The sequence below is a fragment of the Pseudomonas sp. TS_SC_3 genome, from assembly GCF_056156225.1.
Genome location: NZ_CM149586.1, coordinates 2,583,055 through 2,639,828, shown reverse-complemented (window position 1 = coordinate 2,639,828; position 56,774 = coordinate 2,583,055). Strand labels below are relative to the sequence as shown.

47 protein-coding genes and 2 pseudogenes (2 of these 49 only partly in view) are annotated in these 56,774 nt (G+C 60.1%); 20 read left to right on the top strand and 29 right to left on the bottom strand.

The genetic code is table 11. The annotated features are described in order from the left end of the window. Both AC0J6G_RS12710 and AC0J6G_RS12705 read right to left on the bottom strand, forming a co-directional pair. Window positions 1-29: the 5' portion of an NACHT domain-containing protein gene (locus AC0J6G_RS12710; RefSeq protein ID WP_475248241.1), read on the bottom strand. 3,973 nt of this gene lie to the left of the window's left edge; 29 of the gene's 4,002 nt are visible here — the first part of the coding sequence; the start codon lies at window positions 27-29; the stop codon falls past the left edge of the window. Between the two features lie 14 nt (window positions 30-43). Beyond that, entirely contained in the window at window positions 44-1,039 is a 996-nt protein-coding gene (locus AC0J6G_RS12705) for a tyrosine-type recombinase/integrase (protein ID WP_475248239.1), read from the bottom strand. 167 nt (window positions 1,040-1,206) lie between these two features. Between AC0J6G_RS12705 and AC0J6G_RS12700 the strand changes: the two genes are divergently transcribed. From AC0J6G_RS12700 to AC0J6G_RS12685, 4 genes are all read left to right on the top strand, one after another. Beyond that, window positions 1,207-1,851: an MBL fold metallo-hydrolase gene (locus AC0J6G_RS12700; RefSeq protein ID WP_475248237.1), complete on the top strand. Its 645-nt coding sequence runs from the start codon at window positions 1,207-1,209 to the stop codon at window positions 1,849-1,851. A 110-nt stretch (window positions 1,852-1,961) separates the two neighbouring features. After that, the gene (locus AC0J6G_RS12695; protein WP_475248235.1) at window positions 1,962-2,618 is read left to right on the top strand and encodes a YiaD family glycine zipper/OmpA-like lipoprotein; all 657 of its coding nucleotides are present in this window, start codon (window positions 1,962-1,964) and stop codon (window positions 2,616-2,618) included. Window positions 2,619-2,789: 171 nt separating this feature from the next. After that, window positions 2,790-6,518, top strand: a complete 3,729-nt coding sequence (locus tag AC0J6G_RS12690) for a response regulator (protein WP_475248234.1) — start codon at window positions 2,790-2,792, stop codon at window positions 6,516-6,518. Window positions 6,519-6,590: 72 nt separating this feature from the next. Further along, window positions 6,591-8,741, top strand: a complete 2,151-nt coding sequence (locus tag AC0J6G_RS12685; RefSeq protein WP_475248232.1) for a putative bifunctional diguanylate cyclase/phosphodiesterase — start codon at window positions 6,591-6,593, stop codon at window positions 8,739-8,741. A 28-nt stretch (window positions 8,742-8,769) separates the two neighbouring features. On the opposite strand, the gene AC0J6G_RS12680 is transcribed toward AC0J6G_RS12685, so the two are convergent. The 4 genes from AC0J6G_RS12680 to AC0J6G_RS12665 form a co-directional block, all read right to left on the bottom strand. After that, window positions 8,770-9,675 carry an acyltransferase gene (locus AC0J6G_RS12680; RefSeq protein WP_475248230.1) on the bottom strand — a complete coding sequence of 302 codons (906 nt, stop codon included), beginning with the start codon at window positions 9,673-9,675 and terminating at the stop codon, window positions 8,770-8,772. Window positions 9,676-9,866: 191 nt separating this feature from the next. Beyond that, window positions 9,867-11,960 (bottom strand): phosphate acetyltransferase, encoded by a 2,094-nt coding sequence (pta, locus tag AC0J6G_RS12675; protein WP_475248228.1) that lies wholly within the window; start codon window positions 11,958-11,960, stop codon window positions 9,867-9,869. 11 nt (window positions 11,961-11,971) lie between these two features. Next, window positions 11,972-13,159: an acetate kinase gene (locus AC0J6G_RS12670; protein WP_475248226.1), complete on the bottom strand. Its 1,188-nt coding sequence runs from the start codon at window positions 13,157-13,159 to the stop codon at window positions 11,972-11,974. Further along, window positions 13,160-13,531, bottom strand: a complete 372-nt coding sequence (locus AC0J6G_RS12665; RefSeq protein WP_475248224.1) for a DUF3565 domain-containing protein — start codon at window positions 13,529-13,531, stop codon at window positions 13,160-13,162. It abuts the gene before it with no gap. On the opposite strand from AC0J6G_RS12665, the gene AC0J6G_RS12660 reads away from it, so the two are divergent. The 3 genes from AC0J6G_RS12660 to AC0J6G_RS12650 all read left to right on the top strand — a co-directional run bounded on the left by AC0J6G_RS12660 (window position 13,500) and on the right by AC0J6G_RS12650 (window position 15,545). Then, complete coding sequence (locus AC0J6G_RS12660) at window positions 13,500-13,985, top strand: FKBP-type peptidyl-prolyl cis-trans isomerase (protein WP_475248222.1); 486 nt, start codon at window positions 13,500-13,502, stop codon at window positions 13,983-13,985. The genes AC0J6G_RS12665 and AC0J6G_RS12660 overlap by 32 nt on opposite strands. A gap of 244 nt (window positions 13,986-14,229) precedes the next feature. Further along, complete coding sequence (locus AC0J6G_RS12655) at window positions 14,230-14,712, top strand: glutathione peroxidase (protein ID WP_475248220.1); 483 nt, start codon at window positions 14,230-14,232, stop codon at window positions 14,710-14,712. A 95-nt stretch (window positions 14,713-14,807) separates the two neighbouring features. Beyond that, window positions 14,808-15,545 (top strand): nitroreductase family protein, encoded by a 738-nt coding sequence (locus AC0J6G_RS12650; RefSeq protein WP_475248218.1) that lies wholly within the window; start codon window positions 14,808-14,810, stop codon window positions 15,543-15,545. A gap of 23 nt (window positions 15,546-15,568) precedes the next feature. Here the strand turns inward: AC0J6G_RS12650 and AC0J6G_RS12645 are convergent, their stop codons facing one another. From AC0J6G_RS12645 to AC0J6G_RS12620, 6 genes are read right to left on the bottom strand one after another with little or no spacing between them, the layout of a single operon-like run. Next, window positions 15,569-16,900 carry a DUF58 domain-containing protein gene (locus AC0J6G_RS12645; RefSeq protein WP_475248216.1) on the bottom strand — a complete coding sequence of 444 codons (1,332 nt, stop codon included), beginning with the start codon at window positions 16,898-16,900 and terminating at the stop codon, window positions 15,569-15,571. A gap of 40 nt (window positions 16,901-16,940) precedes the next feature. Then, on the bottom strand, window positions 16,941-18,047 hold the full coding sequence (locus AC0J6G_RS12640) for an AAA family ATPase (RefSeq protein WP_475248214.1): 1,107 nt from the start codon (window positions 18,045-18,047) through the stop codon (window positions 16,941-16,943). Continuing rightward, a complete protein-coding gene (locus AC0J6G_RS12635) occupies window positions 18,044-19,297 on the bottom strand; it encodes a DUF4350 domain-containing protein (protein WP_475248213.1) in 1,254 nt (417 codons plus the stop codon). Before AC0J6G_RS12635 ends, AC0J6G_RS12640 begins: the two co-directional genes overlap by 4 nt. Further along, window positions 19,294-20,865 carry a DUF4129 domain-containing protein gene (locus AC0J6G_RS12630; protein WP_475248211.1) on the bottom strand — a complete coding sequence of 524 codons (1,572 nt, stop codon included), beginning with the start codon at window positions 20,863-20,865 and terminating at the stop codon, window positions 19,294-19,296. Before AC0J6G_RS12630 ends, AC0J6G_RS12635 begins: the two co-directional genes overlap by 4 nt. Further along, on the bottom strand, window positions 20,852-21,832 hold the full coding sequence (locus AC0J6G_RS12625; RefSeq protein ID WP_475248209.1) for a stage II sporulation protein M: 981 nt from the start codon (window positions 21,830-21,832) through the stop codon (window positions 20,852-20,854). The genes AC0J6G_RS12630 and AC0J6G_RS12625 overlap by 14 nt, the downstream gene beginning before the upstream one ends. Then, the gene (locus AC0J6G_RS12620) at window positions 21,829-22,551 is read right to left on the bottom strand and encodes an RDD family protein (protein WP_475248207.1); all 723 of its coding nucleotides are present in this window, start codon (window positions 22,549-22,551) and stop codon (window positions 21,829-21,831) included. Before AC0J6G_RS12620 ends, AC0J6G_RS12625 begins: the two co-directional genes overlap by 4 nt. Window positions 22,552-22,770: 219 nt before the next feature. On the opposite strand from AC0J6G_RS12620, the gene sbcB reads away from it, so the two are divergent. Then, window positions 22,771-24,201: an exodeoxyribonuclease I gene (sbcB, locus tag AC0J6G_RS12615; protein WP_475248205.1), complete on the top strand. Its 1,431-nt coding sequence runs from the start codon at window positions 22,771-22,773 to the stop codon at window positions 24,199-24,201. A gap of 99 nt (window positions 24,202-24,300) precedes the next feature. Here sbcB and mvaT read toward each other — a convergent pair whose 3' ends face one another. After that, on the bottom strand, window positions 24,301-24,675 hold the full coding sequence (mvaT, locus tag AC0J6G_RS12610; RefSeq protein WP_475248203.1) for a histone-like nucleoid-structuring protein MvaT: 375 nt from the start codon (window positions 24,673-24,675) through the stop codon (window positions 24,301-24,303). Between the two features lie 301 nt (window positions 24,676-24,976). Here mvaT and purU point away from each other — a divergent pair, with 301 nt between their 5' ends. From purU to AC0J6G_RS12595, 3 genes are read left to right on the top strand one after another with little or no spacing between them, the layout of a single operon-like run. Further along, window positions 24,977-25,828, top strand: coding sequence for a formyltetrahydrofolate deformylase (gene purU, locus AC0J6G_RS12605; protein WP_475248201.1), 852 nt, complete (start codon window positions 24,977-24,979; stop codon window positions 25,826-25,828). A 40-nt stretch (window positions 25,829-25,868) separates the two neighbouring features. Beyond that, window positions 25,869-26,294, top strand: a complete 426-nt coding sequence (locus AC0J6G_RS12600) for a CBS domain-containing protein (RefSeq protein WP_475248199.1) — start codon at window positions 25,869-25,871, stop codon at window positions 26,292-26,294. Window positions 26,295-26,320: 26 nt separating this feature from the next. Beyond that, window positions 26,321-26,506, top strand: coding sequence for a hypothetical protein (locus tag AC0J6G_RS12595; RefSeq protein WP_475248198.1), 186 nt, complete (start codon window positions 26,321-26,323; stop codon window positions 26,504-26,506). Between the two features lie 40 nt (window positions 26,507-26,546). On the opposite strand, the gene AC0J6G_RS12590 is transcribed toward AC0J6G_RS12595, so the two are convergent. Further along, on the bottom strand, window positions 26,547-28,424 hold the full coding sequence (locus AC0J6G_RS12590; protein ID WP_475248196.1) for a methyl-accepting chemotaxis protein: 1,878 nt from the start codon (window positions 28,422-28,424) through the stop codon (window positions 26,547-26,549). A 128-nt stretch (window positions 28,425-28,552) separates the two neighbouring features. On the opposite strand from AC0J6G_RS12590, the gene AC0J6G_RS12585 reads away from it, so the two are divergent. Beyond that, entirely contained in the window at window positions 28,553-30,052 is a 1,500-nt protein-coding gene (locus AC0J6G_RS12585; protein WP_475248194.1) for a helicase HerA-like domain-containing protein, read from the top strand. Window positions 30,053-30,109: 57 nt separating this feature from the next. Here AC0J6G_RS12585 and AC0J6G_RS12580 read toward each other — a convergent pair whose 3' ends face one another. Both AC0J6G_RS12580 and AC0J6G_RS12575 read right to left on the bottom strand, forming a co-directional pair. Further along, window positions 30,110-30,322, bottom strand: a complete 213-nt coding sequence (locus AC0J6G_RS12580) for a hypothetical protein (RefSeq protein ID WP_475253726.1) — start codon at window positions 30,320-30,322, stop codon at window positions 30,110-30,112. A gap of 243 nt (window positions 30,323-30,565) precedes the next feature. After that, window positions 30,566-31,321: a substrate-binding periplasmic protein gene (locus AC0J6G_RS12575; protein ID WP_475248192.1), complete on the bottom strand. Its 756-nt coding sequence runs from the start codon at window positions 31,319-31,321 to the stop codon at window positions 30,566-30,568. A 362-nt stretch (window positions 31,322-31,683) separates the two neighbouring features. Here AC0J6G_RS12575 and AC0J6G_RS12570 point away from each other — a divergent pair, with 362 nt between their 5' ends. After that, a complete protein-coding gene (locus AC0J6G_RS12570; RefSeq protein ID WP_475248190.1) occupies window positions 31,684-31,977 on the top strand; it encodes a hypothetical protein in 294 nt (97 codons plus the stop codon). Between the two features lie 9 nt (window positions 31,978-31,986). On the opposite strand, the gene AC0J6G_RS12565 is transcribed toward AC0J6G_RS12570, so the two are convergent. Further along, the gene (locus AC0J6G_RS12565) at window positions 31,987-32,532 is read right to left on the bottom strand and encodes a tetratricopeptide repeat protein (RefSeq protein WP_475248188.1); all 546 of its coding nucleotides are present in this window, start codon (window positions 32,530-32,532) and stop codon (window positions 31,987-31,989) included. Between the two features lie 239 nt (window positions 32,533-32,771). Between AC0J6G_RS12565 and AC0J6G_RS12560 the strand changes: the two genes are divergently transcribed. Then, on the top strand, window positions 32,772-33,905 hold the full coding sequence (locus AC0J6G_RS12560) for a M14 family metallopeptidase (RefSeq protein ID WP_475248186.1): 1,134 nt from the start codon (window positions 32,772-32,774) through the stop codon (window positions 33,903-33,905). Between the two features lie 53 nt (window positions 33,906-33,958). On the opposite strand, the gene gcvT is transcribed toward AC0J6G_RS12560, so the two are convergent. The 4 genes from gcvT to gcvH all read right to left on the bottom strand — a co-directional run bounded on the left by gcvT (window position 33,959) and on the right by gcvH (window position 40,132). After that, window positions 33,959-35,083 (bottom strand): glycine cleavage system aminomethyltransferase GcvT, encoded by a 1,125-nt coding sequence (gene gcvT / locus AC0J6G_RS12555; RefSeq protein WP_475248184.1) that lies wholly within the window; start codon window positions 35,081-35,083, stop codon window positions 33,959-33,961. Between the two features lie 126 nt (window positions 35,084-35,209). Continuing rightward, complete coding sequence (locus tag AC0J6G_RS12550; protein WP_475248182.1) at window positions 35,210-36,586, bottom strand: L-serine ammonia-lyase; 1,377 nt, start codon at window positions 36,584-36,586, stop codon at window positions 35,210-35,212. 300 nt (window positions 36,587-36,886) lie between these two features. Next, entirely contained in the window at window positions 36,887-39,739 is a 2,853-nt protein-coding gene (gene gcvP / locus AC0J6G_RS12545) for an aminomethyl-transferring glycine dehydrogenase (protein WP_475248180.1), read from the bottom strand. Window positions 39,740-39,748: 9 nt separating this feature from the next. Beyond that, window positions 39,749-40,132 carry a glycine cleavage system protein GcvH gene (gcvH, locus tag AC0J6G_RS12540; protein ID WP_475248178.1) on the bottom strand — a complete coding sequence of 128 codons (384 nt, stop codon included), beginning with the start codon at window positions 40,130-40,132 and terminating at the stop codon, window positions 39,749-39,751. A 567-nt stretch (window positions 40,133-40,699) separates the two neighbouring features. Here gcvH and AC0J6G_RS12535 point away from each other — a divergent pair. The 4 genes and pseudogenes from AC0J6G_RS12535 to AC0J6G_RS12520 all read left to right on the top strand — a co-directional run. Further along, window positions 40,700-42,466: a DUF1302 domain-containing protein gene (locus AC0J6G_RS12535; protein WP_475248176.1), complete on the top strand. Its 1,767-nt coding sequence runs from the start codon at window positions 40,700-40,702 to the stop codon at window positions 42,464-42,466. A 29-nt stretch (window positions 42,467-42,495) separates the two neighbouring features. Continuing rightward, a complete protein-coding gene (locus tag AC0J6G_RS12530) occupies window positions 42,496-43,866 on the top strand; it encodes a DUF1329 domain-containing protein (protein ID WP_475248174.1) in 1,371 nt (456 codons plus the stop codon). A gap of 155 nt (window positions 43,867-44,021) precedes the next feature. Beyond that, window positions 44,022-44,963: pseudogene (locus AC0J6G_RS12525) on the top strand (winged helix-turn-helix domain-containing protein); the annotation flags it as partial. A gap of 1,410 nt (window positions 44,964-46,373) precedes the next feature. Beyond that, window positions 46,374-46,559 (top strand): annotated as a pseudogene (locus AC0J6G_RS12520) (response regulator transcription factor); the annotation flags it as partial. On the opposite strand, the gene AC0J6G_RS12515 reads toward AC0J6G_RS12520, so the two are convergent. Next, entirely contained in the window at window positions 46,556-47,359 is an 804-nt protein-coding gene (locus tag AC0J6G_RS12515) for a SirB1 family protein (protein ID WP_475248172.1), read from the bottom strand. The pseudogene AC0J6G_RS12520 and the gene AC0J6G_RS12515 overlap by 4 nt on opposite strands. A gap of 163 nt (window positions 47,360-47,522) precedes the next feature. Between AC0J6G_RS12515 and AC0J6G_RS12510 the strand changes: the two genes are divergently transcribed. Then, window positions 47,523-48,542 carry a Leu/Phe/Val dehydrogenase gene (locus AC0J6G_RS12510; protein WP_475248170.1) on the top strand — a complete coding sequence of 340 codons (1,020 nt, stop codon included), beginning with the start codon at window positions 47,523-47,525 and terminating at the stop codon, window positions 48,540-48,542. 66 nt (window positions 48,543-48,608) lie between these two features. On the opposite strand, the gene AC0J6G_RS12505 is transcribed toward AC0J6G_RS12510, so the two are convergent. Next, window positions 48,609-48,869: a YebG family protein gene (locus AC0J6G_RS12505; protein ID WP_475248168.1), complete on the bottom strand. Its 261-nt coding sequence runs from the start codon at window positions 48,867-48,869 to the stop codon at window positions 48,609-48,611. 267 nt (window positions 48,870-49,136) lie between these two features. Here AC0J6G_RS12505 and AC0J6G_RS12500 point away from each other — a divergent pair, with 267 nt between their 5' ends. After that, window positions 49,137-49,643 carry a phosphate-starvation-inducible protein PsiE gene (locus AC0J6G_RS12500; RefSeq protein ID WP_475248166.1) on the top strand — a complete coding sequence of 169 codons (507 nt, stop codon included), beginning with the start codon at window positions 49,137-49,139 and terminating at the stop codon, window positions 49,641-49,643. Between the two features lie 7 nt (window positions 49,644-49,650). Here the strand turns inward: AC0J6G_RS12500 and AC0J6G_RS12495 are convergent, their stop codons facing one another. From AC0J6G_RS12495 to AC0J6G_RS12470, 6 genes are all read right to left on the bottom strand, one after another. Beyond that, complete coding sequence (locus AC0J6G_RS12495) at window positions 49,651-52,287, bottom strand: DEAD/DEAH box helicase (protein WP_475248165.1); 2,637 nt, start codon at window positions 52,285-52,287, stop codon at window positions 49,651-49,653. Between the two features lie 123 nt (window positions 52,288-52,410). Next, entirely contained in the window at window positions 52,411-53,289 is an 879-nt protein-coding gene (locus AC0J6G_RS12490; protein ID WP_475248163.1) for a helix-turn-helix domain-containing protein, read from the bottom strand. Window positions 53,290-53,379: 90 nt separating this feature from the next. Beyond that, the gene (locus AC0J6G_RS12485) at window positions 53,380-53,613 is read right to left on the bottom strand and encodes a thioredoxin family protein (RefSeq protein WP_475248161.1); all 234 of its coding nucleotides are present in this window, start codon (window positions 53,611-53,613) and stop codon (window positions 53,380-53,382) included. Window positions 53,614-53,628: 15 nt separating this feature from the next. After that, entirely contained in the window at window positions 53,629-54,633 is a 1,005-nt protein-coding gene (locus AC0J6G_RS12480) for a permease (protein ID WP_475248159.1), read from the bottom strand. A 9-nt stretch (window positions 54,634-54,642) separates the two neighbouring features. Then, window positions 54,643-55,722 carry an ACR3 family arsenite efflux transporter gene (arsB, locus tag AC0J6G_RS12475; protein ID WP_475248158.1) on the bottom strand — a complete coding sequence of 360 codons (1,080 nt, stop codon included), beginning with the start codon at window positions 55,720-55,722 and terminating at the stop codon, window positions 54,643-54,645. A 51-nt stretch (window positions 55,723-55,773) separates the two neighbouring features. Then, window positions 55,774-56,774, bottom strand: the 3' portion of a protein-coding gene (locus AC0J6G_RS12470) for an ArsO family NAD(P)H-dependent flavin-containing monooxygenase (RefSeq protein WP_475248156.1). The gene runs 73 nt beyond the window's last position; only the last 1,001 of its 1,074 coding nucleotides appear in the window; its start codon lies off the right edge, out of view — the gene reads right to left on this strand; the stop codon is at window positions 55,774-55,776.

Sequence of the window (56,774 nt, the reverse complement as noted above, 5' to 3'; positions counted from 1 at the left end):
TTGAGCTTTGCTAGAGTTATTGATTCCATGGCTTTGCCTATTGTCATTTCAGTTTTTTAGCAAGAACTTCGGTGCTGGGGTGGTAATAGCGCATCAGCATCCGAGTGTCTTGGTGTCCGGTGATCTTGGTCAACTCATGCAGTGGGAAAATTTCGGCCAGGCGCGAGGTGGCTTCGTGGCGCAGGTCATGAAAGCGCAGATCCATCAGAAACGGCTCGTCGTTGATGCGCTTATTGATCTTCTCCTGGGAGAGTTTTTTCTGTTTGAGGTGAAGGCTTAGCCCTTCCGTATAAACGCTGCGAGCATCGGCGATAGCGTCCGCAAATGCCTTGGTGATTGAGTCCGGCCGGCTCTTAAAGCAGCGACCATCGTCGCGCTCGTCGAGACTTTTCAGTATTTCCACCGCTTTGCTGGAAAGGGGTACGCCACGGGCAGAGCCGTTCTTGGTAATGGGCAATAGGGCGACCCGCTTGTTCAGGTCTACGTTGGCGCGGAGCAGGCCGGTTATCTCACTACGGCGCATCGCCGTCTCTACGGCGAAGGCGACGATATTTGGCAGCTCGGCCGAGCGCGAGTGGCGGCTGATCATTTCCAGTTCGTCCAGGTGCTCACATACCAGCTTCCCGTCTTTGCGCGTCCATACATCGGCACTGAGGGTTCGTCGTTCACGGGCGTCGTCAACGCTCGGTTGGCGGATCAGTTCGACGGGGTTGCTCAGTGACTCCATGCGCCACTCTTTGCGGGCAATAGTGAAGACGTGAGAGATCAGTGCCAGCTCGCGGCGCACGGTGGAGGGGGCCATGCCTTCTTCGAGGCGCATGTCCCTGTAAGTCGCCATGTCGGCGCCACGGATGCTAGCAAGCGATCTCAGCGCCAGTGGGTGGCGTTGCATGGCCTGGATGCGCGATAGCTCGGAGGCGCTGCTGCGCTTCTTGCTAGTCACCTCCTTGGCGTACAACTCCAGCGCGCTGGAGAAGGAGGTGGCCTCGGCTTCGTTGCGGCTGACGAACACGCCCGCATCCATTTCGCGTTCGATCATGGTCGCCCAGGTTTTTGCCTCTGCCTGGGTATTGAATGTGCGGGTCTGTTGGGGCCACCCTTTACGTCTGATTTGGGCGTGCCACTGGTATGGACCTTTCTTCCTGAACGTCGCCATCTTCAACCGCACTGTGCCAAAATTGTGCCATCAATCATATAGGAGCACCCATGGAAGCCGCAAAACCCCAGCTAATACGGGAAACCTTCCCCGTCGGGCCTTTGCAGTGCAACTGCACGATTATCGGTGACCCGCTGACGAAAAAAGCCATCGTCGTCGATCCGGGCGGTAATCCTGATCTGATCATGGCGCGCCTGGAGGCTCATGGCCTCAAGGTGGTGAGCATCATCCATACCCACGCCCATCTGGATCACTTCCTCGCCTCCGGGCAGATGAAGGAGAAGACTGGAGCGACCTTGCACCTGCATAAGGAAGATCAGTTCCTCTGGGATAACTTGGAAATGCAATGCCGTATGTTCGGCGTGCCCTATACTCCGGTGCCGGCCCCGGATCAGTGGCTGGCTGATGACGAGGAGCTTGGCTGCGGTTGTGGCGTGGCCTTGCACACGCCAGGCCACACCCCGGGCTCAATGAGCTTCTGGTTCCCGCAGGACAAACTGCTGATTGCCGGTGATACGCTGTTCAAGCACGGTATCGGGCGCACGGATTTATGGGGGGGTGATTACGCCACTCTTGAGCGCTCGATTAAACAGCGCTTGTATTGCTTGGATGAAGACGCCACGGTAGTAACCGGCCATGGCGCTGACACACGCCTAGGTGACGAAATGCGCGACAATCCGTTTGTTCGTGCATAGCCCGTTACCGTTCTGGCGCGTGTATGACGTGAACGGAACTTTGTGCAGTATCGCAGCTCGAAACAGCAGGCTTTAGCCTGTATCTATATGAAATATATAAGGAAGCACGCATGAACCTATGGCGAAATCTTGCAGTAGTAACCCTCGGTCTTGGCGTGCTCGCCGGCTGTACCACCAATCCTTACACCGGCGAGCGTGAGGCCGGCAAAGCGGGCATTTACGGCGGTGTTGGCGCGGTCACTGGAGCAGTGATTGGCGCAGCCACCTCCAGCAAGAAAGACCGCGGCAAAGGCGCCCTGATCGGTGCAGCGGTGGGTGGTGCGGCAGGTGGTGGCTATGGCTATTACGTCGATACCCAAGAAGCCAAGCTGCGCCAGACTCTACAAGGCACCGGTGTTCAGGTGCAGCGCAATGGCGATGATTTGAAGCTGATCATGCCGGGCAACATCACCTTCGCCAGCAATTCGGCGGATATTTCCAGCAGCTTTTATTCCACCCTTAATTCTCTGGTTACGGTCTTCAAGGAATTCAACAAGAACGGCATCGACATCGTCGGCCATACCGACAGCACAGGCTCGTTTGAACTGAACCAGAACCTCTCCAATCGCCGCGCGCAGAGTGTTGCCTCTTACCTGAGTGCCAATGGTGTGCCGGCTTCGCGCATCTCGTCCTTTGGCGCGGGCTCAAGCCAGCCGATTGCCAGCAATGCCAATGAAGCAGGCCGTGCGCAAAACCGTCGGGTGGAAATCAACCTCCGTCCGCTGTAACCGCGACAGCCCAAAAGCCGCGCATTCGCCCGAATGCGCGGCTTTTTTATGCCTGGGATTTAGCGCCGGATGCTTATTCAATTCGTGTCTAGACTGCAGATAACAACGCCATACACCCTGCTGCACTGACGCCTTCGCCAGCGTCGGTCTTGGACGAGAACTGGAGCGCGCATGGACGACAAGCATGGTTCTGGATTACGTAAACCGTGGTTGCCACTAGGGGTCACTCTGGCCCTTTTGCTGGTGCTGACGGGCGTCGTTGTTTGGCAGTGGCAAGCGCTTGAGCAGCGTGAGCGTGAGCAGAGCCAGCAGCGCTTTGAATTGGAAGCCGAGGACATTGGCCAGCGGGTAATAAACCGTATGCAGGCTTATGAAATGGTCCTGCGCGGCGTTTCCGGGTTGATGACTGGCAGCGAGGATGTGTCCCTCGAAGAGTGGGAGCGCGCCATCGATCAACTGCAGCTGCAGGACCGCTACCCCGGCATCATGGCGTTGGCCTGGTCGCGCTACCTTCGTGCCGATCAGCTGGACGACTATTTAGCCAAGCAGAGCTTGGTTCGCAGTGAATACCGGCTGTTTCCGGCGGGTGAGCGTGAGCAATATCTGCTGATTGATTACATCAGCCCGCTGGATTGGCGCAATCGCCGTGCGCTGGGGTTTGACATGCTCAGTGAACCGGTGCGGCGCGCAGCGCTTGAGCAGGCAATTGGCAGTGGCGAGTTAATCCTCAGTGCCCCAGTCACTTTGCGTCAGGAGGCTGATGCGAGTGCGCAGGGCGGAGTGCTGCTGTACTTGCCGGTTTATATGCCGGGTATGCCGCTAAATACCGATGAGGAACGACAAGCGGCATTGCGTGGCGTGCTTCATGGCGCGTTTCGCAGTGCTGATTTGATGGGCGGTATCCTCGGTGGACAAGCGCCGCGTTTCAATGTGGCAATCAATGATCCGCAGGCGTCGCAGGCGCTATTGCCTGAGGCGCTTAATGGGCCGTTTAAGCCGCGCTTCCACCGCGTAGTCGAGCTGCTCTTGTATGGGCGGGTCTGGCAGCTGGAGGTCAGTGGAACGCCCGCCTATGAAGCGTCGTTACCGGTTCGTGGCAGCATCAGTCTATGGATCAGCCTGGTGGCTGCCGCGCTGCTTGCCTTACTTGTGGGGGGCTATCTGTACTTGCGCGAGCGCGAGCTACACATCAATCAGCAGGTGACGGCTCAGTTGCGTGAGCGTGAAGAGCGCTTCCGTCTGTTGCTGGCGTGTTTGCCGGTGGCAACGCTGCTGTGTAACGCCCAGGGGCGGATTGAGATGGCCAATCGCAGTGCAGCGGCGCTACTTGACTGCACCCCAGAAGGCTTGGTGGGGGAGCGGGTTAAACGCTTTTTACCGGCCATTGAGCAGTTAAGTGACCTGGCCGTCGACCATCAAACACCCGAGCAGGCTAACGAGTACCTGGCTCGTCAAGACTTGGGTGAAGAGGTGCCGGTCGCATTGAGCCTGAGCGTACTGGGTGATTCGGGAGGGCTCAGTTACCTGATTAACCTGGTCGACCTGCGTGCCCGCAAAGGCGCAGAAGAGCGTTTTCGCTTGGTGGTTGAAGCCTCGCCGAATGCCATTGTGCTGGTGGACAGCCACGGCTGCATCGCCATGGTGAACCGTCAAACGGAGCAACTGTTTGGATACGGTCGCGAGGCGTTACTGTCGCAGCCAGTCGAGATTTTGTTGCCTGCCGCTTTGCGTGATAGTCATGTCCCCATGCGTAAGGGCTATCAGAGCAGCCCAGAGCCACGGCGCATGGGCAACAACCGCGAATTGTTTGGCCAGCACCGCGACGGCCGCTTGATCCCCCTAGAGGTGGGCTTGTCACCAATACGCAGCGGCGAAGACACGTTGGTGCAAGCGGTGATTATTGATATCAGCGAGCGCAAGGCTGCCGAGCAGCGCTTACGTGACCAGGCAGATCAATTGATTCTGGCCAACCGTTACAAGTCAGAGTTTCTCGCCAACATGTCCCATGAGCTGCGTACGCCGCTCAACAGCATCTTGATACTCAGTGACCAGTTACGCCTCAACAGCGCCGGCAACCTAACCGAGAAACAGGCCAAACACGCCGATATTGTGCACCGTGCAGGCAGCGATTTACTGCAGCTGATCAACGATGTACTGGATCTGGCCAAGGTTGAGTCCGGCCGTATGCACCTCAAACTTGAGCCCTTGGCCATGCAGGACATTTTGGTCGAGCTGGATGCCAGCCTTCGGCCGATGGCCGAGATCAAGGGGTTGCGCCTGCATACCCAGCTGGAAGCTGGCGTGCCGCGCATCATTCACACCGACCGGATTCGCCTGCAGCAGATTCTGCGTAACCTGCTGTCCAATGCCCTGAAATTTACTGAGCATGGCGAAGTCAGCTTGACGGTTTCGTGTGCCCTTGGTGAGCCGGAGGATGAGCACGAATGGCTCAACTTCAGCGTGCGCGACAGTGGTATTGGCATCGCGGCTGAGCAGCATGAGCAGATTTTCCAGGCTTTTCAGCAGATTGATGGTTCAACCAGTCGGCGTTTCGGCGGCACTGGGCTGGGGTTGGCGATTACCCGTCAATTGGTGCTGGCGATGGATGGCGAGATCAGCCTACAAAGCGCACCGGGGGAGGGCTCGTGCTTTACCGTTAGGCTACCAGTGCGCGTGGTGGCACAAGAACAGACCGAGCCAGTCGCGGAATTACCGCAGCGCAGCGGGGAAGGCCCGGCGGTATTGATCATCGAAGATGATGTGAATTTTGCTGCCGTGTTGGCCGAAGAAGCCCATGCCCATGGCTTTGCCACCGTGCATTGTCGCTCGGGTGGGCAGGCACTCAGTCTGCTGAAGAATGAGCATTTCAGTGCCGTGATTCTGGATATTTTGCTGCCGGATATCAGCGGCTGGCAGCTGTTTCGCAGCCTGCGAGCCCAGCCCAGCCACCGCAGAACGCCGGTGCACATCATCTCCTGCGTGCCGCAGCCGGCTGACTGGAGCGATGACGGCACGCGCTACTTGGTCAAGCCAATTCAGCGGGCTGATCTGGAGCAGGTATTTGTTGGCCTGCAGCAGCGAGGTCAGCGTCCGATACCGCGTTTGCTGCTGGTCGAGGATGTTGAGGTTGAGCGCGAGCATTACCGTGAGCATCTGCAGCAGCTGGGCTTTGATGTGCAGGCCTGTGCATGTGCCGATGAGGCACGGCAGGCTTATGCCAATGGTGTGTTCAGTGCATTGGTGATTGACCTCGACCTGCCGGATCAGGACGGCTTCGAGCTGCTGGACTCTCTCAATCGGCGCCGTCCGCTTGCTGACACCTTGGTTGTGGTCAACACCGGGGTCGATGTTACCCGGCAAACGCTGCAGCGCCTGCGTCACTTCAGTGCTGTGGTGGTGCACAAGCATGGTGAGAATATGCAAGCGTTGAGCGAGGCCATGCAGGGCTTCCTTGGCGGCGTGCAGGCACCCACGCGCATGGAGAGCCCCAGGGTCGAGAACCCGCTGAAGGGCCGGCGCGTGCTGCTGGTGGATGACGATGTGCGTAACGTCTATGCCCTGACTGCCTTGCTTGATGAGGTCGGCTTGGTGGTAAGTGCGGCCAAGGATGGTCAGGACGCCATCAACTGTTATGAGCGCGAGCGGTTCGATTTGATCCTGATGGACATGGCCATGCCAACCATGGACGGCTACACCGCCACTCGTCTGCTCAAAACTGAGTACGCCTGCAATATTCCAATCATTGCCCTGACCGCGCATGCGATGAAAGGAGACCGCGAAAAGTGCCTCACGGCTGGCGCCGACGACTACTTGGCCAAGCCGGTTAGCCGCGAAGCCTTACTGGAATTGTTGGTGCGCTGGCTGGCCAGCAGTGAGCCGTACGCTGCGCCGCCGCAGTAACTTTGCAGCGACCTGCTACCCTCAAACTCAGCATAAGCCGCAAGGCGCTCGCCAGGGATAAGGAAGAGATTTATGGCCCATGTGCAGTTAGCTGTTGTACCCAGTACCCAGGTTTTGCTGGTCGTGGATGACCGCGCAGAAAACCTAGCGGCAATGGAAGCCCTGCTTGAAGAAGGTGACTGGCGCCTACGCTGTGTGGACTCGGGCGAGGCGGCCTTGCAGTGCTTGCTGGAAGAGGATGTTGGCCTGGTTCTGCTGGATGTGCAGATGCCATTGATGGATGGCTTTGAAGTCGCCCGGCTGATGCGTGGCAACCCACGTACCCGCTACACCCCGATCATTTTCGTGTCGGCAATCGCTCAAACTCAGGATTCCGTTCTCAAAGGGTATGCCGCCGGTGCGGTAGACTTTATGCTCAAGCCCTTCGATACCAGCGTATTGCGCCACAAAATTCATGTCCTGCTTGAGCATGAGCGCAGGCGCAGCGAGTTGTTGCAACTGACCCAGCAATTGGATAGCGCGCGGGCTTTCAATGCCTCGGTGTTGGATAACGCCGCTGAAGGCATCATGGTGGTGGGTGAAGATGGCCGTATCAATTTTGCCAACCCGGCCATGGCACGCATGCTCGAAGGGACCGTCGGCGATCTGCAGGGCAGTGAAATGCTGTCATACCTGTGCAGCCCGCAAGTGACCAGCGACTGGCGCTTGTCTGAGTTTTATCAGCAATGGCGACGCGGTGATTCCTATCGGTTGCATGATGCCAACCTGCGCACCTTGACCGGTAATGAAGCGCCGGTCGCCTTGTCTTGTTCGCCCTTGCCCCGTTTGCAGCACGGGATGGTAATCATGGCGCTGGATATGTCAGTAGTGCGCCAGTTAAGCCGGCAGTTGGAATCCCAAGCAATTACTGATGCACTCACCGGGCTCCTCAACCGGCGAGGTTTCTACCAGGCGTTGGATTCAGCATTGTCGCGTATCGAGCGCAGCGGCCAGCGTATGGCCGTGCTTTATCTTGACCTTGATGGCTTCAAGCGGATCAATGACTCGCTGGGCCATGATGTGGGTGACCGCTTGCTGAAATTGGTTGGTGAGCAGCTCAAGGCCAGTCTGCGCTCTTATGATTGCCTGGCGCGTATCGGCGGGGATGAGTTCACCGCCTTGCTCGATAGCCTGGAACACCCGGAAGATGCCGCGCGCATTGCTGAAAAGCTGATCCAGCAAGTATCAGTTCGGCACACGCTCGACGGCATTGACGTGACCTTGGGCGCAAGTGTGGGGATTGCCTGTTTTCCCGAATGTGGGCAAAGCGTCGAGAGTTTGTTACGTGCAGCGGATATGGCCATGTACGAGGCCAAGCGCGCAGGGCGTCAGCAGTACCGCTTCTTTTCTCCGGAAATGAATGGGCGTGCCCGCTCACGGTTGATGCTTGAGGAAAGCCTGCGCAGTGCCATCGAAAATAACGATTTCGTGTTGGTCTATCAGCCACAGGTTTACCTTGATAGCGGACGCTTACGTGGCTTTGAAGCACTGTTGCGCTGGCAACATCGGGTCGCTGGCACCGTGGCGCCAGGGGTGTTTATCCCGCTGCTGGAAGAAACGCGGCTGATCAACCGACTCGGCAGTTGGATATTCCAGGCCGGGATTGAGCAATGTCGGCAGATGAGTCAGCTCTACGGTTCTGAGCTGGTGATGAGTCTGAATGTCAGCCCTGTGCAGTTTTGTATGCCGCAGTTGGTCGAAGATCTGCGCCGGGTGCTGGACCAGCACCAGCTGGCCCCGCACCAACTGGAGGTGGAGGTTACCGAAAGTGCCTTGATGCAGGACCTTGATACCAGTCGTGAACAGCTCAAGCAGCTGCGTCTGCTGGGGGTGAAAATCGCCATAGATGACTTTGGTACGGGCTATTCATCGCTGGCCTATTTGCGCCATTTTGAGTTGGATACGCTGAAAATTGACCGCCTGTTTATCTCCAATATGCTCGACTCGCCGCGCGATGCGGCAGTGGTCAGTACCATTATCGACTTGGGCCGCCATCTGGGGTTGGACGTGATCGCCGAGGGGGTCGAAACCATGGCCCAGCGCGATTGGTTGGCGCAGCACGATTGCGCGATCATGCAGGGATTTTTAGTCGCGCCAGGGCTGAGCGTCGAGCAAGCCAATACCTTCCCCGCGCAACTAGACTGGAACAACCTGCCCTTGAGCAAACAAAAGCCCGCTGACTAGGCGGGCTTATGCATTCACAAATGGCTATTCAGCCGGCTGGGAAATGCTGTTTCAGCTCACCCAGTTGCGCATCTTTAGCCAGCCACAGCTGGTTGACCCACTGCTGAAACTGCAGGCGGTAGGCTTCGTCCTGATCGTAGTTGCCGCCAATAAACTCCTTAGGGATTGGCACCTGCTCAACGCGTATGACGATCTGATCAACCCGCCCACACAGCAGGTCCCAGAACCCAGGGGTGCCCTGCGGGTAGTGAATGGTCACGTTGATTAGGCTATGCAGTTGCTCACCCATGGCATCAAGAACAAAGGCAATACCGCCGGCTTTGGGTTTGAGCAGGTGCTTGAACGGCGATTGCTGCTGCGCGTGCTTAGCCGGTGACAGGCGCGTGCCCTCAAGGAAGTTAAAAACCGACACCGGATTAGTCTTGTAGCGTTCGCATGCCTTGCGCGTGGTGGCCAGGTCCTCGCCACGTTTTTCCGGGTGTTTAGCCAGGTACTCCTTGCTGAATCGCTTCATAAAAGGAAACTCCAGTGCCCACCAGCACAGGCCAATCACCGGCACCCAGATCAACTCCTGCTTGAGAAAAAACTTGAGAAATGGAATGCGGCGGTTGAACTGGTATTGCAACACCAAGATATCCACCCAGCTCTGGTGGTTGCTGGTGACGAGGTAGGAGTGTTGTTTGTCGAGGCTGCTCAGTCCGGCTACATCCCAGTGCGTGCGGCCTACCTGGTTCATCCAGAATTTGTTGACGGAAATCCAGAACTCAGCCGTCACGTGCATACCAAAGCGCAGCGCGCGATGCACCTTGGTGCTGGGTAGCAAAAACTTGAGCAGTGCCCCGATGAACAGCGGCCAGCAGCAGATCAAGGTATTTAAGGCGAGCAACAGGCCCGCGATCAGGCCGCGCAATGGGGCAGGCAGGAGATGCAGCATGGGGGCCGATGCCTCTTATAGGTTCTGGCTGGTTTGGGTCTGTGGCTTTCTAACGCAGACCGGTCGGCGCACAGGTTACCGCCTGCGTCGGGTACTGCAACTATTTATAAGGACATATTATCCCCGCGGTTCGCGGTTTTTCAGTGCAGTTACAGGATACAGGCCGGCGCTTGGCCAGCCTGTATAAGAGGTTATTGCACCCGATTGGCGGCCTGAATCGCAGTCAGGGCAATGGTGTAGACGATGTCATCGACCAAGGCCCCACGGGACAAGTCGTTCACCGGTTTACGCAAGCCCTGCAGCATCGGCCCGACGCTGACGCAATCAGCGCTACGCTGTACCGCCTTATAGGTGGTATTGCCGGTGTTCAGATCAGGGAAGATAAATACCGTGGCGCGCCCGGCCACTGGGCTGCCGGGGGCTTTCTGCCGGCCGACGCTTTCAATGGCGGCGGCGTCGTATTGCAGCGGACCATCGAGCAGCAATTGCGGGTCGATGGCCCGCGCCAAGCGGGTGGCTTCGCGGACTTTTTCGACCTCTTGGCCACTGCCGGAATCACCGGTGGAGTAACTGAGCATGGCCACGCGCGGGGTGATGCCAAAGGCGCTGGCCGAGGCCGCACTTTGCAGGGCGATTTCTGCCAGCTCCGCCGCAGTGGGGTCGGGGTTTACCGCGCAGTCGCCGTAGACCAGTACCTGGTCGGGCAGCAGCATGAAAAATACGGAGGACACCAGCTTGTAGCCCGGCGCGGTTTTGATCAGCTGCAGCGCCGGGCGGATGGTGTTAGCAGTGGTATTGATCGCGCCGGAAACCAAGCCGTCGACTTCATCCAGGGCGAGCATCATGGTGCCCAGTACCACGGTATCTTCCAGTTGTGCGGCGGCCATCGGTGCGTTCAGCCCTTTGCTTTTGCGCAGCTCGACCATAGGCCCGACATAGCGTTCGCGGATTAAATCCGGGTCAAGAATTTCCAGCCCTTCTGGCAGCTCGATGCCCTGCACGCGTGCCACGGCATAAACATCTTCTGGCTTGGCCAGCAGCACGCAGCGGGCGATACCCCGTGCCTGACAAATGGCTGCCGCCTGCACGGTGCGCGGTTCGCTGCCCTCTGGCAGAACGATGCGTTTGTTCGCCGCCTTGGCGCGTTGCACCAGCTGATAGCGGAAGGCCGGGGGCGACATGCGTAGCTCACGCGGGGTGCCGCAGCGGGCGAACAACCATTCGTGGTCAATATGGCTGGCGACGAAGTCTGCGACCGTTTCAGCACGCTCTTTATCGTCGACCGGGATTTCCTTATTCAGGCGGTTGAGGTTGGTCGCGGTGTCGTAAGAGCCGGTGCTCACCGTCATCACGGGTAAGCCGCTCTGCAGTGCGCCACGGCACAGTTCCATGATCCGCGGGTCGGGGGCAAAGTCGCTGCACAGCAGCAGGCCGGCCAGTGGCATGCCATTCATCGCGGCCAGGCTGGCGGCGAGGATGATGTCGTCACGATCACCAGGCGTCACCACCAGCGTGCCGGGCTTGAGCAGTTGCACGGTATTGGCCACCGCGCGGGCGCAGAGCACAATTTTCAGCATGCGCCGCTGCTCGTAATCACCGGCATTCAATACCCGCGCGCCGAGTAAGTCGGCAATGTCGCGGGTGCGCGGTGCGTTCAGTTCGTCCTGCCAGGGGATGCAGCCGAGCAGGCGGAAGTCATCACCCCTGAGCAGTGGCGAGAGTTCTTTCAGGCGAGCGGCGAAGGCTTCGATGCCATCGTCGCTGCGCACCTTGTTGAGGATCACCCCGAGCACTTTCTCGTCTTTCGGCCCGCCGAACAGCTGGGCTTGAATCTCCACCCTATCGAACAGTTCGCTGAGGCTTTCCTGCTCCGGTGCCGAGACCAGAATGATTTCAGCATCCAGGCTTTTAGCCAGGTGGAAGTTGACCCGCGCGGCGTAGCTGGCCTGGCGGGTCGGCACCATGCCTTCGACGATCACCACGTCTTTGCCTTCAGCCGCCTGCTGATAGAGGCTGATGATTTCTTCCAGCAGTTCATCCAGCTGGCCGTCGCCGAGCATGCGCTCGACATGTGCCAGGGCCAGCGGTTTTGGCGAGTGCAGGCCGTGGGTGCGGGCGATTAGTTCGCTTGAGCGTTCCGGGCCCAAATCACCTTGATGGGGCTGGGCGATGGGTTTGAAGAAGCCCACCTTGAGTCCAGCACGCTCCAGGGCGCCAACCAGGCCGAGGCTAATCGAGGTTAGGCCGACACCGAAACCGGTGGGGGCAATAAAAAAGGTGTGCATAGGGGCTCCGTTCAGGCGTCGAGTAGCGCCAGGGTATCGAGGGCGATCTGTCGTTCTTCGTTGGTCGGTATCACCAACACACGCGGGTGGCCATGGGCCTGGATTGGCCCGGTACTACCGCGCACGGCCTTGGCGTTAGCAGGCTCGTCGAGGCATAGGTTGAGTAATTTAAGGTGGGCAATCGTTTTACTGCGTATCAGCGGTGAATTTTCGCCAATGCCGCCAGTGAAAATCAGCCCGTCGAGTTGCGGCAGCGCGCAGCTGATGGCGGCCAGCGATTTGGCTAAGCGGTAGCAAAACACCTCAATGGCCAGCGTCGCGCCGGCATGGCCTTGCTCGCGGGCCTGCTCAAGGGTGCGCATGTCATTGGACAGGCCGGACAATCCCAATAGGCCACTTTCTTTGTTAAGCAACGTTTCGATTTGCTCCAGGCTCCAGCCCAGGGTGCGCGCCAGGTGGCTATGCAAATTAGGGTCGACGTCACCGCTGCGCGTGCCCATCACCACACCTTCTAGGGGCGTCAGGCCCATGCTGGTGTCGCGGCTTTGGCCATCGACGATGGCGCAGGTCGAGCAGCCGTTGCCTAAATGCGCGACCAGCCAGCTGCTGGCATTTACCGGCAGCCCCGTCATCTCGGCAGCGCGTTGGCTGACAAAGCGGTGGCTGGTACCGTGAAAGCCATAACGGCGTACACGGTGCTCGCGATACAGCGACTCCGGTAGGGCATAACGATAGGCGTGTTCGGGCAGGGTTTGGTGGAATGCGGTATCGAACACCGCCACTTGCGGCAAGCTGGTAAACAGCTTGATCGCTGCTTCGATACCCAGCAGGTTGGCCGGGTTATGCAGCGGTGCTAAAGGTGCGGTGGCGCGGATCGCGGCAATGGTTGAGTCATCGAGCGTGCTGGCCGCGGTGAAGTGCTCGCCGCCGTGCACCACGCGATGGCCGATGCCTTGTAGCTGACCGCCAGCAGCCGTTTGGACCAGGGGCAGCACGTGTGCGAGCGCGGCGCGATGGTCTGCGTGAGGCAGCATCAGGCTCTGTTTGTTGCCATCGTGCTGCCAATGCACCTGGGCATCCGCGTCGCCGAGGCGTTCGGCTATCCCGCTAAAAGACAAGTGCTCGTGGTCTTCATTGATTAGGGCAAACTTGATTGACGAGCTGCCGCAGTTAATCACCAGAATGTTACGCGCGGGCATTTACCGCTCCTTATTCAAGTCGTGTGGCGGGCGCTGTATGGCCGCCGCATTTGCGTCATGTTCGGCCGCACACCAGCCACAGGTAAAGGCTTTACCCAGCTGTGCTTTACGTTGTTTGGCGTCTAGAACCCAGGCGCGATTCTGCCAGGGTGGTTGATGGCGTAAGTGCTGCGTGTGGCCGCAGGACAATACTGCCACCCAATCGCCGTGCTCATCCTGACGAAAATCAAGTAAGCGCACGCCTGCCGCGCGTGGCCGTCCGTCTGCGTCCGGTTCGCTTTCGCGCGTACCCTTGGGTAAACTTGCCCGCTCTTTATTTCCACGCAAAAGGTCTCGCCCCATGCTGATCGCCGCCAATAAGGCCGTCTCCATCGACTATACCCTGACTAACGATGCCGGTGAGGTGATCGACAGTTCCGCAGGCGGCGCGCCGCTGGTTTATCTGCACGGTGCTGGCAACATCATCGGCGGCCTGGAAAAAGCCCTGCTGGGCAAGCAGGTTGGCGACGAACTGGACGTTGCCGTTGAGCCGGAAGACGCTTACGGCGAATACAGCGCCGAGCTGGTCGCCACCCTCAACCGTTCGATGTTTGAAGGCGTTGATGAGCTGGAAGTCGGCATGCAGTTCCACGCTTCCGGTCCGGACGGCGGTATGCAGATCGTCACTATTCGCGATCTTGAAGGCGACGACGTGATTGTTGACGGCAACCATCCCCTGGCTGGCCAGCGTCTGCACTTCAAGGTCAAGATTGTTGAAATCCGTGATGCTAGCGAAGAAGAAGTCGCCCATGGCCACGTCCATGGCGAAGGCGGTCATCACCACTAAGCAGCAGTCCTTGCCTGCTGTGCGTTGGCCAGGCAGCGTTTTCGATGAAACGACTTGCGGTTGTTTCTTCCCAACGCGCTACTGCTAAGCTGCAACAGAAGAAAGGCGCCTTCAGTTAGGCGCCTTTTTTATGAACCGCCATCCTTGGCGGTCACCCTGCGGACCGTCGCGGTGCGACGTTAAAAATGGCTCCCGGCCATTTTTGTCCGCCACGCGTAACCCATGTGTTCTCAAGGAGTTAGCCATGAGTGCCTTTCACGACCTCAACCTGCGTGCCCTGGATGGCCAAGCGCTGCCGCTGGCACCCTTCAAAGGGCAGGTGGTATTGGTGGTCAATGTGGCGTCCAAGTGCGGCCTGACGCCTCAATATGCGGGCCTGGAAAAGCTCTATCAGCAGTATAAAGATCAGGGATTCAGCGTATTGGGCCTGCCGTGCAACCAGTTTGCCGAGCAAGAGCCCGACAGCGAGGACGCCATTCGCGCGTTTTGCAGCCTTAACTACGGTGTGACCTTCCCATTGGGCAGCAAGCTTGAGGTCAATGGGCCGGAGCGCCACCCGCTGTATCGCCTACTGGCGGGCGAGGGCGCCGAGTTTCCCGGTGACATCACCTGGAACTTCGAGAAATTCCTCGTTGGTCACGACGGTCGCGTGCTGGCGCGCTTCTCGCCGCGCACCACGCCGGATGATCCGAGCATCATTCAGGCCATTGAAAAGGCCCTGGGCTAAGGCCATTTGCGCCAAGGCTGCGGACTAAGCCGGTACACGGCTTGTTCGCAGCCAAGCATCGCGGCTTAATCGGGCGACCTGCCGAGGATGCCCCCATGAGCCTGTTTCCCGCCGACACTGCCATTTCCCCCGCCACCCCCGCCGCACTGCGTGAGCTGATCGAAAGCCGCCGCGCGGTACGCCGCTTTACCGCCGAAGCGGTGCCTGATGAGGTGGTGCGTGATTGTCTGGAACTGGCGGTGCTCGCACCCAACTCCTGCAACTTGCAGCCCTGGAGTTTTCAGGTGATTCGCGATCCGGCGTTGCTGGCCCGTTTGCACCCGGTGTGCATGAGTCAGAACGCCGCCAAGGCGCCGCTGATTATTGCCGTGCTCGCACGCCCGGACACCTGGAAGCAGGCTTGCCAGAACATCATCGACTACTGGCCGGAGCCGGAAGTGCCGGCGCGGATTCGCAGCTTCTACACCAAGACCGCACCCTTTCAGTACAACCAGGGGCCGTTCGGTCTGTTTGGGCTGTTCAAACGTCAGCTGCTGCGGGTGGCAGCCTGGCGCAAACCGTTGATGTGCGCGCCCAACAGCCAGGCGCAGATGCGCATCTGGGCGGTGAAGTCCACGGCGCTGGCGGCGCAGAACCTGATGCTGGCCTTCCAGAGCTATGGCTATGCCACCTGCCCGATGGAAGGTTTCGATGAGGTGCGCCTGCGCAAGACCCTGAACATCCCGCGCCAGGCTTTGCCAATCATGCTGCTGGCGGTGGGCAAGCAGGACGAGAAGGGCGTGTACAACCCACGCTTACGCTTTCCGTTGGAGCAGCACGTCACCTGGTTATAGCGATAGATGGGCCGGCGCTGCTCTTACAGCACGCCGGCTTTTTTCCAGGCTAGATAACTGCTCACCAGCTGCGGCCCCAATTCACTAGGACGTGCATCCAGCACTGGCACCTTGTTGGCAATCAGGCGCTCGTGCAGGCCAGCGCGGGCATTCAGGTAGTCAAGTGTACCGCAGTAGTCCAGGGCGCTGGAGAGGTCCTGCACCCGGGTGTGGCGCAGGGTATCCAGCACTTCTTCACGCAGGCTTGCAACCAGCACGCGGTGCTGGCGGCCCAGGCGTTTGACCGCGCCGAGCAGCGCCTGATCATCCTCATCGCGCAAGTTGGTTACCAGTACCACCAGGGCGCGGCGGCGTTGGCGGCTGAGCAGGTTTTCCACTGCGGCGGTGAAGTCCGCCGGTTGCTGGGTGTTGCGCAGGTCATAGAGGGCATTGAGCAGCACATTCAGCTGCGCCTGGCCTTTGACCGGGGCGAGGAAGCGGTTCTGCTCGCCGGCAAAGGTCGACAGACCCACCGCATCGCCCTGGCGCAGCGCCACGTAGCTGAGTAGCAGGCAGGCGTTGAGGGCATGATCGAAGTGCGACAGCTCGCCATCCTGGCTGCGCATGCGCCTGCCGCAATCGAGTAGGAAGATGATCTGTTGATCGCGTTCATCTTGGTATTCGCGGGCAATCGGTGTGCGTTTGCGCGCGGTGGCCTTCCAGTCGATCTGCCGCAGGGTGTCGCCGTCGCGGAATTCGCGCAGCTGGTGGAATTCCTGACCGAGGCCACGGCGCTGTTGCTGGCGCACGCCAAGCTGGCTGAGCCAGTCATCCACCGCCATCAACTGTGCGCCATACAGGCGAGCAAAGTCCGGGTAGACGCGGGTTTCACCAGCCACGGGCAGATAACGCCGGGCGCGCCACAGGCCCATGGGGCTGGGCAGGCTGACTTCGCACTGCGGGAAATGGAAATGTCCGCGCAGCAGTGGGCGCACGCGGTAACTGACCTGAGTTTGCTCACCAGGATGTAGATCAACTTTGAGCGGCAGGTGCTCGAAGGCCATATCGCCGGGCAGATGGTCGAACACCTCCACTTGTAGCGCACGGGTGTAGCTGTGGTGCAGATTCAGCCGCACGTCGCTCCAGCGCCCCAGCGGCAGGTTACCGGGAAGCTGGCGCTCGATGCGTGGCGACGGCACTTGGCGCAGCAGCAGGGCGTCGACCAGCGCCAGGCCGAGCAGCACTAACAGCAGGCCCCAGTAAATTGACGTGAAGCTGCGCGGCACGGCTACGCCCAGGGCGCTGCAGATACCCAGGGCAATGCCGAGCACGAACAAACCAGCGAGCAGCGCCAGCAGCGCGCGTGAGGGCTTCATGCAGATGCGCCTTTCAATGCGGGCTTTTGCCAGGTACGGGTCATAGGCGCGGTGCCGGAACCTGGTCGAGCAGCTGTTGCAGCACCTGATCCACTGACAGGCCTTCGATATCCAGCTCAGGTGACAGCCTTACGCGGTGGCGCAATACGGCCAGGGCACAGCCCTTGATATCATCCGGCAGCACAAAATCACCACCGCGCAGTAGCGCGCGGGCGCGGCCGCAGCGTACCAAGGCAATCGAAGCGCGTGGCCCAGCGCCGATGGCCAGACCCGGCCAGGTACGGGTGGCACGGGCAATGCGCACGGCGTAGTCGAGGACCTGCTCATCAATCGGCAGGTCGCTGGCAATTTTCTGCAACGCCAGTACGTCGCGAGCCTGCAGCAGAGTGCGCAGTGGGGTGACTTCGAGCATGTCGGCTTTGCTTGAGCGCGCCACCTGGCGAACCATATTCAGCTCTTCGCTCTGCTCGGGGTAATCCATGCGCAGCTTGAGCATAAAACGGTCGAGCTCGGCTTCCGGCAGCGGGTAGGTGCCTTCCTGCTCGATCGGGTTCTGCGTGGCCAGCACCATAAACGGCAGCGGCACGTTCAGCGCGCGACCTTCCAGGGTCACTTGACGTTCCTGCATGACTTCCAGCAGCGCGGCCTGGGTCTTGGCCGGGGCGCGGTTGATTTCATCCGCCAGCAGCAGGTTGGTGAATACCGGGCCCTTGCGCAGCTTGAACTGCTCGCTCTGCAGGTCGTACACGGCGTGGCCGGTGACGTCGCTGGGCATCAGGTCCGGGGTGAACTGGATGCGCGCAAACTCGCCGCCAAAGCAGCGTGCCAGGGCACGCACCAGCAGGGTCTTGCCGAGTCCGGGAACGCCTTCGACTAGCACATGGCCACCGGCAATCAGGGCGCTGAGTACGTCGTCGATCACCGCTGTCTGGCCGATCAGGGCTTTCTGCAGTTCACCACGCAGGGCCTGAGCCAGTTGGCTGGCGCGCTGGCGCTGCGCATTTGGATTCGCCGCTGCGGCTGCCGGGGTCGCTGGTGCTGGGGCCGGTAGAGGCGTTTCGCTGGCCGCCGCTTCGACGGTTTCAGCGGCGACAGGGGCTGATTCGATCTCGCTGTCCGGCTGTTCGGGGGTGTGTTCGCTCGTCATAGGGCATTCCTGAGGGTTTGCAGGTTGGCGACCTGGCGGGTGAAGTCGGCGGCGGCCAGTCGCTGCTTGGGCAACGGCCGCATGGCTTGGCTGATAACGCTGGAAGGCTGGCGGGTCAGGCGGCTAAGCACCTGCCATTGTTCGGCCACCGCGAGGCGTTCGAAACCGGGATGACGATGGCGGGCGCGGCGCTGAATGTCTTGTTGCAAGCCTTGCAACAGGCTGTGCTGGCCGTTGTGGCGCAGCAGGAAGTCAGCGCTGCCGCGCAGGTGCTCCTGCAACTGGCGGCGATTGCGACTGGCGGGCAACTGCAGCGGGCCCTGGCGCATGCCCAGGTGCCAAAGGCCGAATGCCAGCAACAGCGCCAGGGCGACCAGCGCCTGGGGGAAGTGTTCTAACAGCAGGCTAAACAAGTCATCGCGGTCGGCGCGGTAGAGCAGTGTCACCTGGCTGTCCTGGGTCATGTACCAGAGCAGCCAGGCGTTGTCGTATTCGTTGATGTGGGCGTTCTGCCAGATCCAGCTGTCACTGACCACGCTGATCAAACCATCGCCATGGTAGAGCTGCAGCAGGTGGGTGGCGGCATCGCTGTTGGCCCAGGCGTGAGCGCGGTCCTCGGCATCATAAAGGTGAAAGCCGGTATCGAAGTTAAAGTAGGCCGGCGCCTCTTCGTTTTCCAGATACAGCTGGGTAAGTTCCGGGTAGGCGTTTTCTGCGTCTGCTGCGGCCGGTGCGTTCTCATCCGGTATCAGCTCGACTGGTTGCTCGGCGTTGGCCCCGTCCTCTGTTGAGGCCTCTTCATCCGTCGCCTCGCTGGCGTCTTCGTCGAGCTCTTCGCTCTCGTATTGCTGGATGCCCAGGCTGTCGAGCAGCAAGTCGCCACTTTTGCCTTCCTCTTCGTCCCACAATCGTTCGGCAACAAACAGCAGATGACCACCCTTGGCGGCCCAGGCCAGCACGCGTTCGGCCTGCTTGGGCGTCATGCGGCTGCGATCGCCGAGCAGCAGCAGGGTATGCCCGGTGCTCGGCAGGTCTTTTATAACGTCCGGGCCATCAGCCCGCTGCACCTGCAAGCCCTGTTTGCGCAGGAAGTGCTCGGCGGCCAGGTAAGGATTGGCCTGCGCTTCGGGGTCGGGGCCATGTTCGAGGGTTTCCTGATAGGGCGTGACCTTGCCCAGTAGGTGGATGCCGAGCAGGCCGAACGCTACTAGCAGGCCGGCGCCGAGCAGGAACTGGATGCGCCGCTTCATGCCCGTGCCTCATGCTCGAACAGGCGCCGCCAGGCCGAACACAGTTCCTGCTTTAGCGCTGCCGGTGGCAGTTGGTGGCCGTAGGCCAGGTTCTGCCAGTGCTGCGTCAGTACCTGGCTGAATTGGCTGAGGTCTTGCTGGCGCAGCGCGTGCACCCGTTGCAGCACCTCACTTTCGGTATGTGAGCGTTGCAGCGGTAGGTGTTGTTCATAGAGCATGCGGCTGAGCAGGGCGCGGTAAAGCAAGCCGAGGGCTGCGCGCGGTTGCTCGTCCCAGAGTCGTTCAACTTCGCTGGGGATATCGGCAGGCAGGCTTTGCGGGGCCATTTCCAGGCCAAACAATTGTGTCGGTGGCGAGTGTTGGCGCGCTTGTGGCAATCGCAGACGCCCGGCAAAGGCGCTCAGCCAGTCGCGGTAGCGCCACAGCAGCCAGGCGATCAGGCTGAACAGCGCGGCCCACAGCAATACTTCAAAGAACAACGCCACGGCATCAACGCTTTGCCATGATTTGCTCAGGGTAAACAACCTCTCCAGTAAGCGCTGCAGAGCCGAAGAGTCTGCTGCCTCGGGGTCTTCGAGCTGTTCGCCAAAACGCCAGCGGGTGACGGTTTCGCGGTGTTCGAAGGGCGGCTGATCGAGCAGCTGGTTGATACTCTCCTGGGCTTCCAGGCTGGTCAGCGGTTGTTTAAGCAGGCGCTCGGCCTGTGGCCCTATGGGGTCTTCAATCGGCAGCGGGCAGCTACGGGCAGCGGCCATGGCGCTGTTTGGCATCTGCAGCAGGAGCAGGCCGCAACCGAGTAGCAGGGCATAGGCCACGCCCGTTAGGCGTTGGCGTAGCTGACGGAACACCAGTTCAATGTCCCAGGCTTCCAGGGCGGTACGGCGGTTCAGGTACAGGGTGAATCCACAGGCCACGTAAATCGGTTCCCACAGAATCAGCAGCAGGGCATAGAGCAGGTTGGATAAGTGCTCCAGCCACAGCCATTCGCCAGCGGCGACATTGATCAAACTGCTCCAGCTCCAGCTCATCTCAATCTGCGCCGGCAGCAGCATGTAAAACAGGCTGATCATGCCAAGCCACAACGCTGTTTCCAGATGAATGCCGACAATTGTCAGCCAGCTGGCACCTTTTACGTTGCGCTGGCCCAGGACCGTCAGGCGCTGGCTGCGGGCTTTACCGGACAAGCCTTCAAGCTGCATCACCGGTAGGTCGAAACTGCGCATAGGGCTGAACCTGCGCCAGGTTAGGCTGGCCAGTAGTTGTGGTTTAAGCAGGCTGGGCAGCGCTTGCAGGGCCTGTTTAAGGCTGGGTGTTGCCCCGAACAAAGCATGCGAAAGGATGTACAGCGGCAGGCGCTCATAAGCCGGCTTGAGCCACCAGAAAATCAGCACGGCGATACTCGGGTAATCCCAGAGCAGTACGCACAGCAGGGCGAAAATCGGCAGGGTGACCATCGCCCAGCTGAGCATCAACAGGCCGGCGTGTTGCCTGGCCAGCAGTACGCCAAGGTCGATAGCCTCCCAGGCACTGCGGGGACGAATCACCACGCTGGCATCAGTCAGGCGCATGTGCACCTCGACCCGCCAGCACGAGGTAGGCCAGCACCAGCAGCCAGAGGCCAGCGCCTACCCAGTATTTAACCAAGGGGCTGGCCAAGTCCATGGAGGACCAGTAAGCCTCAATAAAAGCAGCCAGCAGCAGAAATACGATCACCCCGCCGATCAGCCGTACGCTGCTGCCAGCGGCTACGCGCAGGGCTTCGCCGCGTGGCAGGCGGCCAGGCGCCAGCAGCGCCCAACCAAGTTTCAGGCCCGCCGCGCCGGCCAGGGCAATGGCGGTGAGTTCGAAAGCGCCATGGCCAATGACGAACGACCAGAAAGTTTCGCCATAGCCAATCTGGGTCAAATGGCCGGCCACTGCGCCGATCATCAGGCCGTTGAATAGCAGGAAGAACAGGCTACCCAGGCCAAACAGCAGGCCGCTGGCAAAGGTCTGAAAGGCAATGCCGATGTTGTTCATGATGTAGTAACCAAACATCATCCAGTCATCGCCAGAGTCGCGTTCGCTGAAACGACCGATGCGCCTGGCATCGGGGTCGTACATCTTTTCCATCTCGGCGACTTGATCCGGGCCCATTACGGCATAGACCAGGCCAGGGACGTAATAAACTAATGTGCCCATCAACAGCAGACTGCCGAAGAACAGTAGGCAGGCCGCCGTGACAAATCGCCACTCGGCGCGGACCAGGCGCGGGAAGCCGGCGAGGATAAACCCGAGCAACTGCCCGCCCAATGGGCTGCGGTGGCGATAGAACTGCTGATGCCCGCGCATGGCTAGCTGTTGCAGCTGCTCGATCAGGTGGCTGCTGTAGCCACGGCTCTGCGCCAACGCCAAGTGTTGGCATAAGCGCCGGTAAGTCGCGGCAAAGCGTTTGCACTGCTGGCTATCGGCTTTACCGCGCGCCAGCGCGTCGAGTAGGGCGCTAAAGGTCTGCCAGTCGCTCTGGTGCTGCTGTTCAAACAGGCTCTGTTTCATGTTGGACCTAACAGCCCGCGGGCGATGCCATAGATCCGCTGCTCAGCCTGATCGGCGGGCACCTGCAGCGGCTCGGCAAGAATACTCGCCAGCTCGTGGCGGCGCGCGCTGGAAAGGTTCTGCGCGCGCTCGGTAAAGCCGAGCAGGGCGCGCTGTTCATTCAGGTTCATGTGGAACGGTGCGCGGAGAGCTTCGGCCTGCGGCAGCTCGGGAGTGGTTGGGGGGGCATCGCAATAAACCACCAGGGTGCCCGCAGCGATATCACCCAAGCGTTTAAACGCCGGATGATTGAGACAACTAAGAATGCCCAGGGTGTAGCCGAAGGGCAGGATGTCGACGAAGCGCAACAGGTTGCGGGTCAATGACGCCGCCCAGCCAACGGGGGTGCCGTCGTCATGAATCACCCGCAGGCCCATCACCTGCTTGCCGGGGGAGCGGCCCTGGTTGAGCACTTCAAACAGCACCATGTACCACCAGGTCACAAGAAACAGCAGGATGGTGCCCAGGCCCATGCCGAACTGGCCAAGCATCGCCAAAGCCGCAAACAATACACCGAGCAGTGCACCGCGAATCAGCAGGTCAATGCTGAATGCCAGCGCGCGCGGCACGAGACCCGCCGGGCGCAGGAGCAAGTCGATGCCTTCCGGTGTTTCCACTTTATAGCGGGTATCCAGCAGCGGGCGGGCGGCAACTGAAGCGGGGGGTGGCGTGGATGGCATCGGCAGACTGCATCGAGGAAAGCCCGATGCTAGCCAGCGGCAGGCAGGGACGCAACCGGCGCCGTCACAAGTCTGTGCGCTGCCGGGCTATTTACCGCGCATTGCCGGGCTACGAAGCGGCTGGGGTGGGTGATGTGCATGCAAGCGTTGCTGGCGAGGGCGACGGTGCGCGAGTAGCAGGATGCTAGACTGCCCGCGCCTCAACATCAGGACGCCACTGTGACTTCCAGCCTTTTTTGGTACGACTACGAAACCACCGGTATTGACCCGCGCCGCGACCGGCCGCTGCAGGTGGCCGGAATTCGCACCGATGAAAACCTTAATGAAATCGCCGAGCCGCTGAATATTTACTGTCAGCCCAGCGACGATATTTTGCCGCACCCGGCTGCCTGCCTGGTGACCGGGATTACCCCAAGCACGTTAGCCGAGCACGGCCTGGATGAAGCTGAGTTTATGAGTCGTGTGCATGCCGAGCTGTCGCTACCAGGCACCTGTGGGGTGGGTTACAACAGCCTGCGTTTTGATGACGAAGTCACGCGTTACAGCCTGTATCGCAACTTCTACGACCCCTATGCCCGTGAGTGGCAGAGCGGCAATAGCCGTTGGGATTTAATCGATTTGGTCCGTACGGCTTATGCCTTGCGCCCCGAAGGCATCATTTGGCCTGAAGAAAATGGGCGTGTGACGCTTAAGTTGGAGCGCCTGACTGCGGCCAATGGCATTGAACATGGCCAGGCGCACGATGCCTTATCGGATGTGCGCGCCACTATTGCCTTGGCGCGGTTGCTGCGTAACAAGCAGCCGAAGTTGTATGACTATCTCTATCAATTGCGCAGTAAACAACGGGTGCAAGACCAGGTGCGGTTATTGCAGCCCTTGGTGCATGTTTCCGGGCGTTATGCCGGTGCGCGCCATTATCTGGCGGTGGTGTTGCCACTGGCTTGGCATCCGCGTAATCGTAATGCGCTGATCGTCTGTGATTTACAGGCGGATATTACGCCGTTGCTGAATGACTCCGGCGAGGCCTTGCGTACGCGCCTTTATACGCGGCGTGATCAACTGGCCGAGGGCGAATTGCCGGTGCCGCTGAAGTTGCTGCATATCAACCGTTGCCCCGTTGTTGCGCCGATGAACGTATTGCGCGCGCAGGATATTCAACGCCTGCAACTCGATATTCCGGCTTGCCAGGCACAGGCTGAACACTTACAGGCTAAGTCTGCTCTTTGGCAGGACAAGCTGACGCACATTTATGCCGAAGAGCCGTTCGCTGCCAATCAAGATCCGGAGCAACAACTGTATGACGGCTTTATTGGCGAGCGCGACCGTCGCTTGTGTGAGCAAGTGCGGCGTGCTGACCCGCAACGCCTGGCCGAGACTGACTGGCCTTTTGATGATGCGCGTCTGCCCGAGCTGCTGTTTCGTTACCGGGCGCGTAACTTTGCTACAACTTTAAATGCTGAAGAGCAGCAGCGCTGGCGCACCTTCTGCCAGCAGCGCTTGAGTCATCCCGAATATGGTGCACCGAATACCCTTGAGCAGTTCGAGCAGGCCATGGCTGACGTATTGGCCAGCGTGGATGCGCCACAGCAGGCGGTGTTGCAGGAGTGGCGTACTTATGCCGAACGGCTGCGCCAACAATATGCCCTGTAATATGTGGGGTTATATGCTGCGCCATGAGTAAAGCCAGCGCCCATAAAAAACGCCAGCAGTGCTGGCGTTTTTATTTGTTGCAGTACGGCGTGCGCTTGCTTAGTCCAGCAGAGTGACCCAGCTTTCAACGACGTCGCCGCCCCATTTAGCTTTCCACTCTTTCAGCGTTTTGTGGTTGCCACCTTTGGTTTCAATCACTTCGCCGGTGTTCGGGTTTTTATACTGCTTAACTTTGCGAGCACGCTTGGTGCCAGTAGTTTTGTTGGCGCGGACTACTTTGCTGGTCTTGGCGTCCGGGTCAAGCATGGCAATGATGTCGCGCAGCGACTTCTGATATTCACCCATCAGCGCCCGCAGCTTGCCTTCGAATTCCAGTTCTTTTTGCAGCTTGTCGTCTTGCGACATGCTTTTTAGGCGGTCTTGCAGTTCTTTGATGGCTTCTTCGGTAGCGCGGTATTCGTTGATCAGCGACATGTAGGGTGTGCCTATACTAGGGGTGGCGTTTAATTGTCAGTAATAGTAGACAGGCACTTTTCACAAGTAAACCGCTTTATGGGTATTTTTCAGCAATTGTATTGTTAAGTAACTTGTTGGTCATTTTGCTTGTTATGCAGGTGCACATGTTTGTGCCCGTTATTTGTGCGGTATGAGCTCGTTTCTGCCGGGCTGTCGTGTGGTCGTGCCGCGCATTCACCGCAATAGAAGGGGTTTGAGTACTGCAGTTTTGTCCTGCTGTGACTAGAATGGCGACTTTATTTGAGCGCCGGAGCCGTTGATGCGTACTTTTCGATTGGTCATTGCCTGCCCTGACCGGGTCGGGATCGTGGCTAAGGTCAGCAACTTTCTGGCCACTTATAACGGTTGGATTACCGAAGCGAGTCATCACTCGGATAATCAGAGTGGTTGGTTCTTTATGCGCCACGAAATTCGCGCAGACTCGTTGCCGTTCGATCTGGACGGGTTTCGTCAGGCATTTGCGCCAATTGCCCGCGAGTTTTCCATGGAGTGGCGGGTTACCGACTCGGCGGTGAAAAAGCGTGTGGTGCTGATGGCCAGTCGTGAATCCCACTGCCTGGCTGATTTGCTGCACCGCTGGCACAGCGATGAGTTGGATTGCGACATCCCCTGCGTGATATCTAACCACGATGACCTGCGCAGCATGGTGGAGTGGCACGCAATTCCTTTCTTCCATGTACCCGTTAATCCGCAGGATAAGCAGCCCGCCTTCGATGAGGTGGCGCGCTTAGTAAATGCCCATGAAGCAGACGTGATTGTATTAGCGCGTTATATGCAGATTCTGCCTGCGGCCCTGTGCGTTGAATATTCCCAGCGCGTTATCAATATCCACCACAGCTTTCTGCCCTCGTTTGTTGGGGCCAAGCCCTATCATCAGGCCTCGTTACGCGGGGTCAAGTTGATTGGTGCCACCTCGCACTATGTAACCGAGGAGCTGGATGCCGGGCCGATCATCGAGCAGGACGTCGTACGCGTCAGCCACCGCGACAGCATCGAAGAGATGGTGCGTTTGGGCAAAGATGTCGAAAAGATGGTCCTGTCACGTGGTCTACGCTATCACTTAGAGGATCGTGTATTGGTGCACGATAACAAGACGGTGGTGTTCGACTGAGGTGTAAGGTGCACTTCAGTTCAGGCAGAGGAGTGTGCTGATGCTCAAGTCAATCAAAGTGCGTGATTACATGACCCGTAATCTGGTGACTTTTCGCCCTGAAATGAACCTGTTTACTGCTATCAACCGGCTGCTTGAACACCGTATTTCCGGTGCGCCGGTGGTGGATGGGCAAGGGCATCTGGTGGGCTTGCTGTCGGAAGGTGACTGCTTGCGCGGCATCCTCTCCGGCGCTTATTACGAGTCGGCAGGCGGTAATGTCAGCGCGTATATGACCACCGAAGTTGAAGTGATCTCGCCTGAAGCGGACATCATCGAAATATCCGAGCGCTTTCTGCGTGGTCGACGCCGGCGTTTGCCGGTGGTCGAGGACGGTCGTTTAATCGGCCAGGTCAGCCGCAGCGATGTGCTGCGTGCGGTCAAAGAGTTTGCCCAGCATGATGAAGGCCGTCTGGCGGTTAACTGACTGCGCTTGTAGCTGCTGGAGGTGTTATGAACGATCCGCTCACGCGTGGCACATCCAGCGCACCACCCGTCCTGGGGGAAGGTTGCACGCAACGTTATGACCCTCACGCGCTGACACCCGAGGACGGCACCGAGTTTGCCGATGCTGCCGAGCTGTGGCGGCAGATGCAACAGGGCGAACAGCCGCCCGCGGATAGCGATAAACAGAAATAAAAGGGGCGCTCAGTGAGCGCCCCTTTTATTGGTGCGTTTGTTAAATGCGGAAGCTGTCAACCAATTGCTTCAGGCGGGTGGCCTGTTGCTCCAAATCACCGCAGGCGCGCAGGGTGGCATTGAGGTTTTCCACGCCTTCCTGGTTGAGTGTATTGATTTCGGTAATGTCGACGTTAAGCGACTCGATGACCGAGGTTTGCTCTTCAGTGGCGGTGGCCACCGACTGGTTCATCCCATCAATTTCGCCGATGCGCTCGGTCACGCTGCTCAGGCGTGCACCGGCCTGGTTGGCGATCTCTACGCTCTCTTCGCTGTAACGCTGGCTTTCGGTCATGGTGGTGACCGACTCGCGGGAGCCGACCTGCAGCTCTTCGATCATTTTTTCTATCTCCTGCGCTGACTCCTGGGTGCGATGAGCCAGGTTGCGCACTTCATCGGCGACTACGGCAAAGCCGCGGCCCGCTTCACCAGCGCGCGCGGCTTCGATAGCAGCGTTGAGTGCCAGCAGGTTGGTTTGCTGCGAGATACTTTTGATTACCTCAAGAATCTGGCCGATGTTCACCGTTTTGCTGTTGAGGGTCTCGATATTGCTGCAGGAGGCGCTGATTTTGCCTGACAGCTCATTCATCGCGATGATGGTTTTTTCGACCACGATGCGGCCGTCTTCTGCCAAATGGCGTGCGTCGGAGGCTTGATTCGAGGCGTCGGCAGCGTTGCGTGCGATCTCTTGGGCCGCAGCGCCTAACTCGTTGATTGCCGCTGCCACGCTGTTGGTGCGGCTGGCCTGCTCGTCTGAGTTAATCATCGATGAGTTTGAGGCGCCGACCACTAACTTAGCCACTTCATTAACCTGGCGGGTGGCGGACGACACCTCGCGGATCGAGCTGTGGATGCGCTCGACAAACTGGTTGAATGCCGTAGCCAGGCGGCCGAACTCGTCATTGGCCTGAATGGTCAAGCGCTTGGTCAGGTCGCCTTCGCCCTGAGCGATATCCTCCATGGCTTTACCCATCACATTCAATGGTTGCATCAATACACTGATCAGCATGCTCAGCAGCAACATGATCAGCACCACCGCGATAACGGTGGCGATGATGGCTGATGTACGGAACTCGCTGAGCACTGCATAGGCCTTGGCTTTATCGATGGACAGGCCGACATGCCAGTTCACTGAAGGCAGGCCCTTGACCGGGGCAAAGGTGAAGATTCGGGTTTCGCCATTGAGCTCTGCTTCGCTGACCTCGCCGCTGATCCGTGGGGTGTTTTGCGGATAGACCTCGCTGAGGTTTTTCATCACTTGTGATTTGTCCGGGTGGACCAAGATCTTGCCATCGGCGCTGATCAGAAAGGCATAACCCATCCCAGCAAAGTCCAGCGAGTTGATGATTTCAACAAGGGTGTTGAGGCTCAGGTCGCCGCCTACAACCCCAGCCCCTTTGGCGGGCGTGGCAACGGTAATGATCAGCTCGCCGGAGACAGCGTCAACGAAGGGTTCGGTGAGAGTGGTATCGCCAGCACTCAAGGTATTTATGTACCAGGGGCGAGTGCGCGCATCGAAATCAGCAGACATCTGCGCGTCTGGGCGCATAAAAAAGCTGCCGTCTTGGGTGGCGAGATAGGTGAAAGAGAAGGTCGAATTCAGCGCTTTCTGCTCTAGAAGTTTGGTCACGCGATCTTCGCTGCTGTCGTTGGCGATCGATTGTGCCGTGCTTTCCACCAGAAGGGTGCGTCCTGACAGCCAGTTGGAAATGTTGCTCGCCGTAACGTTGCCCATTTCGTGCAGATAGCTTTCCAGGTCATCACGGATGGCGTTGCGTTGCAGGTAATCGTTGTACAAAGTGAACAGGGAAAAGGCCGCGATCACCACCAGTGAGGCGGCGAGCAGAATTTTATGGCTGAATTTAAGGTTGTTGGTCATGGCTTCTTGCGTCCGGTAAGTTCTAGCATCAGTCTTGGCTGATGTAAGGCAATTGCACCGCCAACGGTGAGGCGATGCTGGCTATGTCGGCCTAGTAGCAGTAAAGCTTTAACCGCGGAGATAACAAGATGGTGCAAGCCGATCAGTTTATTGTGGGGGCCGACCCTGAGGGGGTGTCTGTGGGGCAGGCGCTGCGTCTGGCTAACCGACACGGGTTGATCGCAGGTGCTACAGGCACCGGGAAAACGGTGACCTTGCAGCGCCTCATTGAAGCCTTCAGCGATGCCGGCGTGGCGGTGTTCGCCGCCGATGTGAAAGGTGATCTCTGTGGCCTAGGGGCCGCCGGTACGCCGCAAGGCAAGGTGGCTGAACGGATTGCCAGCATGCCTTGGCTTAACCACCAGCCGATGGCTTACCCGGTCACCCTGTGGGATGTTCACGGTCAAAGCGGCCATCCGCTGCGCACCACATTGAGTGAAATGGGGCCTTTGCTGTTGGGCGCATTGCTAGAGCTCACCGAGAGCCAGCAGGCCGCACTGTATGCCGCGTTTAAAGTGGCGGATCGCGAAGGGTTGCTGCTGCTTGATTTGAAAGACCTTAAGGCGTTGCTGGCGCACCTGAAAAGCCATCCCGAGGTGCTCGGCCACGACAGCGCGTTGTTCACGAACACCTCATCGCAGGCCCTGCTGCGTAAGTTAGCGGGCCTTGAGCAGCAAGGCGCTGATGCGCTGTTTGGTGAGCCAGCCTTGCAGCTGGAAGACATTCTGCACCCGGACCGCGATGGTCGCGGCCGCATTCACCTGCTCGATGCCAGTCGCCTGGTGCATGAGGCACCGAAGGTCTATGCAACCTTCCTGCTCTGGTTGCTGGCCGAGTTGTTCGAGCAGCTGCCGGAGCGCGGTGATGCCGACAAACCTTTGCTGGCGCTGTTCTTCGACGAAGCGCACTTGCTGTTTGCCGATACCCCGAAGGCCTTGCAGGAGCGACTGGAGCAAGTGGTACGACTGATTCGCTCAAAAGGCGTGGGCGTGTATTTTGTCACCCAGTCGCCCGGCGATTTGCCGGATGATGTGTTGGCGCAGCTCGGTCTGCGTATCCAGCACGGCCTACGCGCGTTCACCGCCAAAGAGCAGAAGTCGCTGCGCGCGGTGGCCGATGGTTTCCGGCCGAACCCGGCCATCAATACGCTGACGGTACTCACCGAGCTGGGTATCGGGGAAGCTCTGGTGGGCACGTTGGAAGCCAAAGGTACGCCGGCCATGGTGCAGCGGGTGGCGGTTGCGCCGCCGCAGTCGCGTATTGGCCCGTTGAGTGAGGCCGAGCGCGCCGTCTTGATTCAGCAATCGCCTTTGCGGGGGCGCTACGATAAGCAAATCGATCGTGAGTCGGCGTATGAGTTATTGACTGCCCGCGCTGAGCAGGCTGCGCAACAGGCAGAGCAAAGCAAGCCAAGCGTTACCGGTAAGAAGGCTGAGGCCGGCGGCGGTATTGGCGGCGCGGCCGGTGAGCTGCTCGGCGGTTTGGCCAGTCAGGTCATGAAAACAGCCATGCGCCAGGCCGCCAATCAAATTGGCCGGCAACTGGTGCGTGGTTTGTTGGGGTCGCTGATGGGGGGTAAGGGGCGTTGAGCCAGCGACCATCCCACTTAGGGATGGTCGCATGTACGGCTAACAAGGCAGCGAGCGTCAGCTTGATGCGGCTTCTGCCTTGGTTTGTAGCTCTTTCTCGATTTTTTCCAGCTCTTTGTCAAACGCTTGGTCGAGAAGGTTAGCCTTCTTGCGCCATGGCTTGCGCTCGGGATCCGGTTGAGCGGCGTAGGTAATCACTTCCCCGCCGTAAACATCCTTGTAACGCTGCGCCTGGCGCTCGAGTTCGGCGCGCAGTTCGTCTTTCGTCACGTAGTTACCCATGGTCTTGAACAGGATATTGGCTGGATGCCAGGCATATGACCTAGGCACCTGAGACGGCCAAACAGTTTTAGCTCACGCATTTATTGAGCATGGCGAATAGTTTCAATGACTATTGCCGCGCTGGTTTGCCCTTTAATTGTGTATTACCTGAACGAATTGTCAGGTTTGTTAAAGGGCTAATTAGGTTGCGCCCAGCAATTATGGCGAAGCCAAGTTAAATGTCCAGCCTGCTTAATTGGCAGGTTGTAGACCGTAGCGTTGCAAAATGGTTGCAAGCTGGCCGTTATTGCGTAGCGTACCCAGCCCGCGATTGAATGCCTGAAACTGCGCTGGGCTGACCTTCTTGCGGGAAAAACCAATGCCGTATGAAATTGACGTCAAATGCCCGGCGTTGCGCAGCGCGTAGAGATATTCATGCTCAATCAAATGCCGGGCAACATCGCGGTTAAGCACCACAACACCTTGGTCACCAAAACGCCCAGCATTGAGCATCAACAACAGCCGATGGTTATTGGTCACCAGTTTAACCTCGACATCCGGTGTGTTCTTCAGGCTTTCCTGTAGTACGAATGAGGTGCCTGACGGGCCATACACGCCGACCTGGTGGCCGCCTAAATCCTCTGGTTGGCGGTAATGGAAGTTATTCGAGCGCAGGGTGTAGAAGTCGTAACCGGAGGTCACCAGCATGGGCGTAATCAGAAATGCCTGATGCCGCTCAGGTGATTGAATTACGGTGAAGATACCGTCTACTTCGCCATCTTCGGCCTGCTGCAGCGCGCGGCGCCAAGGCAATACTTCAATACGGCAGCGCCACTGCAAGAGTAGGCATGTGGCGTTAACTATTTCAGGCAGCGCGCCACTGGCAATTGCACCGCGCGAATAACTGAAGGGTGGGAACTCCTCGGTTACAAAGTGCAGGTTCTCGGCCGCTGAGTTACTGGCCGCAATGAAGACCGTCAGTGCGAACAGTGCATGGCGTAACAACACGACTTAATCCTTTAGTTGCGATGAACGCTTGTAGGCGCTGCATGATCGGAGTGTGGCTAATTGGCCTGCGCGGTGCTCGTTATTATTAGCCTTGTGTCAGCGTATTTGCCTAGTAGCTGTTTGCGCAGGTTGGCGTGCATGCAGGTTGTGCTCAAAGCACCTTGCGTCTCCAGTGCGGCGCCCGGCTGTTCGGTAATACCTTGCAAACTCTATGCAATTGAGTAAACCGGCGTGCCTCCCTACATTTGCGCCCGCAGCGGTGAGACCTCTGCACGGTTGATTAGCTGGGTTGCTCAATCATGGCGATGGTCACTGGGCCGCGGCCGCCAATCAGGCCGCTAACGGCTGTTACGGAGAGTGTTATGCGTAAGTCGATGCAAATGGGTGGGCTGGGGCTGTTGCTGATAGGCCTGGTTGGTTGCGAGGCGGCTGAGCAAACAGCGCAAAAGCTGGCTGAAAAAGCCGAGCAAGCGGTTGTGGATGTTGCCCGCGAGGCGGTTGATGAGACCGTGAAAGAGTTCAACAAGCAGGTGGACGAGGTGCAGCAGTCAACCAATGAGTGGCTGGGTAAACCCGCTGAAGAAGCACAAGCGCAGCCCGAGCAGCCGCAGGCGGAACCGGATGGCCAGGCTGCGGCGGAGTCTATCGAGACCTGAGTCGAGGGTTTAGGGCATTTCCTGCAGCGCCTTGCAGCTGGCGCCGTAGTTCTGCTGGCAAGCGCTGGTGAACAGACGCCGGGCCTGATTGGCGTCAAGTGGTACGCCTTGTTCGCCGCGCAGGTAGAGGTTGCCGAGGATGTGCTGGGCCATCGGGTTGCCGCCGGCGGCAGACTGGTTGAGGTATTTGAGCATCTGTTGCGGGTTGTTGAAGTCCGGGTTGTCGCGGCCGGTATACAGGTAGGCCAAGCTGACGGCAGCCATGGCGTGGCCTTTGTCAGCGGCGAGCTTCCACCAGTACTCGGCCTGTTTGAGGTCCTTATTCGGCTTGCCGACGAAGTACAGGCTCCCGAGCTGGAACTGGCTGTCGAGATCACCTCGGTTGGCCTGGCTGCGCATGTTGGCCTCGGCGGCGCTGTTCTCGCGGGGGGGATCGGCTTGCTGGGCGGGCTGTTCGGTCTGGCTTTGCTGCGGTTGGCTGGCACAGCCGCCCAGCAGCAGGCCTGCACAGAGCAGTAACAACAGTGGGCGATGGCGTAGTGGCGCAATAGTCATGCGAATTGCTGCTCCCTTGAGTTGGCGTTGAGCGTGAAGTCGATCCTGTGGCGGGTACACACAAGACTACAGGCAAGCTGGCAAGTTGCGCGGCGGTCGAGCTGCCGGCTGCGTTGATCGTCCTTCGCGGGTTGCAGAATCCATATCAGTTTGTCGCCTGCAGCGTTTCGCCCGCGCGGCAGAGCTGCGATTCTTGGTCATCTCGCGTCTCTCCATGCATCCAGATCTTCGAGGTATTCATGCAGATCAGCTCCAACTTCGACAGCGGCAATATCGAGGTCATCGACGCCAGCAACCCGCAGCAGATGCTGCTGGCGATTCGTGCGGATCTTAACAGTGGGCATTTCCAGTGGTTCCATTTCAAGGTTGAAGGCTTGCAGCCTGGTCAGCCTTACGGCTTTAGCCTGGGTAATGCCGGGCAGTCGTCTTACAAGAATGCCTGGAGCGGTTACCACGCTGTTGCCTCTTACGATCAGCGCGACTGGTTTCGGGTGCCCAGCCGCTTTGAAGAGGGCGCGCTGAAGTTCAACATCGAACCGCAGCACGGGCAGATCTGGTTCGCCTATTTCGAGCCCTACAGCCGCGAGCGTCATAGCCAGTTGATCGAGGATGCGCAGCGTTTGGCGGGCGCCGAGCTGTTTGCCACGGGCAAGAGCATCGAGGGTCGGCCGATCGAGTTGTTGCGCATCAGCCGCAACCCGCAGGCGCAGCGCAAGATCTGGCTGATCGCCCAGCAGCATCCCGGTGAGCATATGGCTGAGTGGTTTATGCAGGGGCTGCTCGAGCGTCTGCAGCGGCGCGATGATGCCGAGCTGAATGCCCTACTGGAGAAGGCCGATCTGTACCTGGTGCCGAACATGAATCCGGACGGTGCCTTCCGTGGCCATCTGCGCACCAACGTTGCCGGCCGCGACCTTAATCGCGCCTGGCAGTCGGCCAGCGAAGCGGACAGCCCCGAGGTGTATTTCGTCCAGCAGCAGATGCGCGCGGTGGGCGTTGACCTGTTTCTGGATATCCACGGCGACGAGGAAATCCCTCACGTGTTTACTGCTGGTTGCGAAGGTAATCCGGGCTACAGCCCGCGCCTTGAGCGATTGGAAAACCAGTTCCGCCAGTTGCTGATCGATAACGGCGCCGAGTTTCAGACTGCCTTTGGCTACCCGCGCGACGAGCCGGGCCAGGCCAACACCACCCTGGCCTGCAATGCAGTGGGCATGGAATTCGATTGTTTGGCGTTCACCATCGAAATGCCGTTCAAGGACCATGATGATCGACCCAATCCGCACACCGGCTGGAATGGCGAACGTTCGATGCAGCTGGGCAAGGATGTGCTCAGCGTTGCGGCGGCGATGGTCGGGCAGCTGCGCGAGTAGCGCTGCGCCTTGTACCTAGCCCGGATTACCTCCGGGCTAGGTTAGGGCAGGGGTTAGCCGCGGTAGTAACGCTGCGGCACAAACGGGGTCTTGGCCACTTTCATCGCTACACGTTTGCCGCGCACCATGGCCCAGACCTCGGTATCCAGAGCGATATGGCTGCTCTGCAGGTAACCCATGGCGACTGGTGCGGCCAGGGTTGGGCCAAAGCCGCCGCTGCATACGCTGCCAATGACGGTGCCGTCAGCATCGACGATTTCCGCGCCTTCGCGCACGGGTACACGTTCCTGCGGCAGCAGGCCGACGCGCTTGCTGGTCACGCCTTCTTGCTGTTGGGCGAAGATGCGCGCTGCACCCGGGAAGCCACCCGCACGGGCGCCATCGGCACGGCGTACTTTGGAAATAGCCCACAACAGGCTGGCTTCGATCGGCGTGGTGCTGGTGCTCATGTCGTGGCCATACAGGCACAGGCCCGCTTCCAGGCGCAGCGAGTCGCGCGCGCCGAGGCCGATAGCGGCCACTTCTGGTTCGGCCAGCAGGCTGCGTGCGAGCATTTCAGCGTGCTCAGCGGGCACCGAAATTTCGAAGCCGTCTTCGCCGGTGTAACCGGAACGGCTGACGTAGCAGTCCACTCCCAGCAGGCGCACGGGCGCGAATTGCATAAAGGTCATCTTGGCAACGATGGGCGCTAGGCGCGCCAGCACATCGACGGCCTTCGGGCCCTGCAAGGCCAACAGTGCGCGGGCTTCGAACAGGCTCTCAATCTGGCACTGGCTGCCAATCTGCTGGTGCAGGTGGGCCAGGTCTTGGTGCTTACAGCCGGCGTTGACCACCAGAAACAGGGTGTCGTCACCCAAGTTGGCGACCATCAGGTCGTCGAGAATGCCGCCGTTTTCATCGGTGAACATGGCGTAGCGCTGCATGCCCACGGGCAGGTCGATGATGTCCACCGGCACCAGGGTTTCCAGGGCTTTGGCGGCATTCGCGCCGCGCAGGACGATTTGGCCCATGTGCGACACATCGAACAGGCCGGCCGCGTCGCGGGTGTGCAGGTGTTCTTTCATCACCCCCAGCGGGTATTGCACCGGCATGTCATAGCCGGCGAACGGCACCATGCGTGCGCCCAGTTCGAGATGCAGAGCGTGGAGCGGGGTTTTTGCCAGGGTTTCAGTGGTCATGCAGTTCTCCATGTTTGTATAAATCGCTTTTGTAGGAGCGAGGGGGACGCCTGGTTCTTGCTCGCGATTTGTTGCGAAAAGCATCGCGAGCAGGCTCGCTCCTACAGGGTTGTATGGTTGTTGGCGTTAGCACTCGACAATATTGACGGCCAGACCGCCGCGAGCGGTTTCCTTGTATTTGTTGTTCATGTCGGCGCCGGTCTGGCGCATGGTGCGGATCACTTTATCCAGCGAAACGAAGTGCTGGCCGTCGCCGCGCAGGGCCATGCGTGCGGCGTTGATCGCCTTTACCGAGCCCATGGCGTTGCGTTCGATGCACGGCACTTGCACCAGGCCGCCGATGGGGTCGCAGGTCAGGCCGAGGTTGTGTTCCATGCCGATTTCGGCGGCGTTCTCCACCTGATTGACGCTGCCGCCGAGCACTTCGCACAAGGCACCCGCAGCCATCGAACAGGCCACGCCGACCTCGCCCTGGCAACCGACTTCGGCACCGGAAATCGAGGCGTTTTCTTTATAGAGGATGCCGATGGCGGCGGCGGTGAGCAGAAAGCGCACCACGCCGTCGTCGTTGGCACCGGGGATAAAGCGGCTGTAGTAATGCAGCACCGCCGGCACGATACCGGCCGCGCCATTGGTGGGGGCAGTGACCACGCGGCCGCCGCTAGCGTTTTCCTCGTTCACCGCCAGGGCGTAGAGGTTGACCCAGTCGAGCACGCTCAAGGCATCACGCAGGCTGGCTTCCGGGTGCTGGCAGAGTTGGCGGTGCAGGGCGGCAGCGCGGCGTTTGACCTTGAGGCCGCCGGGCATGATGCCTTCGGTGCGGCAGCCGGCGCTGACGCAGTCCTGCATCACCTGCCAAATCTGCAGCAGGCGCGCGCGGGTTTCGGCTTCCGGCCGCCAGGCTGCTTCGTTGGCCAGCATCACCTGGCTTATCGTCAGGCTGTGTTCGGCGCACTGGGCCAGTAACTGTTTAGCGGTGGTGAAGGGGTACTGCAGCTCCGTGCTGTCGAGGGCGATGCGGTCGGCCCCGGCGGCCTGTTCGTCGACGACAAAGCCGCCACCGACCGAATAGTACTCACGCGAGCGGATCTGCAGACCATTGGCGTCGAAGGCGCGGAAGATCATGCCGTTGGGGTGAAACGCCAGCGGTTTACGGATCATCGCTAGGTGCTGTTTTTCCACAAAGCTAATGGGCTTTTCACCGAGCAATCGCAGTTCACCGCTGCTGCGGATCTGCGCCAGGCGCGCCGGCACTGAGGCGGTGTCTACCCGATCGGGTTGTTCACCTTCCAGGCCCAGCAGCACTGCCGTGTCGCTGCCATGGCCTTTGCCGGTTGCGCCCAGCGAGCCGTATAGCTCGACCTTGATGCTCGCGGTGCTGGCCAACAGATCATCACGGCGCAGGCCTTCGGCGAAGCGTCCGGCGGCCAGCATCGGCCCGACCGTGTGCGAACTGGAGGGGCCGATACCGATTTTGAACAGGTCAAATACGCTAAGTGACATGTGTTGCTCCGGGGTGCGCCATTGCCCTATCGCCAGCCTCGGTTCGGAATGACTCGGGGATTCACGCCGTTCGTACCTGCAGCTTAGATCTCTACTCAAGCTGCGCGGCCAAAGACGTCTGGATCAGGCTTGTTATTTTTGTGGGTGCAGCTAACCCGTCTCGGCTAGAGGTGAGTCGAAATTCTTGGGTTGAACCGACCTTGTAGCCCGGATGAAATCCGGGGAAGTTTTCGCAAGCTTCCCGGATTTCGTCCGGGCTACGGTTGCCGCTCACCTTCGGGGTCAGCGGCATAGGCACTTTTACGCGTCCTGATACGCCTCGATGGACGGGCAGGCGCAGATCAGGTTGCGATCGCCAAACACGTTGTCCACGCGGCCGACCGGCGGCCAGTACTTGGCCTCGATCAGGCTGGCCAGCGGGTACACCGCTTGCTCGCGGCTGTAGGCGTGAGTCCATTCGCCGACCAGTTCCAAGGCAGTGTGCGGGGCGTTTTTCAGCGGGTTGTCGTTGGCATCCAGCTGACCGGCTTCCACCGCGCGAATCTCGTTGCGGATGGCGATCATGGCGTCGCAGAAGCGGTCCAGCTCTTCTTTGGATTCGCTTTCGGTCGGCTCGATCATCAGGGTGCCGGCGACCGGGAAGGACATGGTCGGTGCGTGGAAACCGAAGTCGATCAGGCGCTTGGCCACATCGTCAACGCTGATGCCACTGCTGTCTTTGATCGGGCGGATATCCAGAATGCACTCGTGCGCCACCAGGCCGTTGCTGCCCGAGTACAGCACGGGGTAGTGCTCTTCCAGGCGGCGGGCGATGTAGTTGGCGTTGAGAATGGCCATTTGCGAGGCGCGCTTGAGGCCTTCGCCGCCCATCATGCTGATGTACATCCAGGTGATCGGCAGAATGCTGGCGCTGCCGAACGGCGCGGCGCTGACGGCACCCTCTTTACGGGCCATGTGGCCGTGGCCGGGCAGGAAGGGGATCAGGTGTTCCTTCACGCCAATTGGGCCAACACCTGGACCGCCACCGCCGTGCGGGATGCAGAAGGTTTTGTGCAGGTTCAGGTGCGACACGTCGCCGCCGAACTGACCCGGTGCGCACAGGCCGACCATGGCGTTCATGTTGGCGCCGTCGATGTACACCTGACCGCCGTTGTCGTGAATGATCTGGCAGATTTCGCGGATGCCTTCCTCAAACACGCCGTGGGTCGACGGGTAGGTGATCATGATCGCGGCGAGGCGCTCTTTGTGCTCTTCGGCCTTGGCCTTGAGGTCGGCGATGTCGACGTTGCCGCTGCTGTCGCAGGCGGTTACCACCACGCGCATGCCGACCATGCTGGCGGTGGCCGGGTTGGTGCCGTGGGCTGATTGCGGGATCAGGCAGATGTCGCGCTGATCATCGCCACGGCTCAGGTGATAGGCACGAATAGCCATCAGACCGGCGTACTCACCTTGCGAGCCGGCGTTCGGCTGCAGGGAAATGCCGTCGTAACCGGTGGCCGCGCAGAGCATGACTTCCAGTTCAGTGGTCAGCTGGCTGTAACCCTGGCTCTGCTCGGCCGGGGCGAAGGGGTGAAGGTTGCCGAATTCGGCCCAGGTCACCGGGATCATTTCGCTGGCAGCGTTGAGCTTCATGGTGCACGAGCCCAGCGGGATCATGCTGCGGTCCAGCGCCAGGTCCTTGTCGGCCAGCTTGCGCAGGTAGCGCATCAGCTCGGTTTCGCTGTGGTAGCGGTTGAACACCGGGTGGCTGAGGATTTCCGATTCGCGCAGCAGGCCTTGCGGCAGTTGGGCGGTTACGCCGGTCGCCAGTTCAGCGAAGGCTGGTACAGGCTTGCCGTCGGCGAAGACTGCCAGCAGGGCTTCAACGGCCGCTTGATCGGTGGTTTCGTCGAGGGACAGGCCCAGACGCTCGCCGTCGATTTCACGCAGGTTGATCCCAGCCTTGCGCGCAGCAGCGTGCAGGGCAGCGGTCTTGCCGCCAGTGGCCAGGGTCAGGGTGTCGAAGAAGAATTCCTGTTCAACGCTGTAACCCAGCGCGCGCAGGCCCTTGGCCAGAATCGCGGTGAATTGGTGCGTGCGCTGGGCGATCTGGGTCAGGCCTTTCGGACCGTGGTAGACGGCGTACATGCTGGCGATGTTGGCCAGCAGCACTTGCGCGGTGCAGATGTTACTGGTGGCCTTCTCGCGGCGGATGTGTTGCTCGCGGGTTTGCATGGCCAGGCGCAGGGCCGGCTTGCCGAAGCGGTCAATGGACATGCCGACCAGACGGCCTGGCATGTCGCGCTTGAATGCATCACGGGTGGCGAAGTAGGCGGCGTGTGGGCCACCGAAGCCCAGCGGCACACCGAAACGCTGCGCGCTGCCCAGGGCCACGTCGGCACCGAATTCGCCCGGCGGAGTGAGCAGGGTAAGGGCCAGCAGGTCAGCGGCCACGGCCACCAGCGCATTGGCGGCGTGGAAGCGCTCAACCAGTTCGCGGTAGTCGAAGATGTCGCCATTGCTCGCCGGGTACTGCAGCAGCGCGCCGAAGTAGGCGCTAGCGTCGGTAATCGCGGCTTCGTCGCCGATCACCACTTCAATGCCCAGCGGCTCGGCACGGGTGCGCAGCACGTCGAGGGTTTGCGGGTGGCAGTGCTGGGAAGCGAAGAAAGCGTTGCTGGCCTTGTTCTTCGACAGGCGCTTGCAGAAGGTCATGGCCTCGGCTGCGGCGGTGGCTTCGTCCAGCAGGGAGGCGTTGGCGATCTGCATACCGGTAAGGTCGCTGATCAGCGTCTGGAAGTTCAGCAGGGATTCCAGGCGGCCCTGGGAAATTTCTGGCTGATACGGGGTGTAGGCGGTGTACCAAGCTGGGTTTTCCAGCAGGTTGCGCAGGATCGGGCTCGGCGTGTGGGTGCCGTAGTAGCCTTGGCCGATGTAGGTTTTGAACTGCTGGTTTTTGCCAGCTATCGCTTTGATCTTGGCCAGGGCGTCGGCTTCCGATAGGCCCGGCTGTGCGCCGAGGATGCTGGTGCCTTTGATGCTCTCGGGGATGACGTTATCGGTCAGCGCGTCGATGCTGGCGTAGCCGAGCAGTTCGAGCATGGCCGCAGTGTCTGCGTCACGTGGGCCGATGTGGCGGGCGATAAATTCGTTCTGGGTGGTCAGCTTGGTCATCACACTCTCTCAGGCGTCAGCATTGGCGTTGAGCAGGCGCTCGTAGGCGGCCTGGTCGAGCAGGTCGGCTACCGCGCTGGCATTGGCCGGACGGAAACGGAAGAACCAACCCTTGCCCAGGGGATCTTCGTTGACCAGCTCAGGGCTGGATTCTAGCTCGGCATTGACCTCAACCACCTCACCGTCCAGCGGCATGGCGATATTGCTCGCCGCTTTTACCGATTCCAGCACGGCCACTTCGTCACCCTCAGCGTAGCTCTGGGCTTCCGGCAGCTGAACGAATACCACGTCACCCAGGGCTTCCTGGGCATAGGCGGTGATGCCCACGGTAACCAGGCCATCGGCATCCTGACGCAGCCATTCGTGCTCAACGGTAAAACGCAATTCGCTCATGTGAACTCCTCAAAGGATGACTCGCCCTTTCTAGCGGGGGCGATGTGCTGGGACGCTCGTGCCGGGCAGCGAGCAGAAATATAAAAAACATTAGCAAACTAGGTGCCATTCTATTTTTTATCAATAAAAACAATGACTTATATAGTTTCAGTGCTGACTGTTATAACGCGCTTGTAGTGATTTCGATACGGTCCGGCGTGGTTTGTCCGTCAACCATCTGGCAAAGGCCACAGAGTCAGAGGTTGAGCGGTTTTGTAGCGTTTTCATTACGATGTATTTGATCCGATACGGCTGGCGCTCAATGCCGCGGTTTATGCGGGTGCTGATGTGCGCGCAAGGTTTGAGCTGCAACGTCCGCGCTGCCAATACTCGCAATAAGAGGCCAGCCATTCACCCGCGCTATAAAGCGCCATTGAAAAGGCTCATGGGGCTGCTAGGGATCAGCGTGCTAGAGGTGTATTCACTCTTTCGGCTGACAGGGCAAATACCTCTTTCGGGCGCTTATCCCGTGTAAGGCGGCTGGGTAGCGTGGGGCCTCACACGAAACCCGCTTTCCAGGAGAGCCGCATGAGAACAACAACAAGACATGCCATCTTCCAGCCCAGCGTTTTGGCGGTTGCCATCGCTGTTGGCTGTGTCGCGCCTGTCCAGGCCGTAACGTTTAATTTTGGCGAGGTCGAAGCGCAGTTCGACTCATCCCTTTCGGTGGGCGCCAGCTGGGCGGTGCGCGAGGCTGACCGCGATTTTATTTCCACCGCCAGCGGTGGGCAGGCGTCTTCGCGTACCTCTGACGATGGCCGTCTGAACTTTGAAAAGGGCAAAACCTTCTCGAAAATCTTCAAGGGCATTCACGACCTGGAATTGAAGTACGGCGATACCGGCGTGTTTATTCGCGGCAAATATTGGTACGACTTTGAAACCAAGGATGAAGGCCGCGAGTTCTACGACATTCAAGACAACAACCGCAAAACGGCGGCGCAGTCTTCGGGGGCGCAAATTCTCGATGCCTTCATCTACCACAACTACAACCTGGGCAGCCTGCCGGGCAGTGTGCGGGTCGGTAAGCAGGTGGTCAGCTGGGGCGAAAGCACCTTTATCGGTAACAGCATCAACTCCATCAACCCCGTGGACGTGGCCGCGTTTCGCCGCCCGGGTGCCGAGATCAAGGAAGGCCTGATTCCGGTCAACATGCTCTACGTCTCGCAGAGCCTGACCGACACCCTGAGCATGGAGGCGTTTTATCAGCTGGAGTGGGACCAGACCGTGGTGGATAACTGCGGCACCTTCTTCTCGACTGCCGATGTTTTGGCCGACGGTTGTGAAGACCGCCTGGCCGTGCTGGGCCCAGATCTGCCGCCGGGCGTGTCGAACAACGCTTTTGTTGATAACGCTTACATCCCGCGCGCCGGTGATCGTGATGCGCGCGACAGCGGCCAGTACGGCATTGCGTTGCGCTGGTTCGCCGAGTCGCTGAATGACACCGAATTCGGTGCCTATGCCATGAATTACCACAGCCGTGGCCCGGTGTTCAGCACCATCCGCACCACCACACCAAACTTTACGAGCTTTATTCCGGGTGCGCCGAACGCCCGTTATTTTATTGAGTACCCCGAGGACATCCGCCTGTATGGCCTGAGCTTCCAGACCAACGTCGGCGGCACAGCACTCTCCGGTGAGGTGAGCTACCGGCCAAACATGCCGCTGCAGATCAATTCCACAGACCTGTCATTCGGTGCGCTGGGGCTGCCGTTCAACCCGATTTTCGAGAGTGGCCACGCGCAAAACGTTGCCGGTGCCGACCTGCATGGCTATGACCGCCGCGCTGTCACTCAGGCGCAGATGTCCGCTGTGCACTTTGTTGATCGCGTGCTGGGGGCCAGCCGCCTGACCCTGGTGGGAGAGGTGGGCTACAACCACGTTGCCGGCATCAGCGACGACGTTGGCGAACTGCGCTTTGGTCGTGACCCGATCTACGGGCCGGGTGAATACAGCGCGCCAGGTGTCTGTGCCGCCTTTAACGCCGCCAATCCAGATGAATGCCAAGGCGAAGGCTTTTTCACCTCGACCTCTTGGGGTTATCGCATGCGCGCCAGCCTGGACTACAGCAACATATTTGCCGGGGTCAATCTCTCGCCCAGCGTGGCCTGGTCGCATGACGTGGACGGTTATGGGCCCAACTTCAGTGAGGGCAACAAGGCCATCAGCATTGGCCTGAACGCCGACTACCAGAACACCTACAACGCCAGCCTGAGTTACACCGATTTTTTCGGGGGTGACTACAACACGACCACTGACCGCGACTTTGTTGCCCTCAGTTTCGGTGTGAACTTCTGATCAACGCAGTGCAAAAGGATCCGTACACCATGAAAAATACAAGAATCCTCCAAGCTGGAGCGCTGGTGCTGACCTTGCTCGCCAGCGGCGTGATGGCGGACGTCTCTGAGCAAGAGGCCGCGCAACTGGGCGCCAGCCTGACGCCGTTGGGCGGCGAAATGGCCGGCAATGCCGATGGCAGCATCCCTGCCTGGAGTGGCGGTCTGTCGACCAGCGCCGCAGCGGTCGATGCCAAGGGCTTTTTGGCTGACCCGTATGCCAGCGAACAACCGCTGTTCACCATCACCGCCGCCAATGCGGCGCAATACAAGGACAAACTCTCGGCTGGGCAGATGGCCATGCTGCAGCGCTACCCGGACACCTACAAAATTCCGGTCTACCCCACCCACCGCAGCACCGCTGTGCCCGCAGCGATTGATGAGGCGGCCAAGCTCAGTGCGCTCAATACCACCGCTGTGGACGGCGGTAACGGCCTACAAAACTTCAATGCCAGCCGTTACTACGCCTTCCCCATTCCCAAGGCAGGCGTTGAAGTGGTGTGGAACCACGTCACCCGCTACCGCGGTGGTAACACCCGGCGCGTGGTGACTCAGGCCACGCCGCAGACCAACGGCTCTTACAGCCTGGTGAAGTTCGAGGATGAGGTGGCCTTCCCGGCCAATATGCCGGACCTCGATCCGGCCAAGGGCAATAACATCCTGCTGTATTTCAAGCAGCGGGTAACGGCTCCTTCGCGCCTGGCCGGTAACGTGCTGCTGGTGCATGAAACCATCGACCAAGTGAAAGAGCCGCGCCTGGCGTGGATCTACAACGCCGGTCAGCGCCGCGTGCGCCGTGCGCCGCAGGTGGCCTACGACGGGCCTGGCACCGCTGCTGACGGTATGCGCACCGCAGACAACTTCGACATGTTCTCCGGCGCGCCGGACCGTTACGACTGGCAGCTGGTCGGCAAGAAGGAAATGTACATCCCCTACAACAGCTACAAGCTGGACTCACCGTCGTTGAAATACGACGACGTGATCAAGGCCGGGCATATCAACCAGGACCTGACCCGCTATGAGCTGCATCGGGTGTGGGAAGTGGTGGCCACGCTGAAGAGTGGTGAACGGCACATTTACGCCAAGCGGCACATGTATGTGGACGAAGACAGCTGGCAGATCGCCCTGGTTGATCACTATGACGGTCGCGGCCAACTCTGGCGTGTTGCCGAAGGCCATGCGCAGCACTACTTCAACCATCAGGTGCCGGGCTACACCCTTGAGGCGCTGTATGACCTGGTTGCAGGGCGTTACTTGGCATTGGGCATGAAGAACGAAGAAAAATCCGCCTACACCTTCGGCTTCAAAGCATCGGCAGCGGACTACACACCAGCGGCCCTGCGCAGCTCCGGCGTGCGTTAAACCGCTCGGTAACAGCTGTTACTCCGTGTTTAGGCGACCCTCGGGTCGCCTTTTTTATCGCCGTGCATCACCTGCAGTGATAGAGCTGTGAGCCTCAGGCATTGAGGTTTAGCCTGCTTCAATTCGGTTCCCGCACAACAATAAAACGAGCCGCCATGAACGCATTAGCGCCCGTTTCGCTGAGCGTTGCAGCGCCCTCCTGCGGCAACGTCAAGCGTCCACCGCCCGGGCATATTCCGCGTATAGCCCTGCAACAACGTCTGCTCGGCGCAGAGTGCCGGCTGCGCCTGTTAATCGCGCCTGCTGGCTTTGGTAAAACCGTGTTGTTGGCCGACTGCGCCCGTGAATGCCCGGCATGCAGCCACGTGCTCTGGCTGAACTGCACCGCTGACGGCATGCACCTCGAGCAACTGGTTCAGCAACTGGGCAAGTTGTTGGAGTACCCCACCGCACGGACGCCTGGCGACATAGTTGCGGCGCTGTCGCAGGAGTCGCGCCGGCTATGGATCATGCTCAATGATTACCCGGCATTGCCGGATAGCGCCCTGGATGACTTTCTCAATCAACTGCTCGCGGTGACGCCAGCGAGCGTTTGTTGGTGGTTGGGCGGACGTCGTCGTCCGGCCTGCAACCTGTCGCGTTTGCTGCTGGAGGGCGAGCTGCTTGAACTGGGCGTGACGGACCTGTCTTTTACCGAAGCCGAAGTTGCCGCTTGGCTGCAGCAGCTGGACCCCACCCGCAGCGCTTGGGCGCATGAACTGCACACACTTACCGCCGGCTGGCCGGCCGCCTTGCGCTTGCGCCTCTTATTTGCCCAGGCCGAACCTGCAGAGGCGAGTGCACCGCAAGATGCTCAGCACGATCACTTGCTGGTTGAATACGTTGAGCGTGAGGTGCTGCAGGGCTTGCCGCATGAGCTGCAGCAGATGCTTTATCAGCTGGCCCAGCTGCCACGCTTCAACCCTGCGTTGTGTGACCACCTGTTTGGTGTGGGCGAGGGCGCGCATTGGTTGCGTATGCTGATTGAGCGGGGCTTATTCATCCACGAGCTTGAGGCCGGCACAGGCTGGTTTGTCTTGTTCGCGCCGCTGGCCGGGTTGCTGCAGCGGCTAACGGCCACTGTGCCTTGTAATGCCCTGCATGTGCATGCGAGCCAATGGTTTGCCAGCCAGGGCGACATTCGGGCGGCGGTGGAGCATGCCTTGCTGGCCAACCAGCCGGAGGTGGCCAGTAGTTTTCTGGAACGCTTTACCGAAGAGCAAGTATTACAAGGCCAGGATCTGGCGCTGATTCTGCGCTGGCGCAGCGAGTTGCCAGAGAGCCTGTTGTGCAGCACCCCCCGCTTGATTCTGCTAAATGCCTGGGTATTGCTGCTGGTGGGGCGTTTGGATGAAGCGCAGAGCTGTATCGACCAGTTGGCCAGGTTTCAGCCCCGCAGCGATGGGCCGCGGACCCGCGAGCTGTTTGCTCATTGGCAAGCGATCCAGGGGATCATTGGCTACGGCCGGGTGTGCGCGGTAACGGCGCGCAGCCATCTGCTTGACGCCTTGCAGGGCTTGCCGGAAAACGCCTGGGCGCAGTCTTTACTCTGTCGTTCGGCGCTAACCCTGGTGGCCATTGGGCTGGGGGACCTGGAGCAGGCGCAAAAACTCAGTTTTGAGGCACTCAAGCAGGCGCGGTTGCACGGCAATGCGGTGTTTGAAGCGCTGCTGGAGCTGGACCATGCCCTGCTGTTGGAGACGCGCGGCGAGTTTGCCCGTGCTGAAGCCCTGTTGCTGCGGGTGCTGACGGCAACCCAGCCGGCGGCGCTGCAGCGTACCCCAGTGCGGGCGCGGCTTGAGTTACGCCTAGCCCGCGTGCAGTTGCGTCAGGGCCGCGCGGTTGAGGCCGCCAGCGGCTTTGCCCAAGGGCTTGAGCACGCACTCAGTTGCGGTGATCCCGCCGCGTTTCATGGTTACCTTGGCTTGGCTGAGTTAGCCATGGGGCGCGGCGATTTTGCCGGCGCCTTTGCCCACTTGAGCGAGGCTGAGCGCTTGATGCAGCGCCAGCATGTCAGTGAAACCCTGTACCGCGGCACATTGCTGCTGGCCAGCAGTCACTTGTGGGTTGCCCAAGGCCATCATGAGCGTGCGCGCCTGGCGGTTGATCGGGTATTGGCTTATGCGCAGCGGGTCGAGGCGATTCTGCCAACCCCCAACTTCCCGGAACTGATCCCTCGTTTGCAGCTGTTGTTGCTGCAGATGGACCTGGCTGCGGGCAACGATCTTCGCGCGCCTCTACAGCAACTGCTTGAGCAGGCGCTGGGCCAGGGGCGGCAGGCGTTGGCGAGTGAGCTGTGGCTGGTGTATGCCGATGCGTGCGCGGTGTGTGGTGACAAAGCCGCAGCTGAACGTGCACGAGAAACCGGGCAAGCACTGCGTCGGCGCCTGGGTTACCAGTGCTTATGGTTCACGGTCACCAAACCGGTTGAACAGGGTGCCGTCGCGCACTCCATCGCCGCCCATGCCCTGAGCCAGCGCGAGCTGGCCGTGCTGCGGTTAATTGCCCAAGGTTGTTCGAATCAGGAAGTGGCTGAGCAGCTGTTTATCTCACTGCACACGGTCAAAACCCATGCGCGGCGTATCAACGGCAAACTTGGGGTAGCGCGGCGTACCCAGGCGGTTGCGAAAGCCAAGGCGCTGGGGTTTTTCTAGTGCAGCGCCGCGCGAGTATTGAGCGAGCGCAGACGCTGGCTGAGTTGCAGGTGCTGGGCGGGGTCCTCACTGAGTAACAGGGCGCGCTGCAAATCGAAACGTTCACCCTGCGGACACTCCAGTTGTTGGTAAATCTCGGCGCGGGCCAGGTGGTCCTGCAAGTTGGGGGTGCCCAGCAGCAACACGCGCTCGGCATCACGTAGCGCGGCCAAGGGGTCACCGGCCTGTTGATGCAGGTGCCGCAGGTTGCGCGATAAACGCTGCAGCATGCTCGGCGCGTCACACGCTTGCAGCAGGCCGGCGCTCAATTCGGCGTTGGGGCCCAGGTGGCGCTGCAACATCTCGCGGCATTCGCGGGCATGCAGGCGGCGGCCGCTGCACGGGTCCAGCAGATAATCAGCGCCCGGCACGCGCAGTAGAAAGCGCCCGGGGAAGTTCACCCCCTGTAGCGCAATGCCCAGGCGCCGCGCCAACTCCAGCGCGAGTAGCGCCAGCGCCAGAGGCTGGCCACGACGTCGCTGCAGCACCCGATTGAGCAGCGCCACCTGCGGGCGAAGCGGCAGCTCGTCATCTTCACAGAAGCCCAACTCGCTCAGCTGGCGTAGCAGCGGCTGCGCCAGCTCCTTGGCGGGCAGGTTGGGTAGCGTTTGGTTGACCTGCAACTGCAGGTTGTCGAGCTGGCGCAGCACGTCATCCGGTTGCAGATGGGGTTGATGCTCCGCTGCAATCCACAGCGCCGCCTCGAACAGCGCAGGCGGTTTTTGCTCCAGGCAGGCGAGGAAGGCAGCGCGTGGGTTCATGGCAATCTCCGGTGTCTCTGGCGTTGTAGCCAAGCGCCTGACTCTCGTCCAGCGGATTGTTGCAACGGCGCATGTAGCACGGGGGCTGTGCAACTGACCGCCGGAAGCGTGCCCATGCCGCCACTGCCTATACTGATTGGTAAACCAGTACCGGAGCCACAGCATGTTCGCCATGATGGAAACCGCCCGACTGGAGTCGCTGCACTTCGCCGTGGACCCGCAGACCGGCCTACAAGCCATGATCGCCATTCACAACAGCCGTCTGGGCCCTGCGCTGGGTGGTTGTCGTTACCTGCCCTACGCCGACAGCCAAAGCGCCATTGAAGATGTGCTGCGCCTGGCCAAGGGCATGAGCTATAAAGCGGCGTTGGCCGGGCTGCAACAGGGCGGCGGCAAGGCGGTCATCATCCGCCCCGCGCATGTGGAAAACCGGGCCGCGCTGTTTGAAGCCTTTGGACGGGTTATCGAAAGCCTGAATGGCCGCTACATCACCGCCATGGACAGCGGTACTTCCAGCGTGGATATGGACTGCATTGCCCAGCACACCCAGCATGTCACCAGCACCACGGTCGAGGGCGACCCTTCGCCGCACACTGCCATGGGCGTGTTTACCGGCATTCGCGCCACCGCCCTGGCGCGCCTCGGCAGTGACAATCTGGAAGGCTTACGGGTGGCGATTCAGGGCCTGGGCAATGTGGGTTTTGCGCTGGCCGAGCAACTGCACGCTGCGGGTGCCGAGTTGTTGGTCAGCGATCTGGATCAGGGGCGTGTGCAACTGGCGGTCGAGCAATTGGGTGCGCGGCCGGTGGCCAGCGAGGCCTTGCTCGCCACCCCGTGCGACATTCTTGCGCCCTGCGGGCTGGGCGGCGTGCTAAACCACACCACAGTCGGCCAACTGCGCTGCTCGGCAGTGGCGGGGGCGGCAAACAATCAACTGGCCACTGCCGATATCTCCGACAGCCTGCAGGCGCGGGGGATTCTCTATGCGCCGGATTATGTGATCAATGCCGGCGGGCTGATTTACGTGGCGCTCAAACACCAGGGCGAGAGCTTGCCGGCGATTACCGCGCATCTGACGCAGATCAGTCGGCGCCTGACCGAGATCTTCGGCCATGCTCAGGCCGACAAACGCTCACCTGCGCGGGTTGCCGATGCGATTGCTGAGCGCTTGTTATATGGCTGAGTTTGACCATCGTTAGAAACACAAAACCCCAGTCACTCACTGGGGTTTTGTTTATCGCGACCGGCCTTACTCGGCAGCCGGTTGGCTAAGCTCGCTCAGGGCGTCGGGCTGATTCTTGAACGCTTTGGCGAACACATCACGGTTCTTCGCCATATAGATTCCCAGCTCTTCGCCTTGCGCTTCATTCAGCGAAGGCACGGCTTTTTGCAGCACCTCGGTGAGCAGCTCAGCCAGTTCGAGCATTTTGTCATGACGATCGGCCTCGGCTTTATCCATGAATAAACGCTCCAGATCTCGGCTGCTGCGGTACACCACTTCGACGGCCATTCATCACCTCTACGCCTTCACGCTGATGGGTTGCAATAAACTGGTTATTTGTACAGTGGTTGCGAGCATAGAGAACTCGCCGGCATTTGGCCAGCAGCAATTGCCATGCCGGCTAACAACCTAGCAGATTGTTCACGACGCCACCGCCGGCCGCCAACCTGGCGCGGCGGTTGCAGGTGCTTTTTTGCCCGTAACACGCTTCTCAACTGGCACTATTAGGCGACGATGCGCTGAGCCGTCGTCATTTTTGATCCTCTAGGAGCGTGTATGGGTAAGTCAAACTGGGCCGAGCAGATGCGCGAACGCATGCACGGGCAGGCGGAATCGCTGGGTAATCTGTTGATGGAGGCGTTTCATTACCTGGCGCTGTTCGCCATTGGTGCCGTCACGGCGTGGGCGGCGGTGATGGCCTTCCTCGGCATGCTGGAGAAGGGCCACATTACGGTTGATGACATCTTGTTGTTGTTCATCTACCTGGAATTGGCAGCGATGGTGGGGATCTATTTCAAGACCAACCACATGCCCATCCGCTTCATGATCTATGTGGCGATTACCGCGCTGACCCGCCTGATGATTTCCGATATTTCGCACAACCATAAGCCGGACTGGGGCGTGGTCATGGTGTCTGGGGCGATTCTGTTGCTGGCCGTGGCGATTTTTGTGGTGCGTTACGCGTCTTCGCGCTTCCCGGCGGTGCAGGCTGATGGCCCACGGCGCAAGCGCAATGCCGCCGATGATGCGGCTGAGAAAGACGATACCCACAGTGATGACTAGCGCCAGGTCAGTCGCTTAACGGCGCAAACAGCGCCTGCAGATCGTCTTCGCCAAGTTGCAACTGGCTTTGGCTGCCGCCTTGCAGCACGCCGCGCGCCAGGTTGGCCTTGGCCTGCTGCAGGTGCTGGATTTTCTCCTCGACGCTGCCACGGGCGATCAGTTTGTAGACGAACACCGGCTTGTCCTGACCAATGCGGTAGGCTCGGTCGCTGGCCTGAGCTTCGGCGGCCGGGTTCCACCAGGGGTCGAAGTGAATCACCGTATCGGCGGCGGTTAGGTTCAGGCCTGAGCCACCCGCCTTGAGGCTGATCAGGAAGATCGGCAGCGTTCCGGCCTGGAACTGCTGCACCGGGGTGCGTCGATCCTGGGTGCTGCCGGTGAGCTTGGCGTAGGGAATGTTGCGCGCCTTCAATTCGGTTTCAATCAGCGCCAGCATTGAGGTGAACTGCGAGAACAGCAGCACGCGTCGCCCTTCAGCAAACAACTCTTCGAGCATCTCCAACAGGCCGCTGAGCTTGCCGGAATCCGCGCTGGTCAGCTGACTGTCGCTTTCATCGCCGAGCAGGCGCAGGTCGCAGCAGGCCTGACGCAGGCGCAGCAGCGCTTCAAGAATCACAATCTGGCTGCGTGCCAGGCCTTGGCGGGCAATTTCCGCACGTACCTTCTGGTCCATGGCCAGGCGTAGGGTTTCGTAGCGGTCGCGCTGCGCTGGGCTGAGTTCGACCCAATGGGTGATTTCGGTTTTGGGCGGCAGTTCGCTGGCCACTTGCTCTTTGGTGCGGCGCAACACGAAGGGTTTGATGCGCCCGTTGAGGTGCGCCAGGCGCTGTTCGTTGGCGTTCTTTTCAATCGGCGTGCGGTAGTCGCGGGTAAAGCTTTTGCTGTCGCCCAGCCAGCCGGGCATGAGGAAGTTGAACAGCGACCACAACTCGCCCAGGTGGTTTTCCAGCGGCGTGCCGGTTAGGCACAGGCGTTGTCCGGCCTGCAGTTGCCCAGCGGCGATGGCGGCCTTGCTACGCGGGTTTTTGATGTTTTGTGCTTCGTCGAGGATCAGCAGGCGATAGTGATAGGCACTTAACGCTTTGAGATCGCGCGGCAGCAGGGCGTAGGTGGTGAGGATGATCTGGTGCTCGTCGATCTGCTTGAACAGTGCGCGGCGTTTCGGCCCATGCAAGGCCAGCACTTTGAGCTGCGGGGTGAAGCGCGCGGCTTCATCCTGCCAGTTGGGGATCAGGCTGGTGGGCATGACGATCAGCGCCGGCTGCTGCAAACGTCCGGCGTTGTACTCGCAAAGGATATGCCCGAGCGTTTGCAGGGTTTTACCCAAACCCATGTCATCCGCCAGCAAGCCGCCAATGTTCAGCTCGGCCAGCCCCTGCATCCAGGCCAGCCCTTGCAGTTGATAGGCGCGCAGCTCGGCCTGCAAACCTTCAGGGGCTTGCAGGGGCGTGTTGTCCAGTTGTTGCAGGCGCTGGGCAAATTCGCGTAACTGGCTGCCGCCCTGCCAATTGAGTGCCGGGCCTTGTTGCAGGTGATTGAGGTGCGCCGCATCCAGGCGTGACAAGCGCAGGCGCGGGCTGCTGTCGCTCGGGTCGCGCACAAACAGTTCGCCCAGGGTCGCCAGCAACGGTTTGAGTCGCGCCAGCGGCAGGGCGGCGCGTTTGTGGTTGTGCGGCAGGCTGACCAGCACCACCTCGTCGTCATCACGCTTGTTCACGGCTTCGCCGTTGAGCAGCCAGGGCTTTTGGCGGATGGCCTGCAGCAAAATCGGCAACAGGCTGATGCGCTGACCTTCGACCTCAATGCCCAGTTCTAGATCAAACCAGTTTTGTTCCGGGTCTTCTTCGACTTCGGCGTACCAGTCATCGATGGTGGCCAGGTTGAACTGAAAATCCGGCTGCATACGAATCTGCCAGCCTTCTTCGCGCAGCTGTGGCACGTGCTCGCGGACAAACTCCAGCCAGGCCGCTTCGTTGGGATACTCGTAGGCTTCCCCGGCGCTTTCCGGTAGTGCTTCGCTCTGGCGCAGGGCCACTTGCAGGCCGGTTTTCTCCAGGCGTTTGCGCAGCTGCTGTTCGTCAGTCGGGTTGCGCACGATGCGCAGGGTGAGGGCAGGGCTTTGCTTGATCAGCAGGTCTTTACCCTGCTTGCCCATCGCCAGGTGGCCTTGGTAATCGAAGGCCAGGGCGGCGCGGTGCTGGGTTTGCTCGTGCATACGGCCTTTACGCGCATCGAAATGCACGCGCACCAGGCTGCCAAGACTGAGCACCGGGCTGGGTGGCAGGCTGTCCAGGCGCTCTTCGCGCACCTGTGGGCTGCTGACGATCAGCGGCGAGAGGTCAACACCTTGCTCCTGCTGGGTTTGCAGGGTGAGCAGGGCGCTGGCGACGTGCTTACAGTTAAAACCCACCGGGCAACTGCAGTTGCCGGTCACGCCCCAGCCTTGGCCATAGGGGTGCAAGGTGATGCGCTGCTGATAGGTTTGGCTGCCGGAGCCCCGGCAACTGGCCAGCAGGGTGTTGTCTTTGAGGCTTAGCAAACGGCTGCGGCCTTGCTGGGCATAGCTTTGGCCGCGCTGCAAATCGCCCACGCCAAATTCCGCGCGCCAGTCTTCCAGGCGCAGACGGTGGATATCCAGGGCCATTAATGGCACCTGCGGTGTGGGCAACGATGCAGTGACATGGGCGGCTTTCTCAAAGGCAGCCGGTGATTCTTGCACAGCCGGAGATGGATTAGCAGGGCGTTGTCTGTCGTTGCCCGCGCGCCTTTAGCGGCGCTGCACGCTGGCGCGGTAGTGCCCAGGCGTGCCACCGAAGGCTTGGCGAAAGCGATTGCTGAAGTGGCTGGCGCTGGCAAAGCCGCAGCTTAGGGCTATTTCGCTCAGGGCCAGCGTGCTGTGGCGCAGCAGGTGCTGGGCGTGACGCAGGCGCTGTGCCAACACATAACGGTGCGGCGGTAGGCCAAAGCTGAGCTGGAACATGCGCGCAAAGTGATACTCGGAGAGTGCGCATTGCCCGGCCAATTGCCCCAGTGTGAGCGGCTGCGCCAAGTTGGCCTGAATAAAGTCACGTAGCTGCTGACGCCTGTTGGGCGCGAGGCCGCCGTTGAGGCGCAGGCCCTCGCGGCGACCGACCTGCGATAGCAGCGCGTGGCTGATCAGGTCGTGAGCCAGGCTGCTGCTGAACACGCGTTCGGCGGGCTCCTGCCAATCCAGTTGGCTCAGCTGACGAAAGCGCTGCGCTTGCTGCGCATCGTCGACAAAGGTGCCTTCGCGCAACTCCAGTTCCCGCGGTTCGCGATCCAGCAGGTGGACGGCCGCCAGAGCGAATTGCTCCTGACTGATATACAAATGAGCCAGCTGGATTTCACCGTTAATCACCCACGCTGACTGATGCCCGGCCGGCAGGATGCACAGCTTGTCCGGCGCGCCTTTGCGGTGCGGGTTTTCCCGGCGAAAGGTGCCGGTGCCGCCAGCCAAGTAGCAGGACAGCGTGTGATGGCTCGGCGCTGCGTAGTCGCGCGCATCATGGTGGTTGCTCCACACGGCCGCCGCCAGCCCATCGCCCAGTTCGGCACCGCTTTGCAGGCGCGCGTTGGGTGAGCTGTGCAGGCTTTGAAATACGTGTAGGTGCTTGAGTGGCGACATAGATCCTCCACCCGCGATGCTACGCCGTGCGGCGTGTGCTGCCAGCCCTTAGCCGAAAAAATGCGCAAGATTGTGCAAGGGCAGAGCGGCTCAGGCGCTAAGTAGTTTTTCCACTTCGCTGACGGTCAGCACCTTGCCGACCGAGACTACCTTGTCGTCGATCGCCAGGGCGGGGGTCGACATCACACCGTGGGCGGCGATTTCGGCGAAATCGGTGACCTTGATGACCTGTGCCTCGCGCCCCAGATTGGCCAGTGCCGCCTGGGTGTTTTCGCTCAGGGTGATGCACTTCTTGCAACCGGAACCGAGGATTTTGATGATCATGCTGTGCTCCATTCGTTAGATAAACAGATAGGCAAACGCGTTAAACAAATAGCCGATCAGCACAATGCCAACCGTCACAATGCCGAAGAACAAAGCCAGCAGCGGTGCCTTGACCACCTTTTTGAGCATGATTAACGACGGCAGCGAGAGCGCGGTAACGGCCATCATAAAGGCCAGCGCCGTACCCAGGCCGATGCCTTTGGCCACCAGTGCTTCGGCAATCGGCAAGGTGCCAAAGATGTCGGCATACATCGGCACGCCGACCAGGGTTGCCAATGGCACCGACCACCAGTTGTCCTGCCCCAGCAACGCTTCGATCCAGTCGGCTGGAATCCAGTTGTGGATGGCCGCGCCAATGCCCACGCCGATCAGCACATACAGCCAGACCCGGCGGAAAATATCGCTGACCTGGGCCCAGGCGAATTGCGCCCGATCACGCCGCGTGAGTTCGGCTTGAGGGATGTCGAGCACCGGGTTGTGCATGACAAACGCTTCGACATAGCGCTCCATTTTTGCCCGGCCGATCAGCGTGCCGCCGAGCACCGCCAACACCAGGCCGATCAGCACATAGGCGATGGCAATCGACCAATTGAAGATGCTCGCCAGCAGAATCACCGAGGCCAGGTCCACCAATGGCGAGGAAATCAAAAAGGCGAAGGTCACCCCCAGCGGCAGGCCGGAGCTGGTAAAGCCGATAAACAGCGGGATCGACGAGCAAGAGCAAAACGGCGTGATGGTGCCCAGCAGCGCACCGGTGAGTTTGGCCTTGAAACCGCTCATGCCGCCGAGAATGCGCCGCGTGCGTTCAGGCGGAAAATAGCTCTGCACCCAGGAAATACTGAAGATCAGCACCGCCAGCAGGATGAATATCTTGATCACGTCATAGATAAAAAAGTGCAGGCTGGCCGCGCTGCGGCTGGTCATGTCCAGGCCCAAAGCGTCCTCCAGCAGCACGCGCACCAGCCAGGCCAGCCAATCCATGCGCAGCAGTTGGTCATTGAGCCATGTGAACAGTTCCATAGGGCTTCCTTAGCCTTGCGCCGGAGCGCGCTCATACCAGCCCTTGCTTTTATTGATCATGCTCACCAGCCAGAGCATCACCGGCACCTCGATCAGCACGCCGACCACCGTGGCCAGCGCCGCGCCGGAGTTGAAGCCGTACAACACGATGGCCACGGCCACCGCCAGTTCGAAAAAGTTCGACGCGCCGATCATGGCCGCCGGCCCGGCGATGTCGTGACGCACCTTGAGCTGGCGGCACATCCAGTAACCCAAGGCGGCAATAAACAGGGTTTGCAGCAGAATCGGCACCGCCAGCAGGGCGATGATCAGTGGCTGCGCGACGATGGTTTGGCCTTGAAAAGAGAACAGCAAAACCAGCGTGGCGAGCAGGGCGAGGATGGAGAACGGGCCGATGCGCGCCAGCACCGCTTGTAACGCGGCATCACCCCGGCGCAGCAGGCGCGCGCGGATCAATTGGGCTATCGCCAGGGGGATGACGATGTACATCACCACCGACAGCAGCAAGGTGTCCCACGGCACCGGAATCGACGACACGCCGAGCAGCAGGGCGACGATTGGCGCGAAGGCGAACACCATCACCAGGTCGTTGATCGCCACCTGAGTCAGGGTGAAGTTGGCGTTGCCCTTACACAGGTGGCTCCACACGAAGACCATGGCGGTGCAGGGCGCGGCGCCGAGCAGAATCAGCCCGGCCACGTAGCTGTCGATCTGCTCGGCCGGCAGCCAGTCTGCGAACACATGGCGCAGGAACAACCAGGCCAAAAAGGCCATGGTGAAGGGTTTGATCAACCAGTTGATGGTGAGCGTGACGCCCAAGCCGGCGCGCTGCTGGTACACCTCAGCAATGGCGCTGAAGTCGATCTTCATCAGCATGGGGATGATCATCACCCAGATCAGCAGGCCCACCGGTAGATTCACCTGCGCGACTTCCAGCGCGCCCACCGCCTGCGCCGCTGCGGGCGCGAACAGGCCGAGCAGCGTGCCGCCGATGATGCAGAGAAAGACCCATAGCGTCAGGTAACGCTCGAAAAACCCCAGAGGGGCACCTGCGGCTTGCTTGCCGACTACATCACATGGGCTGGGCATGGTGTTTTCCTTGCGGCTGAGCGGCGAGTCTAGCGGCGCTCGGCGGGTTTGCTATTGATCTGTATCGCCCTGCAGGGCTTCTGCGATTTCATTGACCGTACTGCGCGCCGTGCGGGTGACACCGATCAGGGTGGCGGAGGCTGCGCCGGTCCATTCGCCATAGCCGACCAGCCACAGGTCGGGCTGTTTGCTGGCGCGGGTGCCATCGACGGCGATCTTGCCATCGGCTTCCAACACCTCCAGGCCTTGCAGATGATCCAGCGCCGGGCGAAAGCCGGTGCACCAGATCACTGCATCGACTGCTTCACGGCGGCCATCGACCCATTCCACGCCGTCTGCGGTGAAGCGCAGGAACGGTCGCTCGGCCACCAGTACGCCACGCTCGCGGGCTTCCCGCACCGGCTCGACCATGACGATATCGCCCAAGCCACCGACCGGTTGGTCGATCACGCGGCCTTCCTGCTGGGCCTTCCAGCGTTCGGTGGCGCGTTCGAACAGCACCCGGCCATCGACCTCATCAGGCAGAAAGGCCGGCGGCTCTGGAGTGATCCATAAGGTGTCAGCGACTTTCGATACTTCAGCAAGAATCTGCGCGCCGGAGTTGCCGCCGCCCACCACCAGCACGCGTTTGCCGGCAAAGGCCTGCGGGTTGCGGTAATGCGCCGAGTGCAGTTGCTGGCCAGCAAAGGCTGCGCTGCCGGGGTAAGTCGGGATAAACGGCTTGCTCCAGGTGCCGGTGGCACTGACCAGTGCGCGGCAACGCCATTGCTGGCTACCGGCCTGCACCACAAACAGTTCGCCGTCGTGGGTCACCGAATCGACATGCACCGACCGCACAATCGGCAACTGATAGCGCGCTTCGTACTGCGCGAGGTAGTCGATCACCGCATCGCGGTGTGGGTAGCCGGGCTCAGGGTTGGGCATCTGCCAGCCGGCAATCGAACTCCAGGTGGCGGGGGAGAACAGCCGCAGCGAATCCCAGCCATGCTGCCAAGCGCCGCCGGGTTGCGGCAGATCATCCAGCAGCAGAAACGACAGTTGCGTACGCCGCA

Bases quoted from the DNA above. Each gene is read 5' to 3' on its own strand.
- AC0J6G_RS12705 (WP_475248239.1), bottom strand. From the start codon at position 1,039: ATGATCGAACGCGAAATGGATGCGGGCGTGTTCGTCAGCCGCAACGAA.
- AC0J6G_RS12700 (WP_475248237.1), top strand. From the start codon at position 1,207: ATGGAAGCCGCAAAACCCCAGCTAATACGGGAAACCTTCCCCGTCGGG.
- AC0J6G_RS12695 (WP_475248235.1), top strand. From the start codon at position 1,962: ATGAACCTATGGCGAAATCTTGCAGTAGTAACCCTCGGTCTTGGCGTG.
- AC0J6G_RS12690 (WP_475248234.1), top strand. From the start codon at position 2,790: ATGGACGACAAGCATGGTTCTGGATTACGTAAACCGTGGTTGCCACTA.
- AC0J6G_RS12685 (WP_475248232.1), top strand. From the start codon at position 6,591: ATGGCCCATGTGCAGTTAGCTGTTGTACCCAGTACCCAGGTTTTGCTG.
- AC0J6G_RS12680 (WP_475248230.1), bottom strand. From the start codon at position 9,675: ATGCTGCATCTCCTGCCTGCCCCATTGCGCGGCCTGATCGCGGGCCTG.
- pta (WP_475248228.1), bottom strand. From the start codon at position 11,960: ATGCACACCTTTTTTATTGCCCCCACCGGTTTCGGTGTCGGCCTAACC.
- AC0J6G_RS12670 (WP_475248226.1), bottom strand. From the start codon at position 13,159: ATGCCCGCGCGTAACATTCTGGTGATTAACTGCGGCAGCTCGTCAATC.
- AC0J6G_RS12660 (WP_475248222.1), top strand. From the start codon at position 13,500: ATGCTGATCGCCGCCAATAAGGCCGTCTCCATCGACTATACCCTGACT.
- AC0J6G_RS12665 (WP_475248224.1), bottom strand. From the start codon at position 13,531: ATGGAGACGGCCTTATTGGCGGCGATCAGCATGGGGCGAGACCTTTTG.
- AC0J6G_RS12655 (WP_475248220.1), top strand. From the start codon at position 14,230: ATGAGTGCCTTTCACGACCTCAACCTGCGTGCCCTGGATGGCCAAGCG.
- AC0J6G_RS12650 (WP_475248218.1), top strand. From the start codon at position 14,808: ATGAGCCTGTTTCCCGCCGACACTGCCATTTCCCCCGCCACCCCCGCC.
- AC0J6G_RS12645 (WP_475248216.1), bottom strand. From the start codon at position 16,900: ATGAAGCCCTCACGCGCGCTGCTGGCGCTGCTCGCTGGTTTGTTCGTG.
- AC0J6G_RS12640 (WP_475248214.1), bottom strand. From the start codon at position 18,047: ATGACGAGCGAACACACCCCCGAACAGCCGGACAGCGAGATCGAATCA.
- AC0J6G_RS12635 (WP_475248213.1), bottom strand. From the start codon at position 19,297: ATGAAGCGGCGCATCCAGTTCCTGCTCGGCGCCGGCCTGCTAGTAGCG.
- AC0J6G_RS12630 (WP_475248211.1), bottom strand. From the start codon at position 20,865: ATGCGCCTGACTGATGCCAGCGTGGTGATTCGTCCCCGCAGTGCCTGG.
- AC0J6G_RS12625 (WP_475248209.1), bottom strand. From the start codon at position 21,832: ATGAAACAGAGCCTGTTTGAACAGCAGCACCAGAGCGACTGGCAGACC.
- AC0J6G_RS12620 (WP_475248207.1), bottom strand. From the start codon at position 22,551: ATGCCATCCACGCCACCCCCCGCTTCAGTTGCCGCCCGCCCGCTGCTG.
- mvaT (WP_475248203.1), bottom strand. From the start codon at position 24,675: ATGTCGCTGATCAACGAATACCGCGCTACCGAAGAAGCCATCAAAGAA.
- purU (WP_475248201.1), top strand. From the start codon at position 24,977: ATGCGTACTTTTCGATTGGTCATTGCCTGCCCTGACCGGGTCGGGATC.
- AC0J6G_RS12600 (WP_475248199.1), top strand. From the start codon at position 25,869: ATGCTCAAGTCAATCAAAGTGCGTGATTACATGACCCGTAATCTGGTG.
- AC0J6G_RS12595 (WP_475248198.1), top strand. From the start codon at position 26,321: ATGAACGATCCGCTCACGCGTGGCACATCCAGCGCACCACCCGTCCTG.
- AC0J6G_RS12590 (WP_475248196.1), bottom strand. From the start codon at position 28,424: ATGACCAACAACCTTAAATTCAGCCATAAAATTCTGCTCGCCGCCTCA.
- AC0J6G_RS12585 (WP_475248194.1), top strand. From the start codon at position 28,553: ATGGTGCAAGCCGATCAGTTTATTGTGGGGGCCGACCCTGAGGGGGTG.
- AC0J6G_RS12570 (WP_475248190.1), top strand. From the start codon at position 31,684: ATGCGTAAGTCGATGCAAATGGGTGGGCTGGGGCTGTTGCTGATAGGC.
- AC0J6G_RS12565 (WP_475248188.1), bottom strand. From the start codon at position 32,532: ATGACTATTGCGCCACTACGCCATCGCCCACTGTTGTTACTGCTCTGT.
- AC0J6G_RS12560 (WP_475248186.1), top strand. From the start codon at position 32,772: ATGCAGATCAGCTCCAACTTCGACAGCGGCAATATCGAGGTCATCGAC.
- gcvT (WP_475248184.1), bottom strand. From the start codon at position 35,083: ATGACCACTGAAACCCTGGCAAAAACCCCGCTCCACGCTCTGCATCTC.
- AC0J6G_RS12550 (WP_475248182.1), bottom strand. From the start codon at position 36,586: ATGTCACTTAGCGTATTTGACCTGTTCAAAATCGGTATCGGCCCCTCC.
- gcvP (WP_475248180.1), bottom strand. From the start codon at position 39,739: ATGACCAAGCTGACCACCCAGAACGAATTTATCGCCCGCCACATCGGC.
- gcvH (WP_475248178.1), bottom strand. From the start codon at position 40,132: ATGAGCGAATTGCGTTTTACCGTTGAGCACGAATGGCTGCGTCAGGAT.
- AC0J6G_RS12535 (WP_475248176.1), top strand. From the start codon at position 40,700: ATGAGAACAACAACAAGACATGCCATCTTCCAGCCCAGCGTTTTGGCG.
- AC0J6G_RS12530 (WP_475248174.1), top strand. From the start codon at position 42,496: ATGAAAAATACAAGAATCCTCCAAGCTGGAGCGCTGGTGCTGACCTTG.
- AC0J6G_RS12515 (WP_475248172.1), bottom strand. From the start codon at position 47,359: ATGAACCCACGCGCTGCCTTCCTCGCCTGCCTGGAGCAAAAACCGCCT.
- AC0J6G_RS12510 (WP_475248170.1), top strand. From the start codon at position 47,523: ATGTTCGCCATGATGGAAACCGCCCGACTGGAGTCGCTGCACTTCGCC.
- AC0J6G_RS12505 (WP_475248168.1), bottom strand. From the start codon at position 48,869: ATGGCCGTCGAAGTGGTGTACCGCAGCAGCCGAGATCTGGAGCGTTTA.
- AC0J6G_RS12500 (WP_475248166.1), top strand. From the start codon at position 49,137: ATGGGTAAGTCAAACTGGGCCGAGCAGATGCGCGAACGCATGCACGGG.
- AC0J6G_RS12495 (WP_475248165.1), bottom strand. From the start codon at position 52,287: ATGGCCCTGGATATCCACCGTCTGCGCCTGGAAGACTGGCGCGCGGAA.
- AC0J6G_RS12490 (WP_475248163.1), bottom strand. From the start codon at position 53,289: ATGTCGCCACTCAAGCACCTACACGTATTTCAAAGCCTGCACAGCTCA.
- AC0J6G_RS12485 (WP_475248161.1), bottom strand. From the start codon at position 53,613: ATGATCATCAAAATCCTCGGTTCCGGTTGCAAGAAGTGCATCACCCTG.
- AC0J6G_RS12480 (WP_475248159.1), bottom strand. From the start codon at position 54,633: ATGGAACTGTTCACATGGCTCAATGACCAACTGCTGCGCATGGATTGG.
- arsB (WP_475248158.1), bottom strand. From the start codon at position 55,722: ATGCCCAGCCCATGTGATGTAGTCGGCAAGCAAGCCGCAGGTGCCCCT.